The following is a 57,671-nucleotide window of genomic DNA, read 5'->3' on the forward strand; positions in this document are numbered from 1 at the left end:
AGGGTATTATTATTGATTGAATTTGCCACAGACAGGTTAAGCGATATCTTAACAAAATCATACTCATACTATGGTATAGGGGCAGAGGCCGTACCAGAGGCTAAGCCTGTGTAACCCTGTGGCGCGACTCATGTTATAGTGAGGCCAACATTCATCAGCTTAAGACGTTATGGCGCAGCAGATCTCCAACGAAACCAAAGATGAGGCGATGAAAATTGCCAAGGCCACCCAGAAACCCGGGCAAACCAAGGAACAGACCAAGCTTATCGCCCAAGGGATAGAAAAGGGGATTGCCGAATACAAGAAGCGCCAGAAGAGCAAGGCCAGAGACAGGGACAAGCAGCGCAAGCAGGTCCTGAAGGAGAAGCAGCGTCAAACGATGGAGCCAATGGATGACGGGTTACAGGCCGCGCCTAAAGCCAGCAAGCTGCCCTGGCTACTGCTAGCCCTGAGTTGGCTTGGCTTCATTGGCCTCTACCTACTGAATCACTAAATCATTAGGCCTGTGAAATCAATCTGACCTCAGCGATCAGTCTAGCGGCAGCGATCAGTCATGCTTCAACGATTGGGTGATGCTCTCGATGTTATTAGCCACCCAGATCTTGTCGATAGGCCCCCAGTCGTTGAGGCGATAATAACCGGCATTATGGCGCTCACCATCTTGCACAAAAGTACAGCTGATACCTATATCTCCCATGGCGGCGATGGCATCTTGCAGGGTACGCCTTGGCATGGTGGTGGCCTTGTTCAGCGACAGCAGATTATGCTGCTCACTATCGATCAAATGGGCCAGATAGAGCTTTCTCAGGAAGGCAATTTTTTGCTTAGATAACTCGGCGCTCAAGGCATCCTCTCTCAACATGGTTTTTATTATCTTGTAACATAAAACAAGCATCACAAACAGGTGCAAATGGCTGACAACCAAAGGAAAGATGTTATAGTCAGCCAATAGCCAACTTTCGCAGGATAACAAATGGAAGATGTGACTCCTCAAACTTCGGCATCAATGCAGGCCAGGCGTCGGCTGGAGCAGCCAGACTGGATCGCCATAGATGAAGTACCACTGACACCACTGGAACAGGCCTATCTGCATCAGGTGCAGATAGAGAATCTGCTGATCTTCACGCCGCTACTGATCATAGCGCCCCTGGCCGCAATCCTGCTCAACCTGCCGGGCAGCCTGATCATCGCCCTGGTGACGAGCCTGCTTTTCCTGGCTGGTATCGTCAGCTACGGCCGCTATCGCTACGCCCTCTCTATCGCCTACGGCGTGTTCGATCACGAATTCATCATGCAGAAGGGATTGATTTGGCATAAGAAGATCGCCCTGCCCTATACTCGCCTGCAGCATGTCAGCTTGTCTCAGGGCCCACTGGAGCGCTATTTTCATCAGCACACCCTCAAGTGCTTCAGCGCAGGTAGCGGCAGCGCCGAGATCAGCCTGCCAGGCCTGGGGGACGACACGGCAGAGCCACTGCGTAAGCATCTACTGGCCAAAGCCTCCCAAAAACAGGCACCACAGCATCAAGCCCCCGACGGGCGCGAGGATTAACCCATGAGTACACGCTTCGCCCAGTGGGCGAGCCTGTCTCCCTGGTCGATCGTCAGCTTCAGTGTCGGCAGCCTACGTCAGCTGCTGACCAATGGTTACGCGCTGATCCCCCTGGTCTACACCGGATGGCAGCGGGGATTCAACTCCCCCTGGCTGCTGCTGGTCGCCGCGGGTCTGGTCCTGGTCACTCTGACCTATGCCAGCCTGCAATGGGCCAAGTATCGCTATCGGCTCAGCGACGCCAAGCTGGGGATCCGCCAGGGACTGGTGTTTAAACGCGCCCAGGAGATCCCGCTGAACAAGATCCAAAATGTGCGACTGGAGCAGCCCCTCTACTTCCGACCGCTCGGCCTCTACAGCCTGGTGGTGGAGACGGCCGGCTCCAAGCAAGATGAGGCAGTGCTGGCCGCGGTCAACTATCGCCAGGCCATGCAACTCAAGAAACACCTGTTTGCCTCCCAGTCCCAACAGGCAGCTTCTGAAGCTATGCCTGCCGACGGCGAGATGCTGGCGCCTGCCAGTGAGCCGCAACAGGCGGGCATGACGGCCAATCGGGCAAGCGCGCAATCCCGGCGTCAGGGCGAAGGCCTGGTGGTAGCCAAAGATCTTAAAGATCTGCTGATCTTCGGCTTCTATCAGAACAACCTCATCTGGCTCTCAATAATCTCCGGCTCCATCATAGGCCAGGTAGACTGGGAATCCCTGGGACAAACCAGCATGGTGCAGGAAGCCTGGCACTGGTACCAGGCCAATATCGCCACCGGACTTATCTATCAAATCCTGGCGGTAGCAGCCGCGCTAATACTCCTCTACCTACTGCTCTCGCTCATCTCTATCGCCTCGGCCGTGCTTAAGTATTACCCCTATCGCCTCAGCCTGCGTCAGGGCACGCTGCATCGAACCGGCGGCATACTGGCAAAACAGCAAGATGCGCTGCGCCTGCACAGGGTGCAGCTTGTCCGATTCGAGCAGCCCGTCATCGGCAGGCTTATCGGGCGTTGGACGGTACATTTCGAGCAGGTAAAAGGTAATGAGGTGGAGCAGCTCGCCAAGCGCCACCTACTGATCCCCAGCATGAGTCGTGAAGATATCCCTCAGGCCTTCGGCCGATTCGATAGCCTGGCGGCCAAGGCCAACTCCCTGCCCTCCAGTTATCAAGGGATAAACAGCGGCTGGCTTTGGCGCCGCGCCATCCCGCTGGCACTGATCCCTGTGGTGATGACCCTTATCCTTGGCCTCAACCCCTTTACCGAACTGGTCGCCGGCTTCACCCTGGTGGCGCTTGTCGGCCTCTATCTCAACTATCGTCAATGGGGCTACTGCCTGGAGGGGGATGACTGCTGGATCCACACAGGTGCGCTGGGGCAGACCTGGCGACTGGTTCCCCTGAGTAAGACCCAGGATGTTTGTATCTCACAGACGCCGGGGCAGAGGCGTAATGCCTTGGCCACCTTGCACTTAGGTCTGGCATCAGGCCCCCTGGTGATCCCCTATATTCCCCTCGAAGAGGCTAGATTGATTGCCGAAACCGCGTTAAGTTTGACCAGAGAAGATCCGAAAAACTGGATATAGCTAGAACTGGCAATAAGCCTGGAGAGAAGGAGAAGAGATGAACAGGATAGCCCACACGCCAGATGACATCATTCGCTTCTGGTTCGAGGAGATTGAACCTAAAGCTTGGTTTGTCAAAGACCTCACCTTCGACAGGACGATTCAAGCCCGCTTCGGCGAGCTGCTCACTCAGGCCAAACAGGGCGAACTCTATCACTGGCGCACCACACCCCAGGGGCGTCTGGCCGAGATTATCGTGCTGGACCAATTTAGCCGTAACATCTACCGGGATACGCCAGAAGCCTTCGCCGCCGATCCCATGGCGCTAACCCTGGCCCAGGAAGCCGTGGCCGCTGGCATCGACAAGGCGCTGCAACCTAAACAGGTACCCTTTCTCTATATGCCCTACATGCACAGCGAGTCGCAGGCGATTCACGAGGTCGCCCTTATCCTGTTTAATCGAGAGGGCGCCGAAAACAACCTGGCGTTTGAGCTGCGCCACAAGGCGATTATCGACCGCTTTGGACGCTATCCCCATCGCAATGCCATCTTGGGGCGCGAGTCCACCCAAGAGGAGCTGGCGTTTCTCGCCGAGCCTGGCTCAAGTTTCTAACTTATCCAGCGAGTCATTCCCCATTAGGGCGTAAGGAGTACCCATGGAGATCACCCTCACCCACGGCCTGTTGCTGGTCGTCACCGGCTTTCTGGCTGGCATCATCAATACCCTGGCCGGCGGCGGCTCCAACCTCACCCTGCCCGCACTCATGGTGATGGGCATGCCCGCCGAGGTCGCCAACGCTACCAACCGGGTCGGGGTCACGGTGCAATCGATCACCGCCCTGTTAGGCTTTCACAAGCATGGCAAGCTAGATACCCAGGACAAGGGGCCGATACTGCTGCCCACTATACTCGGCGGCTTCATAGGCGCAGGCCTCGCCGCATACGCCCCCAGCACACTGATTAAACCCCTGCTACTGGGCACCATGCTGCTGATGGCGCTCATCATCTTAGTGCGCCCCGCCATCATAGCGCCCGAGCTGGGCACCCCGGTCAACCGGGTCAAGGACACGCCCAGCTCCTGGTTCTGGCTGACCCTGGCCGGGATCTATGGCGGCTTCGTGCAGGCGGGGGTAGGCTTCGTCTTACTGGCGGCCCTGGCGGGCAGCCTGAGATATGATCTGGTGAGGGCCAACGCCCTCAAGGTGTTCTGTACCCTGTTCTTCACCCTGGCTTCCCTGCTGGTCTTCATCAAGGAAGATCTGATCCTCTGGCTGCCTGGGCTCATCCTGGCAGCAGGCACCATGGTGGGCGCCCATCTGGCGGTCAAGCTGGCGATCAAGGTGAGCCCCAAGGTACTCAAGTGGTTTCTGTTTCTGATGACACTCTGCGGCAGCGTCGCCGCTATGCTTAGCGACTAAGAGCTTAGCGATTAAGGGCTCTGGCTGGATCACTCCAGCCAGTCAATCATGAAGCTGATGGCGCCCTGCTCATCGCAGCGCCATACCCTCACCCGTACCGAGGGCTTGAGCACGCCGGGAGAGACCTCCAGCCGTTTCCAGTCTGGCAGGGTAAACAGCCCGCCATTGAGCCGCATCTGCTCAAGCGCGTAGGCGATATCCAGGCGCTCCAGGGTACCGTCTACGGTGCGAATACCAAAGGCTATCTGGGTCTCGATCCTGTGATAGTTAAAGACTTCTCCCTGCCATGAGGTCAGTTGGTCACGGCCACAGGGCACGAAGTCGGGGGCACGCAGTCGCTCCGCCAAACAAGGGCTCCCCCACAAACAAAGGCCTATGGCGAGACACCATAGGCCCTGTTTCAACAGTGAATTTTCCATGAGACTAGTTAGACGGCCAGCGATAGGCACCGCTTAAGGTATCGGCGCGCTCAGACTGGCCCTGAGTGAACTCGACCATACAGCTATCGTCTGTGTAGTCCATGAAGTTGTAGATGGGGTCGTCACCACCGTCACGTCGACAGGTGTCGCGCCCCGAGGGACAACCATAGGCCGCCGAACGCTCGGCCGGGGTATCGGAAACCTGGTCTCCGCCATTACAGCCACCTTGGAAGGTATGATACAGACCCAGCCAGTGGCCGACCTCATGGGTTGCGGTATCGCCTTCGTTATAGGGTGAAGCCGCGCCGCCCGGCAGCGATTGATTGAGGATCACCACGCCATCGTCGCTAGGATTGCTGGCATAGTCTGTGGGGAAGGTCGCCCAGCCCAGCAGGCCACCACCAGGATTAGAGACATAGATGTTGAGGGTATCGGCGCCGCCCTGACGAAGGGATTGTTTCATCGCACGCTCGGCGCTGGTGCCCGGCCCCGCGGTGTACCAGGCATCGTTTTCTGTTTTTGTTGTCCCCATCAAGGTGAAGCTGAACTTAGTATCGAAGCCGCTGCCGCCACCTGCACCGGCGAAGGCATCATTAAGCACATTCATCTGCTCCGCAACCAGACCTGACACATCGCCATCGCCGCTACTACTCAGGATCAGGTGGACATAAACGGGAATATTATAACCCACGGCCGTGTAGTTACCGCCCGTGCCGCCATCACCACCGCCGCCACCGCCGTTGCCGTTGCCATTACCCACACCGCTCGGCTTCTTCAGGGCCTTGAGGTGTTCATTCAACATCTTCACCTCGAGATCCGAGGGGGTACGGGTGCCGCAGCGCAGGAAGGCGGCGTTGCTGTTGGCATGCTCGAAGGCCGGGGTAGAACTCGTCTTCGCCTGCTCTTGACCAGCAACAGCTTGACCTGCGAAAGCCAGGACGCTTGCCGACATCAGCAGCAAGCCAGATACTCCAATTACGCTTTTTCTCATGGGTGCCTCACCTTAAAAATCTGATCCAGTTCACACCTCTGAGTATAGAAAAAGCCGACGAACTTGCTAATGCAAAGGCCAAAGCGGCCGCCTGGCATGAAAAATCAATTTTTTTCTTTACATTCGACACAAAAGTAAATGATAACCATTCCCATTTAAAATCCTGCTTTTTTTGTATATCCTTTGTTGCGTAAATTTGGTTGGCGTGCCAAGTCCCCAGCGGTCTTGCACCGCTCCTCACTATTCTTCTTTTGCTAAGATGACGACAGATCATGAAACTTAAGCCTATTTCGCTCGCTATCTTCTGCGCCCTGAGCATGGCGACTATGCCAGGCCACGCAGAGAATCAAACTGCTCAACTAGACAATGACAGCCAACAGGACAACCAGGATATCGAGAAGATCGAGGTTCGCGGCCGCTATGTGCAGGGCTACAATGCCCACTCTGTCGGCGGCGCCTCGCGCCTGGATCTGGCCATCATAGATATTCCACAGTCGGTGTCTGTGATCACTGATGCTCAGCTGGACGACTTCCAGCTCAACGACATCAACAGCGCCCTGGACAGCGCCACCGGCATCAATGTCGAGCGCATCGAGACGGACCGCACCTACTACACGGCCCGCGGCTTCGACATCACCAACTTCCAGATCGATGGGGTCGGCCTGCCACTGACCTCGGGCAACAACCACGCCGATGAAGACACCGCCATCTATGATCGCATCGAGGTGATCCGCGGCGCCAACGGCCTGATGACAGGCGTGGGCAACCCCTCTGCCACGGTCAACTTCATTCGTAAGCGTCCGACCTCTGACAATCAACTCAAGCTCCAAGCCAGCTATGGTAGCTTCAACAACGCCAGAGTCGAGGCTGATGCCAGTGGCCGCCTCAACGACACCTTCGCCGCCCGCGTGGTGGCGGTAAAACAGCAGAAAGACTCCTACCTCGATCGCTACGAGACAGACAAGAGCGTTCTCTACGCCTTCATCGAGGCCAACCTGAGTGACGACACCAGCCTGTCGGTCAGCCACAGCTACATCAACAACGATGCCACCGGTAACAACTGGGGCGCCCTGCCGCTCTACTACACAGACGGCAGCCCAACCAACTACGACAGATCCACCAACACCTCGGCCAACTGGTCGAACTGGCAGGTGATCAAGAACAACACAGTGGTGGAGCTGAGCCACTACTTCGCCGACGATTGGCGCCTGCGTGCCACCTACTCCCACAAGAGCACAGATGAAGATACCGAACTCTTCTACGTCTACGGCACACCCGACAGGGAGACGGGGCTAGGCCTTACAGGCTATGGCAGCGAATACGATCTGGATGAAAGCCATGATCTGGTGGATCTCTATGTCGACGGCGAGTTCAGCCTGTTTGGCCGCGATCATCAACTGGTGGCCGGGGTGAACTACGCCAAGGTGGACTATATCGACAGCTCGCTATACGACTACAGCACAGGCAACGGCTTCCCAGCCATGCCAGATCTCAACGACTGGGATGGCAACACGCCAAAGCCTGTGTTTGCCGACAAGCCCAAAGGCAGCGATGTCAGCGCCAAGCAACAGGCCGCCTACTTTACCGGTCGCTTTAACCTGTTCGATGGTTTCCACTTCATCGCCGGTGGCCGCTTCAACAAGTGGCAGGCCGAAGGGGTCTCCTACAGCAAGGAGCAAAATGTGGAAGACAGCCAGTTTATTCCCTACCTGGGCGCCGTCTACCGTATCACCCCTGAACTTGTGGCCTACGCCAGCTATACCGAAACCTTCAAGTCGCAAACCGAGAAAGATATCGACGACAATCTGCTGGCCCCCGTAACAGGCGAGAGCAGGGAGATAGGCTTCAAGAGCGAGCTGTTCGACGGCCGCCTGATCGCCAGCCTGGCCTACTTCGATATTCAGCAGGTCAACCTGGCAATACCCGATCCCCGCACTAACCCGACCGACCAGCGCTACATAGGTGCCGATGGCATCAACAGCAAGGGCTATGAGTTTGAGGTAGCCGGAGAGGTGTTCGACGGCCTCAACCTGAGCCTGGGCTTCACCGACTTCGATATCAATGGCGATGATGACAATGCCAAGATAGTCGCCGCCTATACTCCGAGTCGCCTGCTGAAGTTTGCCGCCACCTATGACGTGGCCGCCATCGAAGGCCTCTCTGTGGGGATGAACATGCGCTGGCAAGATGATATCTACCGCAATCAGGGCGTGGTCGGCGACGGCTTTGCCAATGCGGGCGAGGCGATCATCACCCGCCAGGACGCCTATGCCATCGTCGATCTCATGGCACGCTACCAGTTTAACGACAATCTGCAGCTGAGCCTCAACGCCAACAATGTGACCGATGAGAAATACCTTAACAGTCTCTACTGGGCCCAGGCATTCTACGGCGCCCCGGCGAACTACAGCGCAACCATTACCTGGAAGCTCTAAGCTTACGCTGAACGCTAACAGACATTAAAAAGGGCATATCGCCGACGCGATATGCCCTTTCTTATTTGTCTCAATTATTTGTCTCATCCTAAGCAAAGGCTTGAAAGGCTAGGCTTGAAAGCCAATGTTAAAAGCGACTATCGCGATTAAACCAGCTCGGCCAACATCTCGTCTGAGTAAGTCACCAGCGGCTGTCTGTCGCGCACCCTGACTACATAGTCTGGGTTAGCGATGAAGGGGCGACCAATTGCCAGCAGGTCGAAGCGGCCATCGGCGATGGCCTGGGCCCCCGTCTCGGCGCTGTAACTGCCTACCCCCACTAAGGTCTGGCTGTAATGGCCGCGCACATAGTCCGACACTCGCCCACCAAGATACTCGAAAGTCAGGGCATCATCGAAGATCCCCACATGCAGGTAGGCCAGCTTACGAGACTCCAGCTGATTTAAGAAATAATCGAACACGGCGCGATCCCGGCTGTCGCCCTGCATGTTGACATAGGCGCCCGGCGACACTCGTAGTGCGGTGCGCTCATTACCGATACGCTTAACGATGGCATCCACCACGGCCAGCGGGAAGCGCGCCATATTCTCCGGCGTACCGCCAAACTCATCATCGCGGCGGTTGCTGTCATGGTGCAGGAACTGATCGATGAGGTAAGCATTGGCACCATGGATCTCGACGCCATCGAAACCGGCATCTATGGCATTGGCCGCCGCCTGGGAATAATCAGCCACCAGCTGCGCAATCTCATCTGTGGTCAACGCCTTAGGGGTCTCATAGGCCAACTCACGCTGACGCGGCACTGTGCCTTCAATCTTCACCGCCGACGGCGCTACCGTCTGGCCACCGAAAAAGTGTGAGTGTGCCACCCGGCCCGTGTGCCACAGCTGGGCGAAGATCTTACCGCCCTTGGCATGCACGGCGCTGGTCACGCGCTGCCAGCCCTGGATCTGCTCTGGGGTAAACAGGCCCGGGGTATTGGGATAGCCCTGACCATCGGGGCGAATGATCACCGCCTCGGAGATGATAAGCCCGGCATCGGCGCGACGCGCATAATAGTCGGCCATCGCCTGGGTTGGCACCAGGTCATCGTCGGCCTGACAACGGGTAAGCGGCGCCATCAAGATCTTGTTGTTGAGGGTAATACTGGCATTAAGCGCATAAGGCTGAAACAGGTCGGCTGTCATAATCGGCTCTCTTTCTTGAATGAGCGTTCAAGATACTCTCAGTCAAAAAAGGATTCAAGATCTTTTTTGAACGTTCATTCAAAATTGAGTACAATCCCACTTATCGCCCCAACAAGCAGCCAAAGAGTAAGATGCGCAACGCCGAATTTGATCGCCAGCAGGTACTGAGACAGGCCATGAATGCCTTTATCGACAAGGGCTACGCCAAGACCAGCATGCAAGATCTCACCAAGGCCACTGGGTTACACCCTGGCTCCATCTACTGCGCCTTCGACAACAAGCGCGGCCTCTTGCTGGCGGTGATAGAACAATATGGGCAGGACAGACAAGCCGAGCTAACGGCCTGTTTCGGCTCAGCGCTCCGCTTCCCCGAGCAGCTTAAGCAGTATCTGGCCGGCATAGTCGATGAGTGTCAGTGCAAGGATACGCCCAAGGCCTGCCTGCTGACCAAGGCGCTCAACGAGGTGGCCGAGCAAGATGAGATGATAAGAGACGCTGTGCAATCGCATCTAGAGAGTTGGCAGCAGGCGCTGACGACCCAGTTTGAACAAGCCGTCGACAGGGGAGAACTTAAGGGCGATGCCGCTCATCTGGCGCGTTATTTCGTAATGGGGATCTATGGGCTCAGAACCTTTGCCCATACCAAGCCGGCGCCAGAGGTATTGCACGCCCTGGCGGACCAGCTCTATCGCGACACCTGCCGCGGCTAGGCTATTTCACCACCATCACGGGGCACTTGGCCTTATTGGCCAGCTCCTCGGCCACGCTCGGATTCAACAGGTGGGCGAGTCCGGTATGACCATGGCTGGCGACCACTATCATGCCCACATCATTCTCTTCGGCATCGAGCAATATCTGACCTAACACACCGCCGGTACGCACCTCGCTGTGCACCTTGAGATGAGGCGGCATTCTAATCTGCGCGTCCCTGACAATCTCACCCAGCTTGCCGTTGGCATAGGCATGCAGGTGCTGCTCCAGCTCCTCGTTACTCTCCACCACTATCCCATAGTTATGGGCGCCGTAGGGTTCACTCACCACATGAACGATACGCAGATCCACGCCATATAGCGTCGCCATCTCGATGGCATAGCCCAGGGCGTGAGAGGCCGTCTCGGAAAAATCCGTTGGGCACAATATTTGACGGGTACGCATATTCACCTCCTCAGTTCAGGCGCTCGTATCCCTCTGTTACAAATGCAAAAACTAAGCTGCGGCGGCAGCTGTTTTCAATAGCCGTTTGCGACAACCAATTTCGACAGGCATTCTCGAAAGCCATTCTCGACAAACAATTGACCGACGACGGGCTTATAAACCAGAACCTTCGCACCGACTATTTGACCACAAGCACCGGGCACTTGGCGCGGTTCGCCACTGCCTCTGCCACATTAGTATGCAGAAAATGAGACAAGCCTTTACGGCCATGGCTGGCGATCACTATCATGCCGACATGGCTCTCTTCGGCCTCGGCTAAGATCTCGGTCACCGCGTCGCCGCGACGTATCATGGTCTCAATGGGCAGATTGCTATCGAGCTTGGCCAGCAGGGATCTCATCTTCTCGGCGGCGGCATCTTCCATGGACTGGGCGAGCTCCTCCGGCGTGATCGCGAGGATCTGAAAATTCTCATCCCCCATGGGCTGCTCGACCACATGAAGTAAGCGAAATCCCACCTGATACAGGTTGGCCATCTCGATGGCATAAGAGAGGGCATGGGAAGCCGTTTCAGAAAAATCTGTCGGGCATAAAATTTGACCATTTCTCATCTGTTACTCCTTACCATTCGCTTTCTTTAAGCATAGCGGATAAAAGTGACACAGGCTTGACAGAAATCGCTTAGCTGGCAGGGCTTTCTCCGCTTTTCTCTGCGTAGAATAGGGGCCTTAGTTACGCCTGCTAAAGCGGCTAAAAATCGTCACTAATATTAAAAACCACGGCTAATCCCCAAAAGCTCGCCAAATCCCCAAAACCGCGCCTAATACTCATAACCAGTGCTCAAAATAAGTACTCACAACCGTTACTGGCGATAAACGAAGGGTTAGCCATCAACACAGCCAGTCGAGCGCGTCTCGCCTATCTTCGAAGAACTTGAACTCCCCCGGAGTAAACCAGTTCGCCACCCGGGTCGCCCACTCCTGTAGCTCCCCCCGTCCTATGATGGCCACCCGCTTAAATTCCTTGCCGTGTTTCAAGCCCAGCTTAAGGTCATCCCAGGCTGCATGCAGCGACAGGCCATCTAGCTCTGTGATGTCGATAAGCGCGACGATTTCGGGCGTCTTTATGCCCGCCAAGGCTGACTCCAACAGCGGCGTCATCTGCTCATAGTCTTCGTGGGTCAACTTGCCGACGGCCTTGAAGGCGAGATAAAAATCATCCTGACTGCGCTCTATGCCAATGGCGATACCATGTAGATTACTGCTCATTTCAAGCTCCTGTAATCCCAACTAAAAGGGTCTATTTCATTTTAGATTTCCAGCCCCGCCACCCGCTTGATCCAGATCACACTTTTCACCGTTATCGAACAATATTTGACCTAGACTGTTTTACCCCCTAACATTAGACCGACTAATCAGTCGGTTTTGTATTTTGGCCATCTGACTCCAGATCCGGCTTGGCAGAAGAGACGTCAACATTCGAACGCTCAACGTCAGTAACCAATAGAGGATAAGCACAATGAACATGCCCGCAAACCTAGATGTCGGCCAAGGCCTCAACCAACTGCTGGCCAGGCAGAAGGTCAGCTTCCGTGAGCAAGGCGCCCCCTCTAGGCAGCAACGCGAGGCCCAGCTTATCGCCCTCAAGCAGGCGCTGCTGAGTCATCAGCAGGCGATTGTCGAGGCCCTCAATACCGACTATGGCCACAGATCCCCTGACGACAGCCGCATCTCCGACATCATGCCCTGCGTCAACAACATCAACTACACCCTGAAGAAGCTCAAGGGCTGGATGAAGCCGAGCCGTCGCCACGCAGGTATCTTACTGGCGCCCGCCAAGGTACAGGTGCAGTATCAGCCTCTGGGCGTTGTCGGCATCATAGTACCGTGGAACTTCCCCGTGATGCTCTCCATCGGTCCCTTGATCACCGCCCTGGCGGCTGGCAACCGCGCCATGATCAAGTTGTCTGAATTTACTCCAGAGACTAACAGGGTGCTGAGGCAAATGCTGGCCGGCCTGTTCGATGAGACCCTGGTGGCTGTCGTCGAAGGCGAGGCCGAGGTCGCCGCCGCCTTCTCGGCGCTCCCCTTCGACCATCTGCTGTTTACCGGCTCAACCACGGTTGGCCGCCATGTGATGCGCGCCGCCGCCGACAACCTCACCCCTGTCACCCTGGAGCTGGGCGGCAAGTCGCCGGTGATCATAGCTCCAGACATGCCGCTGGATACCGCCGTGGAGCGAATGATCTACGGCAAGTGCCTCAACGCCGGGCAGATCTGCGTCGCCCCCGACTATGTGCTGCTGCCCAAGGGCCAGAGCCAGGCCTTCGTACAGGCCTTCATTAACAGATTCAAGCAGATGTATGGCGAAATTGGCCAGAACCCAGACTACGGCGCCATCATCAATCAGCGTCAGTTCGATCGCCTGCAAGCGGCGCTGCAAGACGCCATCGACCTGGGCGCCCAGGTGACCCCCACCAGCAACGAAACCATGACGCCAGGCAGCCGCAAGCTGCCGGTGCAGCTGATAACCGGGGTTAACGAACAGATGAAGGTGATGCAGGAGGAGATCTTCGGCCCACTGCTGCCCATCGTCGAATATGACAGCCTGGAGCAGGCGATCGACTATGTGAACGACCGCCCTCGCCCGCTGGCCCTCTATATCATGAGCTTCGATAGCGATACTCAGCAGCGACTGCTCAACCAGACCCACTCGGGCGGTGTGTGCATCAACGAAACCGTGTTCCATGTGGCGGCGGACGATGCCCCCTTCGGCGGCATTGGCCCTTCAGGCATGGGCCACTACCATGGCAAGGAAGGCTTCCTCACCATGAGCCACGCCAAGACCATATTGAGCCGTGGCAAGCTCAACACGGGCAAGCTGGTGCATCCTCCCTATGGCAATGCCATTCAGCAGCTGCTGATGAAGCTGTTTTTACGCTAACGGGCAGATTCAGATGACAGCAAGCAGCAAACGCACCAAGAAACAGGCCGTCTTAGAGACCGCCCTGCAGCTGTTCGTCAGCCAGGGCTTTCACGGTACCAGCACGGCCACCATCGCCCGCGAGGCAGGGGTCGCCACAGGTACCCTGTTTCATCATTTCCCCTCCAAGGAGCAGTTGCTCGAGCAGCTGTTTTTAGGTGTCAAACAGGAGTTTGCCGACGCCATACAAGCGGGTGCAAGCAAGAGTGGCAACCTCAAGCAAGATGCCGAACAGCTGTGGTTTGCGGCGCTGACCTGGGCCATGGCCAATCCGCTCAAGCAGGCGTTTTTTCAGCTCTACTCCATGTCCCCCAACGTCGAGCAGTCGGTGCGGGATCAGGCGATGCACGGCATCCTAGGCTTTATCGCCGAATTGATCCGCCAGGGCCAGGCAAGCGGCGAGCTGGCCGAGTACCCCATCGAGATGATGCAGGACAATTGCCACGGCCAATACCTAGCCGCCACCCGCTACTTTGTCGACCACCCGGAGCGCTGGCAGCAAGAGCACGAGCGTAGCGCCAGCTTCGCCCTGTTTTGGAATGCGATGGCGGTGCGGTGAATCACTCCTGCCAATCGGCAAAGTGTGCTAACAGATGGTCTATAGCCATTCGCGCCCGCATGGGTAAGAAGCGGCGGTTTTGGTAAACAATCCAGCTGGTGAGGCCGCGATTCCAATAGGGTGACAACACAGGAACCAGGCTGCCCTTGGCCAGCGGCACGATAAAGCTACTCTTAGGCAGATAGGCAATCCCCAAATGCTGCTCTGCCGCCGCGATCACCGCTGGCACATTGTTGCTGCGCCAGCGTCCCTCCACCTTGATGCTCAGTTCATTATCGTCTTGTTGAAACAGCCAGTGATCATTGTTAGAGATGATGCAGCTATGCAACCTGAGATCCTGAGGCGTCTTGGGCGTACCATGCTCGGCCAGATACTCTGGGCTTGCCACCGCCATCATGTCTCGATTCGCCAACTTACGCGCCACCAGGCCTGAGTCTTTTAACATTCCAAAGCGAATCGCGAAATCGATACCATCTTCGACAAAATTAACCATACGACTGTTGAAGTCCATGTCTATGGTCAAGGCGGGATGTTGCCTGGCAAAATCAATCAATACCGGAGCGATATATTGCTCGGCAAAGGCACCTGCGGCACTGACCCTCAGCGTGCCACTGAGCTGCTGTTGCTGCTGAGTCACTTCCTCATTGGCCTGTCTAAGTCCTACCATCAGGTTTTGACACTGGCGATAATAACCCAGCCCTGCCTGGGTCAGGCTAACGCTACGAGTGGTTCGTGCAAACAAAGCGCAGCCGAGTCGCGCCTCAAGTCTCGCCACCTGGCGACTCACATGGCTGGTCGAACTTCCCAGTTGGCGTGCCGCCGCCGAAAAACCATTAGACTCGGCAACCGCAATAAATTCGACAATCCCCTCAAAACTCTCCATGAACCACCATTGTTGCCATATAACAATATTAATTTGCCATCTAGCAGGATTATCACCACTCAAGGGAGGAATTACAATGAGTCCACTTTCAGTAACAGAGACATTGCACCATGAAAAAAGTACTTATCTTTTTGACAAACCACGCCACACTCGGCACCACTGACGAAGCCAATGGCACCTTTGCGCCAGAACTCACCCATGCGCTGCATGAGCTAATAGCTGCGGGCCTTGATTATGATCTTGTCTCAATCGACGGCGGCAAGGCTCCCCTGTACGGCACAGATATCGAAGGTGATGAGGTCAACGCCTCTATGTTGCAGGACGCCGCGTTTATCAGCCGGGTCAACAATACGATTCCCGCCTCACAGATAGATATTGAGCAATACAGCGCCATCTACTATCCGGGGGGATTTGGCCTGCTATCGGATCTGGCCACCAATGAAGCCGTTGCCCAGCTCAGTGCAACACACTACGAAAATGGCGGTGTCATTGGCGCCGTCTGTCACGGACCAGCCGGTTTGCTGCCCATCACACTCAGCAATGGCGAAAAACTGATTGCCGATAAGTCTGTCACCGGCTTTACCCGTGAAGAGGAGATCGACTACGGCACCATAGATAAGATCCCTTTCCTGCTCGAAGAAGCACTGACCCGCAGCGCAAAGCGCTATAACAAGGTCCAGCCGTGGAATGCCTTCATCATAGAAGATGAGCGAGTCATTACCGGGCAAAACCCTGCCAGTGCTGGCGCCGTTGGTAAGGCCATTGCCGTGCACTTAGCTTAAGCTCAAAGCGACACTCATGGTCGTTTCAATGGCCATGAGTACCCGGCTTCGCTCCCCTGACAGATTATTTGATGTTAGTATCAGCAGCTTAATCCCATTGATTTGCCGCGATAATAACAACTATTGAGGAGCGCAATATGCCTGTGCAAATGCAACGACGCCATCTACTTAAGGGCTTGGCCGCTGCCAGTCTGCTGACTCAGCTAGCCCCCCTCCCGGCATGGGCGAAAGCGACTCAAAAAGCCCTCTATATCGATGGCCTCTCCTTTTTGCCGGAGGACTTAGCCGATCTCGGCGCGTCAAAGCTCGATGCCTACCTGTGCGACATATCCGCCATCGAGGCCATAGAACAGGCCGATGGCACCACCAACTACAAACGCACCTACAACGCCTGCGTCAAGAGTATCGGCGAGGCCCTGGCCAGGGTAAATGCCAACCCAGACAAGCTACTGCTGGGGCGCAGCGCCAAGGATATTGAGACGGCCCATGCCAGCGGCCGCACCGCCGTCTTCTTTCAAATTCAGGGCGCCGACTGCGTCGAGCAGAGCATAAATCAAGACCTCAATCAGGTGGATGAGTTTTATGAGCGCGGCCTTAGAGTGCTACAGCTCACCCACCACTATGGCAACCTGTTTAGCGGCGGCGCCCTGGACAACGACGGCAAGCAGGGGCTCAACCTGCCGCTCACCAAGGCCGGTCATCAGCTGATCCACAAGCTCAACAGCAAGCGGATGCTGATCGATGTCAGCCACTCCAGCCCCCAATCGGCATTAGACAGCGCCAAGGTCAGTCGCGCGCCCATAGTACAGAGCCACGGCGCCGTGCGCGCCATCGTCAACCACGCCCGCTGCTCACCCGATGAGGTGATCAGGGCGATCGCCGATACCGGCGGCCTGTTCGGCGTCTTTATGATGACCTTCTGGCTCACCACTGAGCACACACCCACCACAGACCACTATCTGGCCCAGCTCAAACATGTGGCCAATGTCGGCGGCATAGACGCCGTCGCCATCGCCAACGACTACCCGCTGCGGGGCCACGAGAAACTCTTAGAGCTAGACAACGACAACGCCGAAGGGGTGAAACAATATGTCGAGTGGTGGCATAGCCTGCGGGCACGGAGTGTACTCGGCTTCGACCACGAACCACGGCACGTGGTGATCCCAGAGCTTAACCATATCGAGCGCATGGAGCGGATCGACAGCGCCCTGTCCCGCGCCGGATTCAGCAGCGGCGATCGCGTTAAGATCATGGGGGGGAATTGGCAACGGGTGTTGGCCGAGGTACTAGGCTAGTTCCTCTGACCCAGGCTGGTTACTCTGACCCAGGCTAGTTACTCTAACCTAGGCTGGTTAGCGGCCAGCCTAATAACGCTTTCTTAAAGTTTCCTTTTAGAACATCTACCCGATTTCGTATTTGAAAGGCATCCTTTAACCAAGACAGCATGGTGTATCAATTGCCTGCGGCAGGTGCAGTGCATGGAGGCACCAATGTCGTGATCACATGGATGTGAATGAACGACCTACTGTGCAGATACGCCTGTGAGACACCGCGAGTACGCTCCCTGTAGGCTCTGCCGAAACATCCCTGTTTCGGAAGCTCACCGGCGTATCTGCACCCAGTTATCCATCTCTTCGATTAAACGACTTGGGAAAATTCCGGACATTTCCAATGTTAGATTTTTTGTTCTAACCCACTTAGCTCGAATTTATAGGGGTAGCACCTCGCTACCGAGCTCAAAATTGTTGGCTAAATTTAGCGAAGAATGAGCGCAAGCCAACTGTTTTGCGTCCACTTTAAGCGCCTTAATTAGCTTTTCATATGTACCTCTGAAAACCATCGCAGTCTTTGAAATAACTCGGATTCTCCCAATTATTTCTGTCATTCACTTCTTTTTTAAGGCGATTCATATCTATTACCTCTGAATTTGGATACTGCTGATAAATATAGAAATATTCTTTTGTAACAGACCGATCTTTATCAGGACCATAAAAGCAAAAACTTAAGCCACCTTTGTCAGCGCCTTTTGGAAAACTATGCCCATCAATAATAAGTTTATCAAAAAAAATAGAACCACCATTAATGGGAATACTATCCACTTTCGTCACACCATTAATGCTAAGTGAAAGTAAGCTTTCCTTTTCTAGCCAAACTTTAATAGTTGCATTGTCTAATTCGCAAATACTTGTATCTATTACTCCTGGATATATAACACCTTTAGCTTCGAATTCTTTCCTGACAGCTTTAGGCAAACCCTTTGTATCTTCGTCATACAATTGTTCAGGGTGATTAACATACTCAAATTTGAAAGTTACAAAATCCAATGATTTATAGCAGCTTTGAAATATAAAAGGTACGCCGTAATCGGCATAAGAAAAATTAGGGATAACAGTAATCATACAAATAATTAGAAAAGTAAACCTCATCAATAAACTCCTTTTATGTTGAGGATAACGCTTTACCTTGGGGCATCTAGAACGCAGTGTAGGCTGTCTCGCGGAGGGCCGAAGGCCCAGAGTGTACTTGAGCAACTTGTTATAAAGCCCTTGGTTTGCACTCAAAACTTTTACGCTCGCTTTCTGGTAAAACATGCTCTTTTATTGTTAACTCACAAGCGCCGAACTCTTTAAAATTGTTGCGACCTTGGCGCAAGGTGATGTATTGGTTTGGCCCCGACTCTATATCTAGCTCATCAATATCCTGCCCATCGTCTTCCCAGAAACAAATTGGACAAATTAGGAAATTCCCCCTTTCTGCAAGGGAGATGTAATCACAGCAATGACACTGCTCTCGTGGAGTAGGGTCTTCTGGCTCGTACCACTCAATTTCCTTGTTTTTAAATATACTGACTATCTTCTTAAACATGACATAGCCTTATAACGCCCAAAGCAAGCGCGCGTTTTTTGCGTCGCCTAGCCTACGTTTGTTAGTGCTTTACTATGATTCAAAGCCATATCTCCAATCGTTTAATAAGCCATCTGAACTTTGAATGCTCAGTATATCCATGATGCTTTCCAGGTACGATAAAGCCCTGTCACGCTCTTCGGAATCGTAACTTTCTAGCTGACTAAGAGATAACTTAAATTGACCAAGTACATAAGCCTTCGTTGGGTTATCTGGAATACCTATAATAAGACGGGATGTAAGATCGTTGATGACTTTCTCTGCGCTGGCTCTCACTGACTCATCGGGGGCTCTAGGATACTTCAGGGAGGAATCTTCGATAAATTTCTTTTGGGCGAGAAAATCTTGTAGCTCGATGACCGCACTATCAGTAATTTCCAATGCCTGCTTATCTCCTGTGCCACAAGACGTAAGTAGAAAAATGAGTGCCAAGCACCACAACTGTTTAAGACGCATCATCTCTCCGGTTTGGTAGCACTAACTCTTTGCTAAGGGGCAAATAGCAGTTGGCTATACTTGCGCGAAGCGCCAAGCCAACTGTTAATTGTCCCAGTGAGTTTACGAACTTGAGCAACTTGTAATACAACCTATTCACTGTAACCATCCAGCGGGGCTACTGTAAGGTGATTTTGAAATTGCACAGGTTCGATAGAATTTAAATACTTTGAGTTTACAAAAACAATATAGGTTTCAATGCCTTGCCCATCTGAATACGGATAAAGGATTGTTCCCTTTGGCAATACGCCAATGTTTTCAGGAGATGCTTGCACCGAAAGTGTTTGAGTTAAAGATACAGGATCAGACTCTAGTAATTGCCACTTGTGCCAAAACGCTCCGGCAACAAAAGAAATAGCGGACACTAGAATTAATAGGAAATATCTCAATTCAAACTCCATTCTATTGAGGTTGTATATCGCCGCAATATGGGGCTATTAAGCTTGGCTAAAATTAGCGAAGAATGAGCGCCAGCCAAGCTTTAGACGTCCCACGCATAATTACCTTGTTATACGTTTTTACTCGATTCTACCTTCGGGGCACCAAACAGCCATTCCACCACCGGGGCATGCTACAACAAGCCAAGTATCTGAATCTTCTCCATGATTTGTTAAACCAGCTTGCCACGGTTCATAATCATGGTCTTCGCCATTCATAAATAACAATTTCCCACTTTTGAAATGAACAACCAAATGAGGCCAAGGAGATAATATTTGGATTTTATCAACTTCTTCGCCACGCAATCGATGTAGCTTAAACTCTTCTTGCTCTTGGGTTAACTCTTCAAAATTTAAATTAAGTTCGTCTGGGATTTCCTCGAAGATATCCCACTCAGAAGAAAGGTTAATATAAGCTTCTTGGCGAATATCGTCAGGCCCATCCAACAACAGTTGAGGAGTGAAAAAGCGAAGGCCATTTACACTGCTTCCTTTCATGAGTCTGTTTAATACAGCCTCTGCAAATTTTCTATCAGATTCGTCCATAGTCTCGAAACGTATAACAGCTTATTAGTGCGCATGCGCGTTTATCTCGATAGAACACTGAAAGCGCGCATTGTTAACTGATTGTATTGCAACGAAGTTATCACCTTTACCTCAAATACACCATCCAGAAAAACGTGCATGCGCTTTTCCAAACCTCCCGCCTTGCGAGGCTTAAATTTAAGCGCATGAATTTAATGATTTTTTCATTCACTCGGTTTGCCACCAAAAGATAACAAAGTGGCAAATATGCACTAAGTTTTCCCCTCTATCGACGACAAATGCGGTCAAATCGAAGAGACGTTGAGTACCGAGTGCAGATACGCCAGTGACCTTCGGTTTCAGGGATGAAACCGCAGAGCGGCTAGGGATGGCGAACAGCGTGTCACGGGTGTATCTGCACATACGTCGTTCTCTCACATCCCTGTGATCACGACATTCGTACTTCCATGTACAGCACCCGCCGGGCAGGCGTTAGGTAGCAATGAAGGTACGACCTTCAATTCCCTAATCAAACAAGAACGCCGCCAAAAGCTAAACCGCTAAACCGCTAAACCGCTAAACCGCTAAACCAACATGGCAAACAGCCAAACTCTAAACCACCGTGGCAAACAACCAATCCCACGATACACTGAAACTAATATCAATAAGAAATTCAACGCAGAAGACTAACCATGCCCCAACAACCCTGGATACGCCTACTGTTACTCACCTCGGTCACCATGCTGGCCTTCGCAGCCAACTCGCTGTTTTGCCGGGAGGCCCTGGCATCGGGCAGCATAGGCGCAGCCAGCTTCACCCTGATACGTATCGCCTCCGGCGCCCTGGTGCTTGGGCTACTCGCATCACCTCAGATCCGCACAAGCGGCCTTGGTGGTAACTGGCTATCGGCATCGGCGCTATTTGGTTATGCGGTGACATTCTCCTTTGCCTACAACAGTCTAAGCGCCGGCACGGGTGCCTTGTTGCTGTTCGGCGCGGTGCAGATCACCATGATCCTCTACGGTTTGTGGTCGGGCGAGTGGATAAATCGAAAACAGATGGTAGGAGCGCTAATGGCCGGAGGCGGACTGGTATGGTTAGTGCTGCCGGGCGTAAGCGCTCCGCCCTTAATAGGCGCCGTGCTGATGATAATCGCCGGGGTTTCCTGGGGCATCTACTCCCTGCTAGGTCGCGGCACAAAGCGCCCAACTTTGGCCACGGCGGGTAATTTTATTCGCGCCGTGCCCATGGCCCTGGTGCCTTTTGCCCTGCTCGCTAATTTAGAGACGATCAGCGCTGCCGGGATTGGCTACGCCGTCGCCTCAGGCGCCCTCGCCTCGGGGCTGGGCTACGCCCTATGGTATCTAGTCCTGCCCTCGCTTTCGGCGGTCACCGCCGCGACCGTGCAGCTCAGCGTGCCTATCATTGCCGCCTTCGGCGGCTTCATTTGGCTCGGCGAGGCATTAACAAGCAGACTCCTGCTCGCCTCCATCGCCGTCCTCGGCGGCATCGCCCTATTTGTCATGAGTAAAAACTCTCCCCGCTAGATAGGAGATAAGTAACACCTAAGGTAGGCAACTCCACTTCCCTATACCGACAAACGATAGAACACTTAACTAACGCAATTAAAGTCTAATCGAAGAGATGGAATACCCAAGTGTAGATGCATCTGCGGACGTCGATGGCAGGGATGCCATCGTCGAGCCTCCAAGGATGATGAGATGGACACCTTTTGTGAAGTCGGCGTCAAAAGCGCCATATTGAATTTACAAGGTTCAATGTCAACAAAAGGTGTCCACTATGAAAGTTACTCTAATTGGTATCGATTTGGCAAAAAATGTTCTTCAGGTTTGCGGTGTCAATCAAGTCGGTAAAACGCTCTTTAATCGCACCGTTAAACGCACTCAACTGTTGAAAACGCCCGTTCAGTATCCAGATGCAGTGATTGCCATGGAAGCCTGTAGTGGCTCAAATTATTGGGGGCGAGAGCTGATGTCACGCGGATTTGAGGTAAAACTTATCCCACCACAGCATGTGAAGCCCTTCGTGAAAGGCAATAAAAATGACCGCAATGATGCCTTTGCAATCTGTGAGGCTGCGATGCGCCCCAACATTATCTTCGTTAAGCCAAGAACCTTAGCGCAGGTCGATATCATTATTTCCCATCGAATTCGCGAGCGTCGTATTCGTGCCAGAACCGCGTTGACTAATCAAATACGTGGATTGTTGAGTGAATACGGCATTGTTATTCCCAAAGGCCGCGACCCGCTCAACCTTGCTCTACCTGAGTTACTCGAAGATGCCGATAACTCACTAACCACCACCGCCCGCAGGTATATCAGAGAGTTACTCGATGAGCTATATGCCATCAATGCTTCGATTAAATCACTGGAAAAAGAGATTCGACTACAGGCAAGAAATCATGAAGATACCAAGCGATTAACCGCTATACGAGGTGTCGCTGAAATTATTGCTACAGCGGCGGTATCGTTCGCTGGTGATGGTTCAGGTTATCAAAATGGGCGACATTTCTCGGCAAACTTGGGGCTGGTACCGAAAGAGTTCTCAAGTGGTGGAAAACAGAAATTAGGGGCTATCACCAAACGTGGAAACAGCTATCTAAGACGTCAGCTAATTCAAGGTGCTTGGTCTGTCATACGCTATGCCAATAATAATAACGACAGACTATCTGTCTGGGCAAGAAAGGTCATCGAACGAAGAGGCAAACAGAAAGCGGCGGTAGCTGTGGCCAACAAACTCGCTAGAATCATTTGGGCAATGCTTTACTACAAAACGGAGTATAGACCTGGCTAAACAACAAGAACAATTACATACCCTAAAAACCGAACACAATTAATGAAGTAACAGGTAATACCGACCTTCGTAAATGCTGAGAGAGCACAAGGTGTTGTAACACCGAAAGGACGATAAGCAGCGAAGGCGCGGTTCTCATTAAGGCCAGAGCACAAAGATGCTCACAAACAGGTCGGATATACGTACGCAGTATTACTTTCTGTTACTCACAAAATGTTTGATCTAACCGAGGTGTCCATATAAGGATTTACGGCGTGTAGCAGATGTATCTACACAAAAGCGAGCCGCAGGCTATGGGATACAGTTACTATTCAACTGACAGTGAACTGGCAATACAAAACCCTCCATCTCAGACCCTTGAGATAAGTGTTCCAGACACAAATCCCCTCTTTGGCCTCCTGACCTCCAGGTCTAAATCCTTCCCGAGGATTTCAGACATTCCCCACTTCCCTGTGGGTCAGGGAGGAAATGCCTTGAAATGTCGGGAACATTTCAAGGCCCTGGCCACCGGGGATAACTTCCCCATAAACGTAAGTCCCTATACAAACACCAAAGCCTTCCATCCCTGGGCTTTGGCATAAGTGTTCCAGACGCAAATCCCTTCTTCGGCCTTCTGACCTCCATGGAAGGAGGAAATGCCTTGAAATGTCGGGAACATTTCAAGGCCCTGGCCACCGGGGATAAGCTCCCCATAAACGTAAGTCCCTATACAAACACCAAAGCCTTCCATCCCTGGGCTTTGGCATAAGTGTTCCTGACACAAAAAAGCCACGGCGGTGGCCGTGGCTTTTGGCGGTGGCTTCCTAGCCACCTTTTGGAGTGTTAACTATGTTAGTAACCGGTTGATATTGATTAAGAAATATTAGTGTTTCTTAGCGTAATCAGCGGCTTGTTCACCGGCTAGGCGACCAAAGGTGATGATGTCAGAGATAGCGTTACCACCAAGACGGTTTGCACCGTGAACACCACCTGTCACTTCACCCGCGCCGTATAGGCCTGGAATCACCTGTTTCTTGGCATCCATTACCTCGGCCTTAGTATCGATCATCACGCCGCCCATGGTGTGGTGAACACCAGGAGTCACTTCGATGGCATAGTAGTTACCTTCGTTCAGTGCGCGTGGCAGGTTAGGACGCTCGAAATCGGCATCTTTACCACTGGTCACGAAGCTGTTGTAACGAGCGACAGTTTCGGTCAACGCCTTACCATCGATACCTTCCAGCTTGCCTAGTTTTTCCAGGCTATCTGCGCTAGGTGCTACACCCAGGCCGATATACTTGTCGATCTTCTTCAGTGACTTACGTACTGAATCATCGAAGATCAGGTAAGCAGACTTACCAGTTTGCTGCAGAATAGCCGCGGCAGCCTTGTCACGAGTAGTGATCTCGTTGACGAAACGCTTACCTTCACGGTTAACCAGGATAGCGCCGTTACCACGAACCGCTTCGGTCACCATCACACCACCTTTAACAGATAGGGTTGGGTGAGCCTGGATGTATTCAAGGTCTTTCATCGCCGCGCCAGCGTTTGCTGCTACGTCGATACCGTCGCCAACTGCACCTGGTTGGTTAGTCGATACGAAGCCTTTCAGCTTAGGATCCAGCTTAGATACGCGTTCGTTGTTCTTAGCGAAACCACCGGTAGCCAGAATCACTGCATCGGCTTTCACCCAGTAGTAACCCTTGTACATACCCTTAACCAGGATACCTTTAACCTTGCCGCTGTCGTCTTTGAGGATCTCAACGCCGCGAGTGTTCATGCGGATATCAATGTTGCGCTTAACCGCGTTATCGTAAAGTACTTGTACCACGTGTGCGCCAACACCAGCACCACCGGTAGGACGGTGTGAACGGTTAACAGAAGCACCACCCATACGGCCTACGTCGCTTAGATCGGCGCCCATGCCAGTCATCCAGTCGACAGAGCCTTTTGAGTGAGAAGAAAGGATCTTAACTAACTCAGGATCGTTGATGTTACGGCCACCTTTCATGGTGTCTTTAAACATGATCTCTGGGTCATCTTTGATGTTTTTCGCTTTTTGCTGATCGGTCCAAGCGGCGTTCATACCACCGGCCGCCAACTTGGCGTTACCACCGATAACCGGCTCTTTCTCGATCAGAATCACTTTAGCGCCATTATCGTGGGCCGATACTGCGGCAGAGAAACCTGCGCCGCCTGAACCTACAACCACTACGTCAACGGTATCGCGAGGTGCGCTAGCAAGAGCCGCTTGACGTTCTGCCTTGTCTTTCGCCAGTTCGGCGATAGTTGGCTCGTGACGTTCCCACTTCTTGGCATAAGGCATGTTGAAATCGAAGCTATGGCAAGAGTCACAGTAGACCATAGATTTTTCGTGTGCGCTGTGGCAAGAAGTACAAGAAACATCACCAGGGAAGTGAGAATCGTGGGCGTTGTAGTGTTCATGCTTAGTGCTTTCAGCCACTTCCGCTAGGGTACCGTGACAAGAAACACACTGAGCATTTTCATAGGTCAGGCTGTCGTTTGATAGCTCACCGTCTGCTTGGTGACAGCTATCACACTCTTGGTTTTGGGCGTGGAAATCAGCCAGGTTGTCGGCTGCCATGGCGTTGCCCATGAATCCGGCTGTGCCCATCAAGGTGGCTAGACAAACCGCAAGTTTCATCTTTTTCATCTTTGCTCCCCCTTCTAAACTTACAGGTTTAACCCGCTGAATTTAGAAGCACTTACATTATATTTAGATTAAAGTGGTTCACACTTCACTTTAGAAGAAAGCCTTAACCGGTATTGATGAGTACCTCGGGCTTTCACTATCGCTCAACTAAATGATTAACCAGGAAAGAGAAGCCAGCAATCTCGCCACCGCTTTAGGCTTCAGAAATGACACCTCAATCACAGCCCTCAAGATCGCCTATGCAAGTATGCATAATCACAAAGAGGTATATGCAAAAATGCATAGCCCTGTGAGATCCCGGTCACGCAGCATTTCTGCTGGGATTGGGTTAGATAAGAAATCGCTAATTCGCGTAATACAGCACAGTTTATTGCTGCGGAAAATTGTAGTATTTCAGCATGAAACGCTTACTGCTCTGCCTAATCTTCTTCAGCTTTCCCGCACTATCGCAGGAGAGTATCGTCTTTGGCGTCCACTCGAAAACCGCGCCGCTGGAGTGGCGCAACAACGGTGTGGATCAGGGTTTCAACATAGAGTTGATGCACAGAATTGGCCAGCTGACCGATAAGCGGATCATCATCCGCCGAAAGAGCTTTCAACAGCTGGTGAAAGATATGCACAATCCGGGCAGCGACATCGACGTGATCGCCGTGGTCAGCCCGGTAAACCTGGATCGCAAGCTCAGCCAGTCCGATCCCATCTACGCCACCCACGCCAAGGCCTACACCCTGCAAGGCAAGGCGCTGATCAACAGCTGGACAGATCTGGTGGGCAAGCGGGTCGCCATCAAGAAGGGCGCCTTCGTCGACGTCTACCTGTCGGGCTACCCACAGAAATTCAACCGTGTGGATGTCGACCTGTATGAGACCGGCTTTAAGCAGCTGATCGAGGGCGAGGTCGACGTGGTGATAGCCGAGAGCTTCGTGGCCCGCCGCCTGCTGCCCCTCTACCCGTCGGTGCGCAGCTCGAGTGATGCCCTCATCTATGGCGCCTTCAACTTCGTCTGCAACGGCAAGAAAGCCGCCTTGATGCAGGAGATCAACGACGCCCTACGTCAGCTCAAGCTATCTGGGGAATATGACCGCCTGGTCAACAAGTGGTTTGGCACCGGCCGCGAGAAGGTGGACCTGACCTCCACCGAGAAGCGCATGTTCTCCCTGGCGATCCTGGTGGCCATCGTCTCGGCCAGCGGCATGATCTATACCGGCTTCATCAGCGCCAGCCTGCGCAGACGTAAGAAGGCCCTGGACGCCGAGCTCATTCAGCGTCGCCGGGTCGAGGCGGAGATCTCCAACATCTCCAAGCAGTTTCAGTCGGTATTGGACGGTATTCCCCACGGCGTGACCATAGTCAATCGCAAGCTGCAACGCCTGTGGAGTAACGACAACAATGTGCATCTGCTGATCTCTGAGGACTTCCATTACATAGATGATCAAGCCTTCGATCTCAGGCCCGCCGTGCTGCAGGTGCTCAACGAGCAGAAGTCGCTGATTGCCGACATGATGTATCTGGAACAATATTGGCAGCTGCAGATCCACCCCATCGCCAATGATCAGGTGGTGGTGCTGCTGGAAGAATCCACCGAGCAGCACAAGCTACGTCAGGCCAACGAAGAGGCCAGCCGTTTAGCATCACTTGGAGAGCTGTCTGCAGGCATCGCCCACGAGATCAACAACCCGACTGGGCTCATTCTGCACGCCATCTCGCTATTTTCGGCGGCCATCAAGGACCTAAATCCGGCGGCCAACTATTATCAGCAGCAGAACCCCTTCTGGCAGATCGCCGGGCTCGCGCCCAGCCAGGCCATGGAGGAGATGGCGGCGAGCAGCGACACCATAGAGGAGGCCGCCAAGCGCATCAGCCGTATCGTCAACGATCTCAAGCGCTACGCCCTGCCTAATCTCACCCAAGATCATACGCTGGTCTGCCTCAATGAGGTGGTCGAGGTGGCACTGCGGCTCACCGCTAACCAGACCAAGACCCGGCAGGTGACTAAGCTGCTACACCTCCCCAGTCCGAGGATCATGGGGGATGCCCAGCAGCTGCATCAGGTGTTGATCAACCTGATCCAAAACGCCTGTCATGCCTGTGCGGCCCACGAAGGCAGCATTCAGATCAGCACCCAGGTGAGTCAGGGGCGGGCCCTGATCAAGGTCAACGACAATGGCTGCGGCATGGACAGCGCCACCCTAAAGCGTATCACAGAGCCCTTCTTCACCACCCGACGCACCGAGGGAGGCAGCGGCCTGGGCCTGTCGGTCTGTAGCCGTATCATCAAAGAGCATCAGGGGCAGATGCAGATCCACTCGACACCCGGTAAGGGCACCCGTATCCAACTTAGTTTTGCCTTGGTTCAGGAGTAGCAACAACAGATGAAACTTGCACGCAATATCCTATTGGTCGACGACGAGGCCTCCTGGCTGCGCACCCTGGCGGTGACCCTCAACCGTCTGGTGCCCGAGGCAGAGATAGACACCTGCGTCGACAGTCGCCAGGTACTCAATCGCCTGCAGGTAGGCGACTATGCCTTGGTGCTGCTGGACCTCACCATGCCCTTTCACTCAGGTGAAGAACTGCTGGGGATGATCCGCGCCGAACACCCCAACACCCGGGTGATCATAGTCACGGGGGTCAACGAGGTGGATACCGCGGTGCGCTGCATCAAGCATGGCGCCTACGACTACTTCATCAAGACAGACAATGTCAGCGACCTGGCCCATACGGTGCGCCGCGCGCTGGAGGTGGTGGGGCTGGAGCGCAACTACCTGCATATCAAGGAGCGCTTTCTCAGCCGCACCTTAGACAACCCCAAGGCCTTCAATAACATACTCACCTGTGAGCCGGCGCTGCTGGATCAGTTTCGCTATCTCGAGGCCGTCGCCTTCAGCCCAGAGCCCCTGTTGCTCCACGGCGAGAGCGGTACCGGCAAGAGCGAGTTTGCCCGCTCCTGCCATCAGCTGTTCAGCCCAGAGCAGCCCTTTGTCAGCCTCAACCTGGCGGGCATCAACAGCGACACCTTCGAGCTTAAGCTGTGTGGCCGTCTGAGCCATAAGCCAAACGGTGAGGTCGATGCAGTCACCGGCCTGTTACACCAGGCAGGCAGTGGCGTGCTCTACCTGAGCGAGATAGGCGCCCTGCCCCTGAGCGCCCAGATCACCTTGCTGGAACTTATCGAGAGCCGAAGCTACTCGCCCCAGGGCAGCGACAGCCGCTTCCCCATCAAGTGTAAGTTTGTGGTCTCCACCCAGGACGATCTGCTGGCCCTCAACAAGGCTGGCGAGTTTCGCAGCGATCTCCTCTACCGCCTGCGCGCCCATAAGATAAGACTGCCGCGCCTGGCCGAGCGTCCGCTGGACATCGCCATGCTGATCAACCACTTCATCGCCGAGGCCGCCGAGGAGATGTCCCTGAGCGCGCCGCAGCAACCCAGGGATCTGGCGCCTAAGCTGCTGGATTACGACTTTCCCGGTAACCTCAACGAGCTTAAGGGGATGGTGTTTGATGCCGTCAGTCGCAGCGACGGCGTTACCCTCAACATCTCCCCCTTCATGGAGGCGATAAAGGAACATAAGTCGCTTGATGCCGCCCCCGGGGATCACATCATCTTCCCTAAGTCGCTGCCCACCCTGGCACAGATGAATCAGGCCTTGATCGACGAGGCCATGAGCCGCACCGCCAACAACCAGACCGCCGCGGCGCAGATGCTGGGGATCAGCCAGAGCGCCCTCAGCCGGCGCCTGACCAAGGGGCAGGAAAACTAGCCCCGCCAAATGGGCATAAAAAAAGCCTCTCATCATGAGAGGCTTTTTTCATTTAAAGGTCTTAGGCCGTCTGCTGCTGACGCGCTTCTTCTTGCGCCTCGTCATGGGCATTCTCTGTGGCGTCCACTATGGTGAGCACCGCGGCGTCACCCACGACGTTACAAGAGGTCAGTACCATGTCGATCAGTCGGTCAAGTGCCGCGACAATCACGAAGGCCTCGACTGGCAGACCCATCTGGTGGATCAGCACGCCAATCATCACCATGCCGCCACCTGGCACGCCACCTGCGCCAACAGACAGCAGGAAGATGCTAAACAGCAGCGCAGGTAGCTGATCCATGGCAATCGGAGCGCCGAAGGAGTTGGCCACGAAGAAGATGGCGATGGTGATATAAATAGAGACGCCGCCCATGTTCATAGTCGCCCCCAACGGCACGCCGAAACCGGCCACGGCGCGCTTCACGCCCAGCTTCTCTGTGAGGGTACGCATGGTAACAGGGATGGTGGCATTCGAGCTGGCGGTCGACAGGGAGAATAGGATCTGCTCCTGTGTCTTGGCGCGGAAGGTCTTAGCAGACACTGGGGTAAACAGGCTCACCGCCCAAGGGTAGACCACGAAGATCCACAGCAGAAGCAGGCTGAGGATCACCACCAGGTATTCGACCACGCTGAGGAAGAGGCTCGCCTCCAGGGTCGCGCCCAGCTTAAACATCAGCGCAAACACACCTATGGGCGCCAGCTGCATCACCACACTGATAAGTTTCATCATCAGCTTGTTGCCTTCCATAAAGCCCTGTTGCAGTAGCGGCACGGCGCCATTCATCGCCTTGATGACACCACCGACCAGCAGCGCCATGAAGATCACCTGCAGCATATTGCCCGAGGTGAAGGCGGCTACCGGGTTACTCGGCACTATATTGACGATAAGCTGCATCAGGTTAGGCAGCTCGGTTGCTGTGATCTCGGCGCCCGTGCCCCCCGTCATGTCGACCCCGAGTCCCGGCTTAAGCAGTAGGGCTACGGTCAGGGCGGCGAAGATGGCCACCAGGGTGTTGATGATGTAGAAACCGAAGGTCTTGCCGCCGAGGCGACCAAAGCTCTTGAGATCGTCGAGCTCCAGCACGCCGCAGACGATGCTGACGAAGACCAGGGGCACCACCATCATCATGATCATGTTGACGAACATGGTACCCAGGCCGGAAGCGACCTCGACCAGGGTGCTGGAGAAGAACCCGACATCGGCCAAGAAATATTGAATGATGCTACCCAGAATCAGGCCAGAAAAGAGGCCGATAAAGATGCGCGTAGAAAGTGATTTAGTCATATGCTTGCCTTGTTTTGTTGCGCATCTATCGTGCGCTTTTTTTCTTCTCCATCTGACGTGGAGATAGTGATGAGAGCCGTGGCTCTCCCGTTACTGGTCAGTGATAGTGGATCATGCTAGTGATAATTTCAATCACAATCTGGGCAAGTTAACAAACGCAGAACGGCTAGTTGAAAGCATCACCCATAACAAGATGATGATTTTTATGATTAAAATATTAGACAGGTAAGTTTGGGCTAATCGGCAAGTTTTACTTGTTAGCACAAAAAGCCAACAGTTCGATCACAAAGACGGCACACAAGCCAGTGAAACACGCCAACAAGAGCAAATTCAGCGAGATTAAAAACCATGCAAAGGTGAATTTGCAGTGATAGTCATTACCCACAGGCAGAGACTAGTGAGATCCACTAGTCAAAGGCGAAAACACAGCAGATAGCCAAGAAGGCAGATAAACAAAAACCGCTAAACCAGCATTTTGATAAGTTACTGATTTAACGGTTTTAAGTGATTTTTAGCATCAGATAGCAACCGGATAAGCAGTCACTATATTAGTTAACACCTGATCACGGATAATGCTTAAGCTTGAGCTTAGGCCAACCACAACTCCACATCGCGTATGATGAAGTTGCCGCTATACACAGGATGGCGCTCGCCTATGGGCTCAAGCTCGAAATAGCGTCTATGCTCCTCGGGCAATCCCTCATAGCCGCAGATCACCTGATACAGCCAGCTCTCGGTATCCCAGCTAAGTGCCTTAGCCTGATGGTAATCCAGCGCCGATTGCCTCAGCCCTGAGTCGATCACGGCGCAGAAATACTCATCCACCGCCAGCTTGAGCGGATTGTCGGGAATATCGAAGTCTTCCGCCTCCACCAGGGCGAAGGGCACATCATGATCGCGCATCACAAGATCGCGACCGGCGCGGCTAATGCTCTTGATCTGTGACACCATGGCCAGCAACTCGACTTCCTGCGCCGTGTTGGTCACGTCCACCGCCGCCGGTGCCAAAATCGCCTCGGCGCGGTTAAACAGGGTCGGCAGCTGCTTGTGACTCACATGATCCGCCACCTCATAATCTGGATGCATATCCGTGTAGAGTAGCCAGCCCTTGAGCAGACGGGTACGTCCCTGGATCTGACGGAATCGTCCAAGCAGCTCCAACAGACGTCCCTGCACCACGCTAAGCTCCTGGGTACAGTCGCTCAGGGTCTCCTGCAAGCGAGTCACCAGCAGCTTACGCAGCTCGCGGATATCGCCGGCGATCTCACCCAGCTCGCTAAACTGGAACATCTCCAGTCCGTTGAGCAGCTCGGTCACCTGACTCTGAGCCAGCTCGTTTTCACGTATCTTGGCGTTGATGGTGCCCACATAGCCGAACTCGTTGTTGATACGGCTCCAGAGCACACGAATCGAGTATTTCAGCCCCTCGGTGAAGCTGTAGACCTGTTCGCTGAGATCCGCAAGATAGGCCTCACTGGCGCTGTAATCGGCGGCCTGACGGGCCTCCTTGTAGTGGTCGGCAAGGGTCTTGATGGTGGCCAAGGATGAGCCCACATTGGCATCGATCTGACGATTGCGCTCGTCGCTCAGCACCTCTTCCAGCAGGGCTCGCACCGAGCGTTTCAGTCTCAGCCCCTGTTCGCCCTCGGGCTGCCACAGGATATCCGCCTTACGCAGCTTGTCGATGGCACCGGCGCGCTCGCCCTCTTCGGTCACAGAGCCGGAGAGGTAGACATCCATGATGAGATCCGCATGGCGCCCCAGCTGCTTAAGTAGCGTGACCCCCGCCTGATGTAAGTTGCTACTCATATCAGATCAAGTCCCTCTGGGTTGCGGTTTCCGCCTGGGCCTCCAGGCTGAGTCCTTCGGTTTCATCGATGAAGCGGATCACCTCGTAGAGGTAATCCAGCTTGCCGGTGGCGATATAGATCTGCTTCTCCTGGTTGGGACGCAGCAGGTATCCCAGCTCCACCAGACGCTTAAACACTAGCTTGATCTGCGCATCCACCTGGGTAGAGCTGGAGCCAAACAGGCGATAGTGGCTGATCTTGGCCAACTGTTCGCGAAATGCCGGAGTATCTTCGATACGGATCTGTAGCTCGTTGAGGCGCACCGCCGCCCCTTCGGACAGGGGCGCATCCTGGCCGCTGGCCTCTTGTACCAGCACCAGCCACTCCACCAGAGGGATCAGCGCATGGCAGATGTCGCGAAACTGACTGGAGATCACCTTACGCTCATCGTCCCCCAGTTGCAGATAACCGCAGAAGAACACCTCGCCCTCCCCAGCCGAGGCCAGGGTACGATTGATCTGATTCAGGTATTGCTCGACGTTGTCGCGAGTGGTCTGCGACTTGAGCGCACGCCAGGCGTCTTCGTTACTGGTACGGCAGATAAACTCGCCACGCAGCAAGGCTTCGATCAGGGCGCCCTGGCCCACGAGTACGGTTTGTGTGCTACTGCTCATTTACACAGCCTCCTTGGCAAAACGCTGGCTCAGCTTATCGGCAATGGGGTTAACTTGTGGCTTAACCACTTGTAATTTCTTGGTTTGCTTGTTGATGATGTATCTGTTGGCAAACAGGTTAAGCACCTCAGACTCAGGGTTCGGGAAGGCGCCCAACACCGAGATATTATTATTTTCACAGGCATCGAAGATCTTCTTCACGTTGCCGTGATGCAGCGTGCCCAGCTCGTCGATCGGCCAGTGGATGGTGACATCGGCGCGGCCACGCAGCAGACGGGTGAAGGCCAGCAGGAACTTACACAAGATCAGGTAAGCCATACCATGGCTCGAAGATTCGTTGAGCTGACGGTCGGTGCGGATCACCAGGTCACTGTTGCCCTCTTTCAGACGCAGCTCAATCTCCAATAGCTTGGCGATGCCGCCGGTCAGGGCGGCGCGGCCGATAATATCCAAGGCGCGGCGCATGCTGCTGGTGTAATGCTCATCCGGCAAGTCGGCGAAGCCCTCGGCCTTCCACTGTTTAAACGCCTTAACGAACTCCTCCAGCTCGGGCCAGAACTCCAGCTCGCTGATGCGCGAACGGATGCGCACCGCCGACTCGCTCACCCCGTCGAGGAACAGCTCTTCGCCCACCTCGCGGGTGATGCGGGCACTCTGGGAGGCGATGCGGCGGTCAATATCCGCCAGCACATCGTAAAACGCCGTCAGATCGATACCGAAGTTACGCCCCTGCTCTCGCAGGCCCATGATCGCCTGAGGCACCATGACGTTGAGCAGCTGCTCCAGTTGCGGTACCAGCTTGCGATAATCCAGCAGGCGAATGCCCTTGTCGTTGACGAAGCTCGACTCCTCGCGGGCGCGCTCCCAGGTCTCAGATAAACTTGAGCCCGACTTGCTGGCGATCACCGAGTCGAAGTGCTCGATATACTGCTTCACCGAGCCCATCAGCTGATCCCGACGCAGTAACAATTCTTCGCCCTGACGCAGACGCTCGGTGAGGCCACCCTGCATCTCATCCTGGCTCGATGGCAGCTTAAGTTCGGCCAGCTTACGCATCACGGCGCGCAGCTTGGTCAAGTTCTCCGAGGCCTCCACCTGGATGGCGTCGGACTGCTTGCGCTCGCTATCATATTGCTGGCGCTGATGTTTAATCTCGTTGGCCTTGGTGGTGAGCTGTTGACTCAGCTCGGTTACCGCCATCTTGACCTGACTCAGCTCGGTCTGCAGCTTAGGCTTGCGCGCGAGCCAGGTATGCTGATACCAGTCGTCGAAGCGCAGCACCTCGCTGCGACGCTGCTCCGCCTTGCTGATGTTGCTCTCCAGCTCGCGGATCTCCTGCTTGAGCTTGACGATCTTGGCTTCGTCGACGCCGCGGGATTTCAGCTCATCCTTATACCACTGCTCGCAGGCCTTCTGCTCCGTCTTGGCTGCCTGACGGCGATCGTTGATATTTTGCTTCACCTGGGAGAGCTGGGCATCCAAGGCACCGACCACTTCCTGCCAGTAGGCCTTCTTCTCCATGCGCGCCTCGAGCGCCTGCTCGTTTTGCTCTTCGAGCCACTCCTGGTGCTGGGCCTTGAGCTGTTTCATCTCGCTGTCGAGACGGGCGAGCCGCTTCTGCGAATCGGCCTTGCGGGCACTCAGCGCCTGATTGATCTTCTCCTGCTCGGCGCGTTTCTCGTCGAACAGGCGGCGCAGATCGTCGCGGCTATTCTTGTAGGCTGTCTTGGCAAAGGTCAGTTCGCGGTTAAGCTTATCCAGCTCGGCGTTGATGGCTACCAGGGCCTCTTCCGCCTCGGCCTGCAGCTGCTTGGCACTGGCCAGCGCCTCCTCGGCCTCACTGTAACGGCCCCTGAGCTCCTGCTCCGAGGCGGCATATTCTGGGGTGGTCAGCGCCTTGAGATCCAGCTCGACGCCGCAGAAGCTGTCGCCGCCGGCCGACTTGGCGGGGTGCAGGTCGCTGCGATGTAAAAGCTCTGGGTTGATCAGCTTGCCTATGCTCTCCTCCCAGCCGTCGACCTCCTTGCGCAGGTACTCAAGCAGGGTATGAGACTGAGGAAAGAGCACCTGATGCAGCTCATCCAGTGCGCCCTGACGCTCGATAACCCTTAGCCCTGCCTGTCTCAGGCTCTCGTTGGCCTGGTCCCGCTTGGCCCTGAGCTTGCGCTCCTCACCGGCCAGGCGATCCACCATGGCGTTGCACGCCTCCTGCTCCTCGTCGGCGCGGGAGATGCGCTCATCAAATACCGCCAGGGTCAGCTTCTCTTCTTCGCTGTAGGTGACGCCGTTGACCTGCATCTGCAGCTCGGCCGCCGTCAGCTTCAGCTGATATTCCTGCTCGTTGTGCTTGGCGCGGCCCGCCTCCATCTGCTCACGCCAGCTTTGCTCCAGGGCGGCCAGCTCCTCGCGGCCCGCCTCCTGCTGCTTGTCTCTGGCTTCGCGATGTTTATCTTGTTCCTTATCTAGCTGTTCCAGCTCGCGGTTGAGGTTCTCGCCTATCTTGCTGCGACGGGCGTTGTAGGCCGCCTCGATATCCTGGTGCTTCTCGGTTTGCAGCTTATGACGCTCAGTCAGGTTCTCCAGGCTGGCGCGCCAGCTGGGCAGCTGCTCAAGATCCAGTTTGGCCTGCTCAATGTCGGCATCGAGAAAACCTGCGTGCTGATCTTCGATGATATCCAGCTCGTGCTCTATCTTGGCGACATCGCCCTTGGCGGCGGAGAGATCCAGGTTAAGTTCGTCGCGCAGCTCCTTCCACTCGTCGTCGAGCTGACGCAGCTTGTTGCCGAGATCTTTCGAGCGCTGCTGATTTAGCTCCTGACGATCTATCTCCTGGGCCTCATCCTTACCGTAGCCGCGCTTCAGGCCAGCCAGGCGCTGCTCCGCGCTCAGCAGCTGATTAAACTCCTGCTCCAGCTTGTCAAATTCGGGGCGGATCTGCTCGAAGCCCTGGATCAGCTGGCTCTCGCGGATCCAAGACTCGACCCGCTGCGGGTTGAGGCGTGAGCTCGGCGGGTTAACCCCATCCTCCTCCAAGATGGCAGCGATCATCGACTTGATGGTCTCCATCTTACCCTCTTTGGAATGTACCGCCTTGGCCAGCTTCTCTATGTGGCGCAGCGTGTGTTCGTGCTGACACAGGGAGAACTGGCGGGCGTAGGCCCTCAGCTCGCTGCGGTTGCTGCCGGTACTGAGCAGGGTGCGATCGTTTTGGATGATGGCGCGATATTCGCGGGTGTTCAGCAGGTTGGTCACCGCCACACCGGCGCGTTTCATCTCTCGGCCCAGCTCGGCCATGTTATGGCAGAGAATCGACTCCCCCTGCTGCGACTTCACATAATCTTCCAGCTCGAAGCCCTTGCCGATGAAGCGATAGTTGACCCCCTTGCCATCACCGGCAGAAGCCAGCACAGCCTGGGTCAGCAGGCCATCGTCGCGGCGATACTCGTAGATGATGTAGCTGGAATCGTGGGGCAGATACCAACGCTCGAAGCTGTCACGGGTCGAGGGCACGACGCGGCTGGGGTATTCGCCGTAAAACACGGGCACCAGACGCTGCAAGGTGGTCTTGCCCGAGGCGTTGGTACCACAAATGTTGGTGTGTCCATCGAGGGCGAGTTCCACAACGCCGGGGAGGTGCGTATTGATCAGCACGATACGATTTAAGCTTGGCATCTCTTTCCTTATCCAAACGAGCTTGTCGGCCGCCCAGTGGGGCGAGCAGCAAAGGGGAATAGCAAAACAATCCCACTAAAGTAAAACAAAGCTATCGGCTTGGCAATCTGGCCCGGGACTTGGGTGGGATAGTCGTTTAAAAAGCGTGCGTAACGCCCGATTTCAGGCGGTTTTCACGGCAGGAATGAAGAAGGCGGCCAGCATAAAGAGAAGGAGTGATGTTCAGTATGGGCCTAGGCTCGTGGCGAATGCCAATGGCTAAGTGCTGAGAACAAGAAATAGAAAGGGCCGACCAGCGTCGACCCCAACTTAGATTTTCAACTCTGCAAATAACACAGGTTAATCGGCTTGCTGATAACTCATGCGGCGCCCTTCGTAGCGGGCCACCATCTCATCCATGCTCTGGGCTTCCAATGGACGCAGGCCGCTAAGCACCAGCGTTTTCTCGCCGGTACCCACTAGCTTATCGCCGCAGTGCAGCTCAAATTTCAGGGTCACGTCGCCGCGCTTGCCATCGACCACCAGGGTCTGCTCCACCAGGTTGAGGGCGATGCTGTCAAAATCTAAGGTGTTAAGATCGAATGACATGCTCTCGTAGATCACCAGGGGGCGGGCCGGGTTGATCATCACGCCGTGCTGCTTCATCAGCGGCACCAGCACATGGGTAAAGTTAAGCCCGGAGAAGGCCACATAGCTACGCACGAATGATTCTGTCTGCACCTCACACAGGGTCGACTCGCCGCTGCGGCTCACGCTCAGATACTGCTTATCCTTGTCATCCAATATGGCAAAGCTGTCGCCTACTGCATCGGGAAACACCAGGTTGACGCCGCTACCGACCATGCCCTCGAAACGAAAAGTCATCTTCTGGCTCAGCCCATATTGTCCCAGCACCAGGGCGAACAGCAGATCTCCGGGAACGCAGAACTTCTTGGCATCGACATCGTGGATGGGGTTAAAGTCCTGTGCGACGCCCTTGGCAAATTCACTCGCCTGTTGGGCTGACACAGAGACCAGTTGCTGTGCTTTATTAAAATAAGGACTTAGAAACATATCGGCTCGTCAATCAGGGTTATGATAAAGGTTAGATAAAACATTCGTTATAAATTTAAGGAGGCACAGTCTATAGCAAAACCCGCGAAACACTTCTCCGATGACTTGAGGAGCTCCTGTTTTGCCACCCATCTAGGCCGAAATATCCGCTATTTCCCTGTCGCAACTCTCCTATCCCCTTGACTCGTCTATGACTTAAGCCCATCCAGTCGATCGCTCAAACTGTGCCCAAACCATGACTCAAACTGTGCCTCAAGCTGAGCCTCAAACCAGAAGCAAGACGGCTGATTTTCCCCAAAACGCCTCTAAAGCTGCAAAAAAGATAAATTTTTAAAATTAACAATGTCAGTCAACGTCAAGGGCTAAAAATCAGAAAAAACAACATCAAACCATTGTTATAAAATGATTTTAAATCAAACCAACCCTGCGCTACCTGGGTACAAGCTCCTTTACCTTAACTTTACATTTGTTGATCTCAATCAAAAAACTTAATGATAATAGTTTGCATTACGATACCTAATTGATAGAATCGCCAGCAACTTAATAACCCTGATACAACAACTGGGAAGAGAAATGATGAAGAAAACGCTAATTGCCGCAGCACTGGTCAGCGCATTCGCTAGCCAAGCCGCTATCGCCTCTGATGAGACTCAAGAACTGCGTAAAGTGATCGAACAGCAACAGAAAGTGCTGAAAGATCTTGAGAAGCGTCTAGAGCAAACCGAGCAGCGTGTAGAGAAGACAGCCGACGCCGTTGAAGAAAGCAGCTCAGCCAAGAGCGCGACAACTATCGGTGGTTACGGTGAACTTCACTACAACAACATCACTGACAACAAATCAGGTAAAGACAAGAAAGAGTTCGACTTCCACCGTTTCGTGCTGTTCTTCGGTCACGAGTTCACCGAAAAGACACGTTTCTTCTCTGAGCTGGAAGTTGAGCACTCTATCTCTGGCGAAGGCCAAAACGGTGAAGTCGAGCTAGAGCAGGCTTACATCGAACACGATTTCAACGACATGCTGACGGCTAAGGCGGGTCTGTTCCTGATGCCAGTGGGTATCATCAACGAAACTCACGAGCCACCAGCATTCTACGGCGTTGAGCGTAACCCAGTTGAGAAAAACATCCTGCCTGCCACTTGGTGGGAAGCGGGTGCCAACCTGAACATCAAGGCAGCCCCAGGCCTGGCCTTCGACGCAGCGGTCACCTCTGGCCTGAACGTTGGCGACGACTACAAGATCCGTGGCGGTCGTCAGAAGGTTTCTGAAGCGAAAGCCGAAGATCTGGCTTACACTGCACGCGTTAAATACACCGCCGTTCCAGGTCTAGAGCTGGCTGCAACTGTGCAGTACCAATCTGACCTGACTCAAGGCCGTGGCGATGTTGACACCGCTTCTGCGACCCTGATGACAGCACACGCTATCTACACCATCGAAAACTTCACCATCAAGGCACTATACGCTCAGTGGGATATCGACGGTAAAGAAGCCGAAGCACTTGGCCGTGACAAGCAGAAAGGTTACTACATCGAGCCTTCATACCGCTTCAACGAAAGCTTCGGTGTGTTCGCACGTTACAATGCCTACGACAACGAAGCTGGTAACGGTGTAGACTCAGAGATCACCCAGACTAACGTTGGTGTGAACTACTGGTTGCATGAGAACGTTGTCTTCAAAGCCGACTACGAAAAAGTTGGCGGCGCGAAAGATGCCGACGGTTTCAACCTAGGCGTTGGCTACCAGTTCTAAGCCATTAGCCCATATCGCAGTGCTCAACGCTCCCTTTGAGCACTGCCTATGGCTAAGGTACTTCTCGAGGTGCCTTAGCCATAGTAAAAGGAATTAGTGAAAACAACGGATTATCCCACAGGCCTCATCCACTCTTGCTACCGGGTCAATCGATGAAAGCGCTCTCTGTTAAGCTCCTACTTGCCTCACTCTTCACCGCCTTCTGCGTGCAGGCCGCCAGCGTCTATCAAAGCAATGAAGACTTTATCAGCCAGGCCTTTGCCGCCTCTATGCCCAAGGCCAAAGTCTACTGGCTAGAGGATAGCGATAAGCAAGCGATCGAGGAGATCCTTGCCCACAAATTCAACAAGATGCGTCTGCGCTACTGGCTGCACGAAGGCGAGACGGTATGGATCCTGGAGGAGATAGGCAAAGAATCCCCCATCACAGTCGGCATACATGTCAAAGACAAGGCCATAGTGCAGACCAAGGTGCTGGTCTATCGTGAGAGCCGCGGCGACGAGGTGCGTCACGAATTCTTCACCGACCAGTTTAAGCAGGCCAGGCTCACCGAAGATCACCAGCTGGATCGCAAGATAGACGGCATCACAGGCGCCACCCTGTCGGTACGCGCCCTCACCAAGCTGTCACGCATCGCCCTCTACCTGGACGACAAGGTCAATCACTAAGCTCCCATCGAGCTGCTTAGTTGGTGTTATCCCTATGGCTGTTATATGATGGCCAGCGAGCAGGCGAGCCCTGCTCTTTTCGTATCCAACAGGCTGTCAGCGCCGGGCATCCATGAGTCTGCTTGCGGCCGCGTGCCAAATATTAGTCAGAATAAAGAACGCCATAGATGACAAATAAGCCCCGCCATCCCCATCGTAAACCCCTGTGGCAGAAACTCGCCAAGATCTTCCGTCCCTGGCACAGACGCCTAGGGATCGCCAGCGCACTCCTGGTGGTCATGGTTGCCGTCAGCGGCGTCTTGATCAACCACAGCAACGACTTCAAGCTAGATACCGCCCACGTGCATCAGGGTTGGCTGCTGGATCACTATGGCATCAAGGCCCCAGGCCAAGTCGCCATCTATGCCAGCGAGCCGCTACTGGCCGCAAGTGACAACCTGCTCTGGCTCAGAGACAAGCCGGTCCTGGAGGCTCAAGGACCGCTGCTTGGCGCCCTCGCCTATGGTGAGCACTATGTGGCTATCGACGCCCAGCACCTCTACCTGCTGGATCAACAAGGCGCCCTGCTGGAGCAGCAGAGCCGTGCCACCGGCCTGCCCCAAGACCTGCGCGCCCTGGCGCTGTTACCCACGGGTGACGCTGGGCAGCTCTGGCTGAATACGGCGTCGGGCAGTTATCTCGGCGATAGCGATCTCATCGAATGGCAAGAAGCAAAGCCTCTGGTGGCGCTTGACTGGCAGACCCCGCTTGCGGACGCCAGCACTGAAACGATTAGTAAAGAGTTGTCACTCAAGGCCCGCGCTATGCACCTCAGTTGGGAGCGAGTACTGCTGGACCTACACAGCGGCCGTATCGTCGGCCTGCCCGGCTCGCTGATGATGGATCTGGTGGCGCTATGCCTCATCTTCATGGCGATCTCCGGCCTCTATCTTTGGCAGCAGGCCAAGCCCCGCAAGCGCAAGGCATAAAGCAGTACAAGGTATAAGGCAGTAGATAGAATAAGGCGGCGACTAATATCAGCCCTTTAAAAAGCCGTCTATTTTGCAAACAAAAAAGCTCACCTAAGGTGAGCTTTTTTATTGAGGCGCTATGGCTAGGCGGCCTTAACCGCCCATCAGCTTCTGCCACCAGGAGAGCGGCTCGCCGCAGTTCTTGGCCGGGCGATAGCTCTCAGCCAGTGCTGGCACCGCCACCACATTGCCGCAGTTGCCCTGTTTGGCGACACCCGTCTTGGCATCGAAATAGCCAGACACCACGCCATTGACCGGCGTGCGTCTCAGGCTAATGGGAGCGCGCTGCTTGAGGAAGGCCTGGTAGACGGCCATGGCACCACTGCTGCCATAGAGGCTGGTCTTGCCGTTATCGTCCAGCCCCACCCAGACGGCGGCCACGTTACGCTCATCAAACCCGGCAAACCAGGAGTCGCGGGAATCGTTACTGGTACCCGTCTTACCCGCCAGGGTCACGCCCGGGAAGGCCTGGCCCAGCTTAGTTGCCGTGCCCGACTGCACCACCTGAGTCATGGCGTGTTGCACCAGGAAATCGCTGGCCACAGAGATCGCCTGATCCGCGCCGCGCTGACTGGCAGACAGCGGCTGATTGTCGGCGTCCAGCACATGGGTCACAGCACTCAGCTGGCGGTAGCGTCCATTGTCAGCCAGGGTCTGGTACACCTGCGCCACCATCAGCGGTGAGCCGTTAACGGCCCCCAGCAACATGGATGGATACTCTGGGATGGTCTCGTCCCAGCCCGACTTGGCCAGTGTGGTCGCCACCGCGTCTGTGCCTATCGCCATGCCGAGGTTCACCGTCGGCACGTTCATCGACTTCTTGAAGGCGGTCATCAACGGCACCTCGCCGGAGAACTGCTTGTTGACATTCTGCGGCGACCAGGTCTTGCCCTGGGAGTTGGTCAGGGTGATCGGCTCATCCTTCAGCGGCGTCGCCAGGGTGTACTTGTCGCCGTGGGTCAGTGCCGTAGCGTAGACAAAGGGCTTGATAAGCGAACCGATAGGACGGCGGATCTCCACCGCGCGGTTAAAGCCCTGATAGCTTGGCACCTTGTCGCCCACCATGGCGGCGATACCCGCCGAGTACTTGTCGGTCACCACCATGCCCACCTGCAGCGCCTTGTCACGCTGCTCCAGGCTTTTCATGGTCGAGCGCACCGCCTGCTCCGCCGCCTCCTGGGCCAGGGGATCTAAGGTGGTGTAGACCTTGATGCCCGACTGCTGAAGCAGGCTGTCACCGAATCGACGCGACAGCTCACCGCGCACCACGGCGAAGAAGGCTGGTAGCTTCTGATGCACAGGCTTGCTCGCCTTACGCACCCCAAGGGGGGATTCGACCGCCGCCTTGTATTGTGCCACCGGCAGCTGGCCCGACTCCATCAAGAGACGTAGCACCAGATCCCGACGCTCCTGAGCCCGCTCGGGGAAACGCCAGGGGTTGTAGTAGGAAGGCCCCTTGATCGCCGCCACCAGGAAGGCCTGCTGCGGCAGGGTCAGCTCGGCGATCGGTCGGCCGAAATAGAACTGAGACGCCAGCCCCATACCGTGCACGGCGCGGGACTTGTCCTGACCCATGTAGACCTCGTTGAGGTAGGCCTCGAGGATCTCATCCTTATCGTAGCGAAAATCGATAATGATCGCCATCAGGGCTTCCCTGAGCTTACGTATGATAGAGCGCTCGCTAGAGAGGAAGAAGTTTTTCGCCAGCTGCTGAGTCAGGGTCGAGCCGCCTTGCACCGTGCGCCCGGCGCTGATGTTGACCATGGCGGCGCGTATGATGGCAAAGGGATTCACGCCGTGATGTTCATAGAAGCTCCTGTCTTCCACCAGGATCAGCGCATCGACGATCGCCTTGGGTATCTTGTCTGTGGCCACGAACAGCCTGTCTTCACCATCGCCGGTGATCATGCGATCCAGCAGCACGGGCTCCAGGTGGAACACCGCCAGCTCGCGATGGTCACTGCTGCGGGCCACCGAGGCAACCCCTTGGCTGTCGAAGCTGATCATCACCCGCTGGGCTTCCTGGGATCCTTGAGGATGGAGGAAGGGACGGCGCCAGAGATCCACCTTGGTCCTGGAGGCGGAAAACTCGCCCACCTGACGGGGATTGGCCACCTTGCGATAACCCAGCAGCTTAAGCTCGGCGATCAGCTGATCGTGGCTCACGGCCGCACCGGGATAGAGGGCCATGGAGCGGCTAAAGACCTGCGCCGGCAGGTGCCACTTCTGCCCCTCAAACTTGCGGGCGATGATCTGATCCAGATAGATACTGTAGATGGTCATGGCAGCAAACAGGATCAGGCCGAGCTTCCAGCTCAAAGACCAGATCCTGCGGCCCCAACCCGGCCTCGCTGTCGCGGCACTCTTGCTTGCCGACTTACGCTTAGGCGTTTGGCTATTACCCGCCTTGCTATTAGTCGACTTGCGCGGTCTGCGTGGTGTTGGCGTCTCTTTATTCGTCATCGTGTTTCCAGTCAAACAGCAAAGGGGCTAGAGCCCCTTAGCTGACATCTTTTTCTTGGTTAATTTGGTCGGCAAGGTGTTGGCGGGATCCTCCGGCCACAGATGCTTAGGATAGCGTCCCTTCATCTCTTTCTTCACCTCGACATAGGGCCCGGCCCAGAAGTTGGCCAGATCGGCGGTCAGCGCCAGCGGTCGCATCGCCGGCGACAGCAGCTCCATGGTCACCACAAGTTGCCCCTGGGCCAACCTGGGACTCTCCGCCATGCCCAGCGCCTCCTGCAAACGTACACTCAGTAGCGCCCGCCCCGACATCTCATATCGTATCGCCGCCCGAGTGCCCGTCTTCATGGGCCAATGGCTCGGCAGCGCCTCATTTAACATCTGTTGTTGTCCCCACTCCATCTGGTTGTGGAGCAAGGTATAGAAATCCAGTCCCTTGAGCTGGGTCAGGCGGCGCACCCCGTCAAGATAGGGGCCGAGCCACTCAGGCAGCGTCGCGAGCAAGGCCTGATCACTCAGATCCGGCCAATCGCCTGCGAGAGCGAGCTTACTTGCCAGGGCGACGCGCAGGCGAAGCTGTTCCACCTTATCATCAAATCCCAGCAGGGAGAGCCCCTTGATGCGGATCAGTTGATAGATGGCCTGCTTGATCGTCTCTTCATCCAGGGTCGCCAGGGGGCGCTCACCCAATATGATAGCGCCGATGCGCCGCTGAGTTAACCCGTAAAAGCGCGCCTTCTCCTCATCCCAGCCGGTCTCAACAACCGACTTCACCTTACTGGCCAGGGGGCCCTCGAACAGCGCGGCATCCAGCTTGGCCGCCAGCAGAATACGACCGCTGCTCTGACCTTCGCTCTCCTGAAAATCGGCGACCACCAGCCAGGGCTCGCCCTGCAAGGCATCGTCATCATTGAGAGCAACACCTGCGCCGCAGGCAAGCTGATACCCCTTGGCGCCACGGGCCTTGGCGATGCGATCGGGAAAGGCCAGTGCCAGCAGGGTTGCGATATCCTGGTCGCGACTCTCGCCGATGACCTTGGCTATCTGATTGCCTCGACCGGCATTCATCCTGGCCAGATATTGCTGCGCCAGCTTGGCGACTTCGCCGCCTCTGGCATCGCTCAGATAACGGCTGATATCGGCGCCGCGTCTTGCCAGGGCACGTGATTCCAGCAGCGCGGCCAGCACGGCGGCAAGGGGCAGATAATAAGGATCATCAATGCCATCCATCTCTTTGGCGGCCAGTAGCATGTGGGCCAGACGCGGATGACAACCAAGCCGATAGGCGGCGCGGCCATGGGCCGTGATACGCCTGTCGCCATCCACCAGCGCCAAGGCTTGCAGCAGCTCCCAGGCTACCGTCTCGTTAGCCTCGGACGGGGGCGAGATCAGCGGCAGCGCATCGAGGGCATTCACGCCCCAAAATGCGGCATCCAGAACTGCGTTGGTTAAGTCGCCATGGAAGATCTCAGGTTCATCGGCCTTGAGCAAGCGCTCATGCTCCTGCTGCGGCCAGAGGCGAATACAGTGTCCCTCACTCAGACGACCGGCGCGGCCACTACGCTGGGCCGCCGACGACTGGCTGATCCGTTTGAGCGACAAGCGGCTCACCGCCGTCCTAGGGTTGAAGCTGGCCTGACGCTTATAGCCGGCATCCACCACCAGACGAATATCTTGGATGGTCAGGCTCGACTCGGCCACGTTGGTGGAGAGCACCAGCTTACGCATCCCTGGCGGTGGTGGCGCAATCGCGCTGTCTTGCTGCGCCGGCGGCAGGGCGCCATAGAGGGGGGTAATCAAAAACTGTTTAGAGTCGAGGCGCTCGGTTAATAGCGTCTGTAACCTTCGAATTTCTCTCTGGCCGGGCAGGAAGGCCAGCAATGAACCCTCTTGATGCTCGGTCACCGCCTCGACGATCATCTTGGCCATGTGCAGCAGCCAATCCTGATGGGCGGGGCTGGGACGGTAACTCAGGCTCACGGGGAAGCTGCGGCCCTCGCTCACCAGGCTTGCCGCCTCGGGCATCAGGGCCTGTAACGGCAGGCCGTCCAGGGTCGCCGACATGGCGAGGATCTTAAGATCCTCACGAAACGAGGCCTGCACCTCCAGCGCCAATGCCAGACCGAGATCTGTGGTGAGGTGGCGCTCATGGATCTCATCGAAGATGATTAAGCTGTAGCCAGATAATTCAGGATCCTGCTGGATCATCCTAGTCAGCACGCCTTCGGTCACCACCTCGAGTCGGGTCTTGGCGCTCACGCTCGACTCGCCGCGCACCCTAAAACCCACCGACTGGCCCACGGGCTCGCCGCGCCTGGCCGCAATAAAGTGCGCCACGCTGCGCGCCGCGATGCGTCTGGGCTCCAGCATCAAGATCTTACCCTCAATCTCAGGCCAGTCGAGCATGGCCAGAGGCAGCGCGGTCGACTTGCCCGCACCGGTTGGTGCCTGCAAGATCAGTTGGGCATTGTCCGCCAGCGTCCGCTGGATCTCGGGAAGGAGTGTCTGGATCGGGACTTGGTGAATTTCTTGATTAGCTACTTGGTTCAAAGGGTGGTGTTCAATCGACAAAAACTGCCGACAGTTTACTAAAGATGAGGGCAAAGCTAAACAGACGAGTCCCTGCTTGGGGCTCGTCCCAGGTTAACATCTCTTAACCTTCCAGCACCCGAAACCAGTGCAGGCCTTCACCCGAGGTCAGTGAAGTGAGCGGCTCGGGACGCGCGATGCCGTAACCCTGACCAAATTCGACGCCCAATTTCTGCAGATGTTTTGCCACCTCGACCGACTCGACAAACTCGGCCACTATCTCGAACGCCAGTTCGCGGCCCAGCTGGCAGATGGCGGCAACGATCGCCTGATCGGCGCGATCCTCGCACAGGTGTTGAATAAACTGGCCGTCGATCTTCACATAATCGACGTCCAGCAACTTAAGGTAGGCAAAGCTTGAGAAGCCAGAGCCGAAATCATCCAGCGCCAGCTTACAGCCCAGGGGCTTCACAGTGTTGATCAGCCCTGTGGCATGATCCAGCTGACTCACCGCCGCCGTCTCGGTGATCTCGAAGCAAAGCTTACTCACCAGCTCAGGCTCACCCAGCAGGCGCATCTCCAGCCAGTTGATAAATTCGCTGTCACCTATGGAGAGAGCCGACAGGTTCACAGACACCATAGAAAGAGATTGCCACAGCGCCAGGTTTTCACTGCCCCAGCGCAATAGCTTATCGATCACCCAGCGATCCAACTTGGCGGCTAGGTTAAATCGCTCTGCGGCCGGCAGGAAGATTCCAGGTGGAATCAGCTCGCCCTCGGTGGAGCGCATGCGAAGCAAGATCTCCAGATGCAAGCCATCGTCACTGACGCTTAGCGGCTCTATTGGCTGGTAGAAGAGCTCGAACCTGTCGTTGGCCAGGGCGCCGACGATATCCACCGAGGCGCTCATCTCGGTATTGAGCTTCTCCACCACAGGATCCTGATCGCTATAGAAATACCAGGCATTCCCGCCCTTCTCCTTGGCGAGACGACAGGCGGCGCTGGCGCGGCGCAAGAGATCCGAGACAGAGTCAACCTCGTTCTCGCAGCGAGCCAGTCCCATGGAGACGCTCACGCTGTGGCTTCGCCCCTCCCAGCTAAATTCATGGTTGGCCATGGCCTGGCAGATACGTTCGGCCACCTGCTCGGCGATCTGCGCATCGATATTGGGCATCAGTATGCCAAACTCGTCACCGCTGAGACGGGCGATCACATCTTCCTTGCGCACCAGCTGACTCAGGCGGGCGGCGAGCTGGCACAAGAGCTGATCGCCGGCCCTGTGGCCACTGACATTATTGACCACCTGGAATCTGTCCAGATTGATGAACCCCACGAAGGTAGAACGCTCGCACTGGCAGGGATTGGCCAGATCATACAGGGCCTCGAAATAAGCGCGATTGGGCAGTCCCGTGAGTGGATCGAAATTAAGCGAAACGGTGTGCGCTTCACTCTCCTGAACCGGCTCGCCCACTGGCTCCACCAACATGAGGATGGGGCCGTCTTCGCCGGACAGGCAGAGGAAAGTCACCTTGGCCAGGGCATCATCGGGGGCGTATTTCAGCGGTACCTCACAGCTGGATTGCTCCAGGACCTGATCACGCACCAGCGCCATGGTATCCAGCAGGCGTTTCTGCTCCCGCTTGGGTACCAGAGTCTCCACCTTCTGTAGCGTCTCCACATGCAGACTTTCGGCGGCGCTCTGGTTGAAACGTATCACCCTGTCATCGACGCCGATATGCACGCAGGGGATGGGCAGTCGATAGAGATGCTCGATACAGACCAGCTCGTTACTCTTAGCATTTAAGCGCTGACGCGCCGCCTCCTGCGCCAGGCCAAGCAAGCTGCCGGCCAGCAGCAGATTATGGCGAATCGCCTCGGGCCATATGCCGTTGCAGTCGTAGCGATAGGCGCCGAAGATATAGTGCCTCCCTCCTCCCACGGGCAGCAGCAGCACGCTGCGGATCTTGGCCTGATTCAGACGCAGGCGGCTGTCTTCATCGTCGATCACGGAAGCGACATCTTCGACGATGGCAGGTTCGCGCAGCGAGGTATAGGAGTGTAGATGACGGTTGTTGGCCACCCGGCTGAGCAGCATCTCGGCGTCGCGTTTGCTGAAGATAGAGGCATCGGACTGGTACATGGCTTCGATCTGCACCGGCAGACGTCCCTTGCCGACACGTAACAAAAACAGGCCATCACACTGATTGCTGGCGGCAAGTTGCTGCAGGATAAGTTGCAGCTCCTCTTCCAGATCGTGTTCGCATAAAAAAGCAAGCGTCTGCTCAAGCGATTGGGATCCCTGTTGCGTATCGGATGACATATACTATCTAGTCCTTAGATTGGCTAATCTGATACAAACACTGATTATAGTCAGAAATCATAGGATTACCCTATGGATTAAGTTGTAAAAGCTAGCTGAGAGTGACTATAGGTTATATTTCACTTTTTTAACGACATTAGCGAAATAAGTCGCTTTAAAATCAAGCCTGTAGAAAGCTCAACTCGTTGCATTTTTGTAACACACTTTAACCTTTTTCGGCAACCAGGGGATACTCAATGAAACGACTCTTTCTCGCCATCGCACCCGATGCGGCGCAGCTGGAGCAACTGACCCAGTTACAGGCGAGCTTAGACGGTGAGGGACGCCTAGTCCCCAGAGATAATCTGCACATGACGCTGGCCTTTCTCGGCCAATGCAGCGAGGCGCAGCAGGAGGCGCTGAGCGAGTCCCTCGCCCGGCTCGCCCATCAACGCCGTCTGCCGGTATTTGAGGTGACGCTCAACACCCTAGACCATTGGGTTAAGCCAAAAATTATCTGCCTCAAGGGCGCGGCGCGGGATCCCGGGCTTATCAGCCTGTTCAACCAATGCCAACGCCTGGCCCAGCAGCTCGGGTTACACACCAGCGAGCACAGCTTCACGCCCCACATCACCCTGATGCGTAAGGCCAAGATGCTGCCCGCTCTCAAGGCGCCCAGCCTCACCCTCAGCGGCCATGCCCTGCATCTGTATCACTCTCAGAGTAGCGAGCAGGGGGTGCAATATAAGGTATTGGCCTCCTGGCCACTCACGGCCCCAAAAGCATAAAAAAAAACGCGCCAAATGGCGCGTTTTTCTCATTCACTACAGCCTAGTCTTGCAGCAGCTCGGCGATGGTCAACACACCGTGGGCAGTTGCCCCTGCGGCCCACAGGCCGTTAGCCGTATCGGCGAAGGCCGAGGCGAGATCCATATGCAGCCACTGGGTGTCGTCAGACACGAAACGCCAGAGGAAACCGGCGGCATTTGAGGCGCCACCCGCGCCGCCGCCTTTAACAGGACGGCTGTTGGCGGTATCGGCATAGGCAGATGGGCACATCTCTTTGTGCCAAGGCTCAAGTGGCAGCGGCCATACCTGCTCGGCCACGGAGGATGCCTTCTCCTGAGTGCGGCTGATCAGCTCACGGCTCGGCGAGAAGATGGCGTTGTAAGAGGTGCCTACAGCCATCACGGCGGCGCCGGTCAGGGTCGCGGCGTCGATCACCAAAGGTGCACCGGTTTCACAGGCAGCCTGCAGACCATCGGCCAGCACCAAACGTCCCTCGGCATCGGTATTGACCACCTCGACCGAGACACCATTCTTATAGGTGAGGATATCCCCCAGCTTATAGGCGCGGCCGCTGATCAGGTTCTCGGCGCAGCAGAGGAACAGCTTGATGCGCTTGTTCAGGCCAGACTTGATCGCCAGCCCCAGGGCCGCAGTCACGGTCGCCGCGCCGCCCATGTCGCACTTCATTCCCAGCATGCCTTCGGATGCCTTGATGCTGTAACCGCCCGAATCGAAGGTGATCCCTTTACCCACCAAGGCCGCCGACACAGGGGCGTCTTCGCCCAGCGGGTTATAGTCCAGCTCCAGCAGCGCAGGTGGACGCTCGCTGCCACGACCGACAGAATGAATGCCGATCCACTTCTCCTCCAGCAGGGCTTCCCCTTCGATGATGCGGTAGCTCACCTTGTCGCCGCCCACTTTAGTCAGCCACTGGGCCGCCTGGTTAGCCAGGGTCACTGGGGCGAGGTTTTCAGGGGTCTCGTTGATCAATTGTCTGGCGAAGGCCGCGCTGTCGCGTCTGTCATCCAGCACCTTCTTGACGGCATCGTCGCCAGTCCAGGCGATCTTGCCGATCTGCTTGGCGGTAGCGAACCCCTGGGCGAAGGCCCACTGAGTGTGAAGATCCCAGAGCGCGCCCTCGAGCGCCACCTCGTTGATCCCCTGACCGCGTAGCTTACGCGCCGCTTGCTGTACCTGGCGTAGCTGATCGCCCGCCTGCAGATGGATATTGGCCTGGCCCGCCGTAAAGGTCACATCTGCGCTGCCCCAATGGGCCGCTGGGGCGTCCTCGGTCAGATAAATCTTCATCACGTCGCTCATAATTGTTCCTTGTTAGTACAGAGAGTGGCGAGGCCTTAAGGCCTGTTGATCTTTCAAGTTTAATTTTTGTTCAATCTAAACGCGTTTTGCGCGAGGCGAGAGCCATGAAGCATAGTTACTCTATGTGAATGGCGAACAACAAAGAAATCGTCTGGAACGATTTCTAACAGCCTAGCTGACCGCCTGCGGTGAAAGGCAGGAAGCCTTTCATAAAGTGCAGCGCGCGTTTAAATGAACCCGTTGGGCAGCGTTTGTAGGCCATTTCTACAGCGTTATCGCCCGTTGGTGTAGAGGACTACACGACACAGGCGCTGCCTTGTATAAACCACCTTCAAACTGCTGCAAAAACAAACAGCAAAGATCAACAGGCCCTAGTGGGCCTGCCTAATAATGCATCCAAGTATAACGCCAATCACCCTGCTTTATCTAACCCCCTCACGCTTATCCCTAACTATCCCTAAGGGAGCGCCATGGCAGGAGAAGGTTACAGGAACGGCTTCAGGTCGCCGCGACAGCGCACCGCCTAATAAGGTAGAATCCTTGCGCTCTCGCTAGACACTCAAGATAGCCGCTCAGGGTGTGATCGCAGACTCAGTCACACAAACCTAAGGCGCTAAAACCTTGAGGCGCTAAAACCTTGAGGCGCAAAACCCTCGCATCAATATAAGTAGAACAACAAGGTCGACAAGATGATTTTTACCCCCCCATTCGAACAGGGAAAGTTACTCAGACGCTACAAGCGCTTCCTCGCCGACGTACAGCTAGATGACGGCACGGAAATCACCATCCACTGTCCCAACACGGGCTCGATGCGCAACTGCCTGTTTCCCGGCGAGCGGGTCTGGTTCTCTACCTCAGATAATCCCAAGCGCAAGTATGCCCACACCTGGGAACAGGCGGCCTCTGATGAGGGCCACATCATAGGGATCAACACGGGACGAGCCAACGCCCTGGCGGCCGAGGCGATTGAGGCTGGGGTGATAAGCGAACTGACCGGCTACGACCGCCTGCGCCGGGAGGTTAAATATGGCAGCGAGAACAGCCGTATCGATCTGCTGCTCGAGAGCGAGGATAAACCCGCCTGCTATATAGAAGTCAAAAGTTGTACCTTATTAGAGCAGGGCCAGGGATACTTCCCCGATGCGGTGACTACACGAGGCCAGAAACACCTTCGCGAACTGATGGAGATGGTCAAGCAGGGCCACAGGGCCGTGCTTTTATTTGTGGTGCAACATACTGGGATAACCACTGTGGCAGCGGCCCGCCATATCGACCCAGAGTACGCCGAACTACTGACTCAGGCACACCAAGCCGGAGTGGAAATTCTCGCCTACAGCAGCGAACTCTCCCCAAGCGCCGCCAAGCTGATTAAATCCTGCCCTGTCAAGTTGTAAATAGACGGTAAAAGTTGAATTAATGCGTAATAGAGGACATAGTCAAAAGATAAACTCATGGCAGCTTAAAAAATTTGCGTGGTATATCAGATTCTGATATAGATATCGGCCTTTAATAAAAGACGCCCTACAACGCAAATGATTAACAGGAGATGCGTTATGCCTGAAGGCACTAAAAAACTTGGCGTGCTCGCTATCGCAGGTGTAGATCCTTACCAGGAAAAACCGGGTGAGGAATATATGAATACCGCTCAACTGGGTCACTTCAAAAAGATTCTCGATGCTTGGCGTAGTCAGCTCCGTGAAGAAGTGGATCGCACCCTAAATCATATGCAAGATGAAGCGGCTAACTTCCCTGACCCTGTCGACCGTGCGGCTCAGGAAGAGGAGTTCAGTCTTGAACTACGCGCCCGTGACAGAGAGCGCAAGCTAATCAAGAAGATTGAAAAGACATTGCAGAAGATCGAAGACGACGATTTCGGTTTCTGTGATTCATGCGGTATCGAAATCGGTATCCGCCGTCTCGAAGCCCGTCCAACGGCCGATCTCTGTATCGACTGTAAGACGCTCGCCGAGATCAAAGAGAAACAGATGGCCGGTTAAGCTGGCGAGAAGCGGGGCTTAGCCCCGCTTTTTTGTATCCAGTCGCCCCGATGAGCGACATAGAAAGTGTGAACAAAGGTTTTGCCGTGATCCCCCAAGCAGACCCCTCCCTCTCCCCCGATAACCCAATGCAAATCGACAAGCCCTATGTCGGCCGTTTCGCGCCCTCGCCCTCCGGGCCGCTGCATTTTGGCTCGCTCATCGCCGCGCTAGGCAGCTATCTGCGCGCCCGCGCCGAGCAGGGACAGTGGCTGGTGCGCATCGAAGATATCGATCCCCCCAGAGAGGTAGCCGGTGCCAGCGACCTCATCCTCAAGACCCTTGAGGCCTACGGCCTTCATTGGGACGGCGCTGCGCTCTATCAGAGCAGTCGCCTGGATGAGTATCAGGCTAGGCTTAACAGTCTGCTGACAGAGGACAAGGCCTATTACTGCCAATGCACCCGCAAGCAGATCCAGGCGATGGGCGGCACCTACGATGGCCGCTGCGCGACCCGCACAGCTAAACATACAGCAGGCGCTATCCGCATCCGTAACACGCTTGCCATAGATCATTTCGATGACGAGCTGCTGGGGCCTATCCAGGTCGAGCCAGAGTTTGCCGCCGAGGACTTTATCATCAAGCGGCGCGACGGCCTCTACGCCTATCAACTGGCGGTGGTGATGGACGATGCCTTTCAGGGGATAACAGAGGTAGTGCGCGGCGCCGACCTGCTCACCTCCAGCGCCCGCCAGGCGACCCTGTTTAATTTATTCGGTGACAACGCGCCTAAGTGGCTTCATCTGCCGCTGGCCTGCGCCGAGCCTGGGATGAAACTCTCGAAGCAGAATCACGCCCCGGCCATAGATCTTAATGCGCCCCAGGCCAGCATCAACGCCGCGCTCGCCTTCCTGGGCCAGGCTCCCTGCGAACCAGACAGCGTCGAGACTATGCTGGCCCAGGCCGTGAGCCAGTTTGATCTGAGTCGCATCCCGCGCCAGCAGGAGATCATACTTGCGCCGGGCGCTTAAGCACCGTAAAAGCATAAACCTAACCGCCGTCACGAAACCCGGCCAGACGAGCAGAGTCCGGGTATACTCTTTGACCCATAATTGAGTTATGATAGCGGCCTAATTTTAACCCTGACTCAAGATCCAAGTTCGAGGTGTCCTATTTTTCGCCGTATTAGTCAATTCTGTAAGCAGCTTTTTGAAGACAATCAAAACACCACAGAAACCACACCAGCGGGACTAAGCCTAGAGATAGTTGCACGTAAACATCATGCAATCTCTCGCCAGCACATTAGCGAAAACGCTATTAAGGTACTCTATCGTCTGCACAAATCTGGCTTTAAGGCCTATTTGGTGGGCGGCGGCGTGCGCGACATCCTCCTAGGACTCGAGCCCAAGGATTTCGACGTGGTCACCAATGCCACGCCGGAAGAGATCAAGAAGCTATTTCGTAACTGCCGCCTGGTAGGGCGCAGATTCCGTCTGGCCCATATCGTCTTCGGCCGCGACGTCATCGAAGTCGCCACCCTGAGGGGCCACCATGTAGACAGCGGCGAGAAGATCTCTAAAGTCAACGCCGAGGGTCGCCTGCTGCGCGACAACGTCTACGGCACCATAGATGAAGACGCCGAGCGCCGCGACTTTACCGTCAACGCCCTCTACTATGATATCAGCGACTTTTCCATCCACAGCTATGGCGGCGGCCTGCAGGATCTCGAGTCTCGCACCCTGCGTCTGATCGGCGACCCGCAGAAACGCTACCGCGAAGATCCCGTGCGCATGCTGCGCGCCGTGCGCTTCGCCACTAAGCTGGGAATGAACATAGACAAGGCCGCGGCGCAGCCGATCCCTGAGCTAGCCCCCCTGCTAAAAGATATTCCTGCCGCCCGTATGTATGAAGAGGTGCTCAAGCTCTTCTTCGCTGGTCAGGCCCAGAACAACTACGTCATGATGCGCGACTTTGGCCTGTTCGCCCCTCTCTTTCCCCTGGTGGATAACCTGCTAGAGGAAGATCCTAAGGGACCGAGCCACAAGATGGTCAAGGCGATCATGCGCAACACAGACGAGCGGGTTGAACAAGATAAGTCGGTCACCCCGGCCTTCTTCTACGCCGCCATGCTCTGGTACCCCCTCAGCCAGCGCGCCGATGATATCGCCCTGGAGAGTGGCCTGAGCCAATATGACGCCTTCTACGCCGCCATGGGCGATGTGATGGAGCAGCAATGCCGCACCATCAGCATTCCCCGTCGCTTCAGCACCCCGGCCAAGGATATCTGGCAGCTGCAACTGAGGTTCGAACGCAACCAGGGCACACGTGCCTTCAAGTTCATCGAGCATCCTAAGTTCCGTGCCGCCTATGACCTGCTACTGCTGAGAGCCGAAGCCGAGGGTGGTAACCTGGCCAAGACGGCCGCCTGGTGGAAGAGCTTTGTCGAAGGCAGCGAAGAGCAACGCAGCGTCATCGCCCGCAGCACCAACAAGGGTAGCCGCAGCCGCAACAATCGCCGTCGTCGCAGCCCGAAGAAGACACCTAAAGCCGAATAATGAACACCGTCTATGTCGCACTGGGGGCCAATCTCGCGTCCCCAAAAGCCCAACTGGATCAGGCCTGTCAGGCACTGAAGGCCTTGGCAAGCGACGGACAACTAAGCGTCTCCCCCTATTACCAGAGCGCCCCCATGGGTGATGTGCCGCAGCCCGACTACCTCAATGCCGTGGCTCGCTTTACCACCACCCTCGCCCCACTGGCGCTGCTCGATGCACTACAGGCGATCGAGAACGAACAGGGTCGGGTACGTGAGGTACGCTGGGGCGCCAGAACCTTAGATCTGGACCTGCTTCTCTATGGCGACTGGCAACTGGATATCCCGCGTCTTCAGGTGCCGCACTACGGCATGAAGACCCGCAGCTTCGTGTTGCTGCCCCTATTAGATCTGGCCCCAGATCTCATTCTCCCCTGCGGCACCAAGCTGACCTCACTGATCACCGAGGAACTTAAGAGACAAGTTCAACAACTCGGCCCGGATCATTGAACTTAAGCCCCAGTTAGCTTATAAAGCACACTACTGCCCAGGCAGAACTCTTTTTTAAATCAAAGTTAAGACCAGCATTATGTCTAAGATAACCAGCTCTACCCTGCTGAAGTTCAAGCAGGAAGGTAAGAAGTTCACTGCACTCACCGCCTATGATGCCAGCTTTGCGGGCGCCTTCGACAGCGAAGGGATCGACGTCCTACTGGTGGGCGACTCGTTAGGCATGGTATTGCAAGGACACGACGACACCCTGCCGGTCACAGTCGAAGATATCGCCTACCACACGCGTTGCGTGCGCCGTGGCATCAAGCGTTCACTGCTGATCGCCGACATGCCTTTCATGAGCTACGCCACCCCAGAGCAGGCGATGACCAATGCCACCGCCCTGATGCAGGCCGGTGCCAACATGGTGAAACTCGAAGGCGGTCACTGGCTGCTGGAAACTGTCACTAAGCTGACCGAGCGCGGCATTCCCGTGTGTGCCCACCTGGGGCTCACTCCGCAATCTGTGCATGTCTTTGGCGGCTTCAAGGTACAAGGCCGTGACGCCGACAACGCCCAGCGCATCATAGATGAGGCCAAGGCGATCGAGGCCGCTGGTGCCCAGCTATTAGTGGTCGAGTGTATCCCGGCGGCGCTGGCCAAAAGCATCACTGAAGCACTGACCATTCCGGTTATCGGCATTGGCGCAGGCGCAGACACCGACGGCCAGATCCTGGTGATGCACGACGTGCTGGGGATCTCCAGCGGCTATATTCCGCGCTTCTCGAAGAACTACCTGGCCCAGACCGGCGAGATCCGCAGCGCCATCCGCGCCTATATTGAAGAGGTCGACACAGGCGTCTTCCCCGCCGCCGAGCATACATTTAGCTAAAGTAAGGTTGCTGTAACATGTACACCACCCAAGATATCGCCGCGATCCGCGCCCAGGTGCGCCAATGGAAACAGGCCGGCGAGACAGTGGCATTCGTGCCCACCATGGGCAATCTGCACCAGGGTCATATCACCCTGGTCACCGAGGCATTGAAACGTGCCGATCACGTGGTGGTCTCCATCTTCGTTAACCCGATGCAATTTGGGCAGAACGAAGATCTGGACGCCTACCCGCGCACCCTGGCCGCCGATCAGGCCGCCCTAGAGGCCGCCGGCGCCGAGCTGCTATTCACGCCGACACCAGCCATCATCTATCCCAAGGGGATGGATAAGCAGACCTTTGTCGAGGTGCCTGGCCTGTCGGAAGAGCTGTGCGGCGCCAGCCGTCCAGGGCACTTTCGCGGCGTCACCACCATAGTCTGCAAGCTGTTCAATATCGTACAGCCGGATGTGGCACTGTTCGGTAAGAAAGATTTTCAGCAGCTGATGGTGATCAAGGCCATGGTGGAAGATCTGTCTCTACCTATCGAAATCATCGGCGTCGACACCATACGTGAGAGCTCTGGCCTGGCCATGAGTTCACGCAACGGCTACCTGAGCGAAGCGCAGAAGCAGCAAGCGGCTCAGCTCAAGCGCACCTTAGATGAGATGGCCGAGGCGATCGCCCAGGGTCAAGCGATCCCTAATGTAGTGCAGCACGCTCAGGAACAGTTGCACCAGGCTGGGTTTAAGCCTGATTATCTGTCGGTGCGTAATGCCGCCGATCTGCGTGAAGTCCAGGACGACGATAAACAGCTGGTGATCCTGGCCGCCGCCTTTATGGGCAGCACCCGCCTGATCGATAACCTGAGCTTCGAACGCGCTTAAGCCCTGCACGTCCGAATTTAGGGCGTACTTAAGCCTAGAAAGCGCTTAAACTTGGCTCGTCTTTAACCTCTAA

The 57,671-nt window shown here is 55.4% G+C and carries 50 protein-coding genes (1 of these 50 cut by a window edge); 26 read left to right on the forward strand and 24 right to left on the reverse strand.

Annotation, left to right across the window (positions count from 1 at the left end; all coding sequences use genetic code 11):
- Positions 1-169 precede the first annotated feature (169 nt).
- Complete coding sequence (locus AYI87_RS10830; RefSeq protein WP_144202007.1) at positions 170-493, forward strand: DUF2956 domain-containing protein; 324 nt, start codon at positions 170-172, stop codon at positions 491-493.
- A 54-nt stretch (positions 494-547) separates the two neighbouring features.
- Here the strand turns inward: AYI87_RS10830 and AYI87_RS10835 are convergent, their stop codons facing one another.
- The gene (locus tag AYI87_RS10835) at positions 548-862 is read right to left on the reverse strand and encodes a winged helix-turn-helix domain-containing protein (RefSeq protein WP_186300607.1); all 315 of its coding nucleotides are present in this window, start codon (positions 860-862) and stop codon (positions 548-550) included.
- 111 nt (positions 863-973) lie between these two features.
- On the opposite strand from AYI87_RS10835, the gene AYI87_RS10840 reads away from it, so the two are divergent.
- From AYI87_RS10840 to AYI87_RS10855, 4 genes are read left to right on the forward strand one after another with little or no spacing between them, the layout of a single operon-like run.
- Positions 974-1,552, forward strand: a complete 579-nt coding sequence (locus AYI87_RS10840) for a PH domain-containing protein (protein WP_144202009.1) — start codon at positions 974-976, stop codon at positions 1,550-1,552.
- A 3-nt stretch (positions 1,553-1,555) separates the two neighbouring features.
- On the forward strand, positions 1,556-3,124 hold the full coding sequence (locus AYI87_RS10845) for a PH domain-containing protein (protein WP_144202011.1): 1,569 nt from the start codon (positions 1,556-1,558) through the stop codon (positions 3,122-3,124).
- Positions 3,125-3,161: 37 nt separating this feature from the next.
- A complete protein-coding gene (locus AYI87_RS10850; protein ID WP_144202013.1) occupies positions 3,162-3,716 on the forward strand; it encodes a DUF924 family protein in 555 nt (184 codons plus the stop codon).
- Between the two features lie 43 nt (positions 3,717-3,759).
- Complete coding sequence (locus AYI87_RS10855; RefSeq protein WP_144202015.1) at positions 3,760-4,521, forward strand: sulfite exporter TauE/SafE family protein; 762 nt, start codon at positions 3,760-3,762, stop codon at positions 4,519-4,521.
- Between the two features lie 29 nt (positions 4,522-4,550).
- Here AYI87_RS10855 and AYI87_RS10860 read toward each other — a convergent pair whose 3' ends face one another.
- A complete protein-coding gene (locus AYI87_RS10860; protein ID WP_144202017.1) occupies positions 4,551-4,868 on the reverse strand; it encodes a hypothetical protein in 318 nt (105 codons plus the stop codon).
- A gap of 76 nt (positions 4,869-4,944) precedes the next feature.
- Entirely contained in the window at positions 4,945-5,931 is a 987-nt protein-coding gene (locus AYI87_RS10865; RefSeq protein WP_144202019.1) for a zinc metalloprotease, read from the reverse strand.
- Between the two features lie 272 nt (positions 5,932-6,203).
- Here AYI87_RS10865 and AYI87_RS10870 point away from each other — a divergent pair, with 272 nt between their 5' ends.
- The gene (locus tag AYI87_RS10870; RefSeq protein ID WP_144202021.1) at positions 6,204-8,366 is read left to right on the forward strand and encodes a TonB-dependent siderophore receptor; all 2,163 of its coding nucleotides are present in this window, start codon (positions 6,204-6,206) and stop codon (positions 8,364-8,366) included.
- 146 nt (positions 8,367-8,512) lie between these two features.
- Here the strand turns inward: AYI87_RS10870 and AYI87_RS10875 are convergent, their stop codons facing one another.
- A complete protein-coding gene (locus tag AYI87_RS10875; protein WP_144202023.1) occupies positions 8,513-9,553 on the reverse strand; it encodes an alkene reductase in 1,041 nt (346 codons plus the stop codon).
- A 131-nt stretch (positions 9,554-9,684) separates the two neighbouring features.
- On the opposite strand from AYI87_RS10875, the gene AYI87_RS10880 reads away from it, so the two are divergent.
- Positions 9,685-10,263 (forward strand): TetR/AcrR family transcriptional regulator, encoded by a 579-nt coding sequence (locus tag AYI87_RS10880; protein ID WP_144202024.1) that lies wholly within the window; start codon positions 9,685-9,687, stop codon positions 10,261-10,263.
- 1 nt (position 10,264) lies between these two features.
- On the opposite strand, the gene AYI87_RS10885 is transcribed toward AYI87_RS10880, so the two are convergent.
- From AYI87_RS10885 to AYI87_RS10895, 3 genes are all read right to left on the reverse strand, one after another.
- Positions 10,265-10,708, reverse strand: coding sequence for a universal stress protein (locus tag AYI87_RS10885; RefSeq protein ID WP_144202026.1), 444 nt, complete (start codon positions 10,706-10,708; stop codon positions 10,265-10,267).
- Between the two features lie 178 nt (positions 10,709-10,886).
- Positions 10,887-11,318, reverse strand: coding sequence for a universal stress protein (locus AYI87_RS10890; RefSeq protein ID WP_144202027.1), 432 nt, complete (start codon positions 11,316-11,318; stop codon positions 10,887-10,889).
- A gap of 279 nt (positions 11,319-11,597) precedes the next feature.
- Positions 11,598-11,975: an STAS/SEC14 domain-containing protein gene (locus tag AYI87_RS10895; protein ID WP_144202029.1), complete on the reverse strand. Its 378-nt coding sequence runs from the start codon at positions 11,973-11,975 to the stop codon at positions 11,598-11,600.
- A 250-nt stretch (positions 11,976-12,225) separates the two neighbouring features.
- Here AYI87_RS10895 and AYI87_RS10900 point away from each other — a divergent pair, with 250 nt between their 5' ends.
- Together AYI87_RS10900 and AYI87_RS10905 are read left to right on the forward strand one after the other, a co-directional pair.
- Complete coding sequence (locus AYI87_RS10900; RefSeq protein ID WP_144202031.1) at positions 12,226-13,650, forward strand: coniferyl aldehyde dehydrogenase; 1,425 nt, start codon at positions 12,226-12,228, stop codon at positions 13,648-13,650.
- Between the two features lie 13 nt (positions 13,651-13,663).
- Complete coding sequence (locus tag AYI87_RS10905) at positions 13,664-14,248, forward strand: TetR/AcrR family transcriptional regulator (protein ID WP_144202033.1); 585 nt, start codon at positions 13,664-13,666, stop codon at positions 14,246-14,248.
- A gap of 1 nt (position 14,249) precedes the next feature.
- On the opposite strand, the gene AYI87_RS10910 is transcribed toward AYI87_RS10905, so the two are convergent.
- The gene (locus tag AYI87_RS10910; protein WP_144202034.1) at positions 14,250-15,131 is read right to left on the reverse strand and encodes a LysR family transcriptional regulator; all 882 of its coding nucleotides are present in this window, start codon (positions 15,129-15,131) and stop codon (positions 14,250-14,252) included.
- Positions 15,132-15,241: 110 nt separating this feature from the next.
- Between AYI87_RS10910 and AYI87_RS10915 the strand changes: the two genes are divergently transcribed.
- Both AYI87_RS10915 and AYI87_RS10920 read left to right on the forward strand, forming a co-directional pair.
- Positions 15,242-15,913, forward strand: coding sequence for a type 1 glutamine amidotransferase domain-containing protein (locus tag AYI87_RS10915; RefSeq protein WP_144202036.1), 672 nt, complete (start codon positions 15,242-15,244; stop codon positions 15,911-15,913).
- A 137-nt stretch (positions 15,914-16,050) separates the two neighbouring features.
- Positions 16,051-17,208, forward strand: a complete 1,158-nt coding sequence (locus AYI87_RS10920) for a membrane dipeptidase (RefSeq protein ID WP_144202038.1) — start codon at positions 16,051-16,053, stop codon at positions 17,206-17,208.
- Positions 17,209-17,730: 522 nt separating this feature from the next.
- Here AYI87_RS10920 and AYI87_RS10925 read toward each other — a convergent pair.
- From AYI87_RS10925 to AYI87_RS10945, 5 genes are all read right to left on the reverse strand, one after another.
- Positions 17,731-18,339, reverse strand: coding sequence for a hypothetical protein (locus AYI87_RS10925; RefSeq protein WP_144202040.1), 609 nt, complete (start codon positions 18,337-18,339; stop codon positions 17,731-17,733).
- A gap of 109 nt (positions 18,340-18,448) precedes the next feature.
- The gene (locus tag AYI87_RS10930) at positions 18,449-18,778 is read right to left on the reverse strand and encodes a CPCC family cysteine-rich protein (RefSeq protein WP_144202042.1); all 330 of its coding nucleotides are present in this window, start codon (positions 18,776-18,778) and stop codon (positions 18,449-18,451) included.
- A gap of 72 nt (positions 18,779-18,850) precedes the next feature.
- Positions 18,851-19,276, reverse strand: coding sequence for a DUF4844 domain-containing protein (locus AYI87_RS10935; protein ID WP_144202044.1), 426 nt, complete (start codon positions 19,274-19,276; stop codon positions 18,851-18,853).
- Positions 19,277-19,404: 128 nt separating this feature from the next.
- Entirely contained in the window at positions 19,405-19,701 is a 297-nt protein-coding gene (locus AYI87_RS10940; RefSeq protein WP_144202046.1) for a hypothetical protein, read from the reverse strand.
- Positions 19,702-19,830: 129 nt separating this feature from the next.
- Complete coding sequence (locus AYI87_RS10945; protein WP_144202048.1) at positions 19,831-20,295, reverse strand: hypothetical protein; 465 nt, start codon at positions 20,293-20,295, stop codon at positions 19,831-19,833.
- Positions 20,296-20,966: 671 nt separating this feature from the next.
- Here AYI87_RS10945 and AYI87_RS10950 point away from each other — a divergent pair.
- Entirely contained in the window at positions 20,967-21,821 is an 855-nt protein-coding gene (locus tag AYI87_RS10950; RefSeq protein ID WP_144202050.1) for a DMT family transporter, read from the forward strand.
- 253 nt (positions 21,822-22,074) lie between these two features.
- Complete coding sequence (locus tag AYI87_RS10955) at positions 22,075-23,088, forward strand: IS110 family transposase (protein WP_144202052.1); 1,014 nt, start codon at positions 22,075-22,077, stop codon at positions 23,086-23,088.
- An 862-nt stretch (positions 23,089-23,950) separates the two neighbouring features.
- Here the strand turns inward: AYI87_RS10955 and AYI87_RS10960 are convergent.
- A complete protein-coding gene (locus AYI87_RS10960; protein WP_011866908.1) occupies positions 23,951-25,741 on the reverse strand; it encodes a flavocytochrome c in 1,791 nt (596 codons plus the stop codon).
- 398 nt (positions 25,742-26,139) lie between these two features.
- Between AYI87_RS10960 and AYI87_RS10965 the strand changes: the two genes are divergently transcribed.
- Complete coding sequence (locus AYI87_RS10965) at positions 26,140-28,104, forward strand: ATP-binding protein (protein WP_144202054.1); 1,965 nt, start codon at positions 26,140-26,142, stop codon at positions 28,102-28,104.
- Positions 28,105-28,113: 9 nt separating this feature from the next.
- Positions 28,114-29,502, forward strand: coding sequence for a sigma-54-dependent transcriptional regulator (locus tag AYI87_RS10970; RefSeq protein WP_144202056.1), 1,389 nt, complete (start codon positions 28,114-28,116; stop codon positions 29,500-29,502).
- Between the two features lie 61 nt (positions 29,503-29,563).
- On the opposite strand, the gene AYI87_RS10975 is transcribed toward AYI87_RS10970, so the two are convergent.
- From AYI87_RS10975 to AYI87_RS10995, 5 genes are all read right to left on the reverse strand, one after another.
- Positions 29,564-30,826 carry a dicarboxylate/amino acid:cation symporter gene (locus tag AYI87_RS10975; protein WP_144202058.1) on the reverse strand — a complete coding sequence of 421 codons (1,263 nt, stop codon included), beginning with the start codon at positions 30,824-30,826 and terminating at the stop codon, positions 29,564-29,566.
- 588 nt (positions 30,827-31,414) lie between these two features.
- Positions 31,415-32,635: a phosphoenolpyruvate carboxylase gene (locus tag AYI87_RS10980; RefSeq protein ID WP_144202060.1), complete on the reverse strand. Its 1,221-nt coding sequence runs from the start codon at positions 32,633-32,635 to the stop codon at positions 31,415-31,417.
- Position 32,636: 1 nt separating this feature from the next.
- A complete protein-coding gene (locus AYI87_RS10985) occupies positions 32,637-33,290 on the reverse strand; it encodes a condensin complex protein MksE (protein ID WP_144202062.1) in 654 nt (217 codons plus the stop codon).
- A complete protein-coding gene (locus tag AYI87_RS10990) occupies positions 33,291-36,962 on the reverse strand; it encodes an ATP-binding protein (RefSeq protein ID WP_144202064.1) in 3,672 nt (1,223 codons plus the stop codon).
- A gap of 339 nt (positions 36,963-37,301) precedes the next feature.
- On the reverse strand, positions 37,302-38,015 hold the full coding sequence (locus AYI87_RS10995; protein ID WP_144202066.1) for a DUF3581 domain-containing protein: 714 nt from the start codon (positions 38,013-38,015) through the stop codon (positions 37,302-37,304).
- A 576-nt stretch (positions 38,016-38,591) separates the two neighbouring features.
- On the opposite strand from AYI87_RS10995, the gene AYI87_RS11000 reads away from it, so the two are divergent.
- From AYI87_RS11000 to AYI87_RS11010, 3 genes are all read left to right on the forward strand, one after another.
- Complete coding sequence (locus AYI87_RS11000; RefSeq protein WP_041406713.1) at positions 38,592-39,761, forward strand: porin; 1,170 nt, start codon at positions 38,592-38,594, stop codon at positions 39,759-39,761.
- A 152-nt stretch (positions 39,762-39,913) separates the two neighbouring features.
- Positions 39,914-40,429 (forward strand): FMN-binding protein, encoded by a 516-nt coding sequence (locus tag AYI87_RS11005; RefSeq protein ID WP_144202068.1) that lies wholly within the window; start codon positions 39,914-39,916, stop codon positions 40,427-40,429.
- A 167-nt stretch (positions 40,430-40,596) separates the two neighbouring features.
- Positions 40,597-41,397 carry a PepSY-associated TM helix domain-containing protein gene (locus AYI87_RS11010; protein WP_144202070.1) on the forward strand — a complete coding sequence of 267 codons (801 nt, stop codon included), beginning with the start codon at positions 40,597-40,599 and terminating at the stop codon, positions 41,395-41,397.
- Between the two features lie 135 nt (positions 41,398-41,532).
- On the opposite strand, the gene mrcB is transcribed toward AYI87_RS11010, so the two are convergent.
- From mrcB to AYI87_RS11025, 3 genes are all read right to left on the reverse strand, one after another.
- On the reverse strand, positions 41,533-43,902 hold the full coding sequence (gene mrcB / locus AYI87_RS11015; RefSeq protein WP_144202073.1) for a penicillin-binding protein 1B: 2,370 nt from the start codon (positions 43,900-43,902) through the stop codon (positions 41,533-41,535).
- Positions 43,903-43,929: 27 nt separating this feature from the next.
- Positions 43,930-46,452, reverse strand: a complete 2,523-nt coding sequence (gene hrpB / locus AYI87_RS11020) for an ATP-dependent helicase HrpB (protein ID WP_260865124.1) — start codon at positions 46,450-46,452, stop codon at positions 43,930-43,932.
- 103 nt (positions 46,453-46,555) lie between these two features.
- On the reverse strand, positions 46,556-48,751 hold the full coding sequence (locus tag AYI87_RS11025; RefSeq protein ID WP_144202075.1) for a putative bifunctional diguanylate cyclase/phosphodiesterase: 2,196 nt from the start codon (positions 48,749-48,751) through the stop codon (positions 46,556-46,558).
- 236 nt (positions 48,752-48,987) lie between these two features.
- Here AYI87_RS11025 and thpR point away from each other — a divergent pair, with 236 nt between their 5' ends.
- Positions 48,988-49,518, forward strand: coding sequence for an RNA 2',3'-cyclic phosphodiesterase (gene thpR, locus AYI87_RS11030; protein ID WP_144202077.1), 531 nt, complete (start codon positions 48,988-48,990; stop codon positions 49,516-49,518).
- Between the two features lie 43 nt (positions 49,519-49,561).
- Here thpR and pepB read toward each other — a convergent pair whose 3' ends face one another.
- Entirely contained in the window at positions 49,562-50,839 is a 1,278-nt protein-coding gene (pepB, locus tag AYI87_RS11035; RefSeq protein ID WP_144202079.1) for an aminopeptidase PepB, read from the reverse strand.
- A 689-nt stretch (positions 50,840-51,528) separates the two neighbouring features.
- Here pepB and sfsA point away from each other — a divergent pair.
- The 7 genes from sfsA to panC all read left to right on the forward strand — a co-directional run bounded on the left by sfsA (position 51,529) and on the right by panC (position 57,598).
- Positions 51,529-52,233: a DNA/RNA nuclease SfsA gene (gene sfsA / locus AYI87_RS11040; RefSeq protein ID WP_144202081.1), complete on the forward strand. Its 705-nt coding sequence runs from the start codon at positions 51,529-51,531 to the stop codon at positions 52,231-52,233.
- A gap of 159 nt (positions 52,234-52,392) precedes the next feature.
- Complete coding sequence (dksA, locus tag AYI87_RS11045; protein ID WP_011866925.1) at positions 52,393-52,836, forward strand: RNA polymerase-binding protein DksA; 444 nt, start codon at positions 52,393-52,395, stop codon at positions 52,834-52,836.
- Between the two features lie 128 nt (positions 52,837-52,964).
- Positions 52,965-53,846, forward strand: a complete 882-nt coding sequence (gluQRS, locus tag AYI87_RS11050) for a tRNA glutamyl-Q(34) synthetase GluQRS (protein ID WP_144202188.1) — start codon at positions 52,965-52,967, stop codon at positions 53,844-53,846.
- Positions 53,847-53,927: 81 nt separating this feature from the next.
- Positions 53,928-55,370, forward strand: a complete 1,443-nt coding sequence (pcnB, locus tag AYI87_RS11055) for a polynucleotide adenylyltransferase PcnB (protein ID WP_186300608.1) — start codon at positions 53,928-53,930, stop codon at positions 55,368-55,370.
- Entirely contained in the window at positions 55,370-55,858 is a 489-nt protein-coding gene (gene folK, locus AYI87_RS11060; protein WP_144202083.1) for a 2-amino-4-hydroxy-6-hydroxymethyldihydropteridine diphosphokinase, read from the forward strand. The genes pcnB and folK overlap by 1 nt, the downstream gene beginning before the upstream one ends.
- 79 nt (positions 55,859-55,937) lie before the next feature.
- Entirely contained in the window at positions 55,938-56,732 is a 795-nt protein-coding gene (gene panB, locus AYI87_RS11065; protein WP_041510094.1) for a 3-methyl-2-oxobutanoate hydroxymethyltransferase, read from the forward strand.
- 17 nt (positions 56,733-56,749) lie between these two features.
- Positions 56,750-57,598 carry a pantoate--beta-alanine ligase gene (gene panC / locus AYI87_RS11070; protein WP_144202085.1) on the forward strand — a complete coding sequence of 283 codons (849 nt, stop codon included), beginning with the start codon at positions 56,750-56,752 and terminating at the stop codon, positions 57,596-57,598.
- 69 nt (positions 57,599-57,667) lie between these two features.
- On the opposite strand, the gene AYI87_RS11075 is transcribed toward panC, so the two are convergent.
- On the reverse strand, positions 57,668-57,671 hold the end of the coding sequence (locus AYI87_RS11075) for a hypothetical protein (protein WP_144202086.1). The gene runs 221 nt beyond the window's last position; only the last 4 of its 225 coding nucleotides appear in the window; the start codon falls outside the window, past its right edge; it ends in the stop codon at positions 57,668-57,670.

The sequence above is a fragment of the Shewanella sp. KCT genome (genome assembly GCF_007636505.1).
GTDB lineage: Bacteria > Pseudomonadota > Gammaproteobacteria > Enterobacterales > Shewanellaceae > Shewanella > Shewanella halotolerans.

Excerpts from the sequence above, each read along its gene's own strand:
- AYI87_RS10980 (WP_144202060.1), bottom strand. The coding sequence starts at position 32,635 with ATGAGTAGCAACTTACATCAGGCGGGGGTCACGCTACTTAAGCAGCTG.
- AYI87_RS10950 (WP_144202050.1), top strand. The coding sequence starts at position 20,967 with ATGCCCCAACAACCCTGGATACGCCTACTGTTACTCACCTCGGTCACC.
- AYI87_RS10900 (WP_144202031.1), top strand. The coding sequence starts at position 12,226 with ATGAACATGCCCGCAAACCTAGATGTCGGCCAAGGCCTCAACCAACTG.
- AYI87_RS11005 (WP_144202068.1), top strand. The coding sequence starts at position 39,914 with ATGAAAGCGCTCTCTGTTAAGCTCCTACTTGCCTCACTCTTCACCGCC.
- AYI87_RS10965 (WP_144202054.1), top strand. The coding sequence starts at position 26,140 with ATGAAACGCTTACTGCTCTGCCTAATCTTCTTCAGCTTTCCCGCACTA.
- AYI87_RS10875 (WP_144202023.1), bottom strand. The coding sequence starts at position 9,553 with ATGACAGCCGACCTGTTTCAGCCTTATGCGCTTAATGCCAGTATTACC.
- mrcB (WP_144202073.1), bottom strand. The coding sequence starts at position 43,902 with ATGACGAATAAAGAGACGCCAACACCACGCAGACCGCGCAAGTCGACT.
- AYI87_RS10905 (WP_144202033.1), top strand. The coding sequence starts at position 13,664 with ATGACAGCAAGCAGCAAACGCACCAAGAAACAGGCCGTCTTAGAGACC.
- AYI87_RS10885 (WP_144202026.1), bottom strand. The coding sequence starts at position 10,708 with ATGCGTACCCGTCAAATATTGTGCCCAACGGATTTTTCCGAGACGGCC.
- AYI87_RS10890 (WP_144202027.1), bottom strand. The coding sequence starts at position 11,318 with ATGAGAAATGGTCAAATTTTATGCCCGACAGATTTTTCTGAAACGGCT.
- AYI87_RS10915 (WP_144202036.1), top strand. The coding sequence starts at position 15,242 with ATGAAAAAAGTACTTATCTTTTTGACAAACCACGCCACACTCGGCACC.
- AYI87_RS10930 (WP_144202042.1), bottom strand. The coding sequence starts at position 18,778 with ATGTTTAAGAAGATAGTCAGTATATTTAAAAACAAGGAAATTGAGTGG.
- AYI87_RS10830 (WP_144202007.1), top strand. The coding sequence starts at position 170 with ATGGCGCAGCAGATCTCCAACGAAACCAAAGATGAGGCGATGAAAATT.
- AYI87_RS10920 (WP_144202038.1), top strand. The coding sequence starts at position 16,051 with ATGCCTGTGCAAATGCAACGACGCCATCTACTTAAGGGCTTGGCCGCT.
- AYI87_RS10970 (WP_144202056.1), top strand. The coding sequence starts at position 28,114 with ATGAAACTTGCACGCAATATCCTATTGGTCGACGACGAGGCCTCCTGG.
- AYI87_RS11010 (WP_144202070.1), top strand. The coding sequence starts at position 40,597 with ATGACAAATAAGCCCCGCCATCCCCATCGTAAACCCCTGTGGCAGAAA.
- AYI87_RS10975 (WP_144202058.1), bottom strand. The coding sequence starts at position 30,826 with ATGACTAAATCACTTTCTACGCGCATCTTTATCGGCCTCTTTTCTGGC.
- AYI87_RS10925 (WP_144202040.1), bottom strand. The coding sequence starts at position 18,339 with ATGAGGTTTACTTTTCTAATTATTTGTATGATTACTGTTATCCCTAAT.
- AYI87_RS10880 (WP_144202024.1), top strand. The coding sequence starts at position 9,685 with ATGCGCAACGCCGAATTTGATCGCCAGCAGGTACTGAGACAGGCCATG.
- pepB (WP_144202079.1), bottom strand. The coding sequence starts at position 50,839 with ATGAGCGACGTGATGAAGATTTATCTGACCGAGGACGCCCCAGCGGCC.
- sfsA (WP_144202081.1), top strand. The coding sequence starts at position 51,529 with ATGATTTTTACCCCCCCATTCGAACAGGGAAAGTTACTCAGACGCTAC.
- AYI87_RS10865 (WP_144202019.1), bottom strand. The coding sequence starts at position 5,931 with ATGAGAAAAAGCGTAATTGGAGTATCTGGCTTGCTGCTGATGTCGGCA.
- AYI87_RS11000 (WP_041406713.1), top strand. The coding sequence starts at position 38,592 with ATGAAGAAAACGCTAATTGCCGCAGCACTGGTCAGCGCATTCGCTAGC.
- AYI87_RS10985 (WP_144202062.1), bottom strand. The coding sequence starts at position 33,290 with ATGAGCAGTAGCACACAAACCGTACTCGTGGGCCAGGGCGCCCTGATC.
- panC (WP_144202085.1), top strand. The coding sequence starts at position 56,750 with ATGTACACCACCCAAGATATCGCCGCGATCCGCGCCCAGGTGCGCCAA.
- AYI87_RS10870 (WP_144202021.1), top strand. The coding sequence starts at position 6,204 with ATGAAACTTAAGCCTATTTCGCTCGCTATCTTCTGCGCCCTGAGCATG.
- AYI87_RS10850 (WP_144202013.1), top strand. The coding sequence starts at position 3,162 with ATGAACAGGATAGCCCACACGCCAGATGACATCATTCGCTTCTGGTTC.
- AYI87_RS10845 (WP_144202011.1), top strand. The coding sequence starts at position 1,556 with ATGAGTACACGCTTCGCCCAGTGGGCGAGCCTGTCTCCCTGGTCGATC.
- thpR (WP_144202077.1), top strand. The coding sequence starts at position 48,988 with ATGAAACGACTCTTTCTCGCCATCGCACCCGATGCGGCGCAGCTGGAG.
- AYI87_RS10835 (WP_186300607.1), bottom strand. The coding sequence starts at position 862 with ATGTTGAGAGAGGATGCCTTGAGCGCCGAGTTATCTAAGCAAAAAATT.
- AYI87_RS10895 (WP_144202029.1), bottom strand. The coding sequence starts at position 11,975 with ATGAGCAGTAATCTACATGGTATCGCCATTGGCATAGAGCGCAGTCAG.
- AYI87_RS10855 (WP_144202015.1), top strand. The coding sequence starts at position 3,760 with ATGGAGATCACCCTCACCCACGGCCTGTTGCTGGTCGTCACCGGCTTT.
- AYI87_RS10990 (WP_144202064.1), bottom strand. The coding sequence starts at position 36,962 with ATGCCAAGCTTAAATCGTATCGTGCTGATCAATACGCACCTCCCCGGC.
- folK (WP_144202083.1), top strand. The coding sequence starts at position 55,370 with ATGAACACCGTCTATGTCGCACTGGGGGCCAATCTCGCGTCCCCAAAA.
- AYI87_RS11025 (WP_144202075.1), bottom strand. The coding sequence starts at position 48,751 with ATGTCATCCGATACGCAACAGGGATCCCAATCGCTTGAGCAGACGCTT.
- panB (WP_041510094.1), top strand. The coding sequence starts at position 55,938 with ATGTCTAAGATAACCAGCTCTACCCTGCTGAAGTTCAAGCAGGAAGGT.
- AYI87_RS10945 (WP_144202048.1), bottom strand. The coding sequence starts at position 20,295 with ATGGACGAATCTGATAGAAAATTTGCAGAGGCTGTATTAAACAGACTC.
- AYI87_RS10995 (WP_144202066.1), bottom strand. The coding sequence starts at position 38,015 with ATGTTTCTAAGTCCTTATTTTAATAAAGCACAGCAACTGGTCTCTGTG.
- dksA (WP_011866925.1), top strand. The coding sequence starts at position 52,393 with ATGCCTGAAGGCACTAAAAAACTTGGCGTGCTCGCTATCGCAGGTGTA.
- gluQRS (WP_144202188.1), top strand. The coding sequence starts at position 52,965 with ATGCAAATCGACAAGCCCTATGTCGGCCGTTTCGCGCCCTCGCCCTCC.
- AYI87_RS10955 (WP_144202052.1), top strand. The coding sequence starts at position 22,075 with ATGAAAGTTACTCTAATTGGTATCGATTTGGCAAAAAATGTTCTTCAG.
- AYI87_RS10960 (WP_011866908.1), bottom strand. The coding sequence starts at position 25,741 with ATGAAAAAGATGAAACTTGCGGTTTGTCTAGCCACCTTGATGGGCACA.
- AYI87_RS10935 (WP_144202044.1), bottom strand. The coding sequence starts at position 19,276 with ATGATGCGTCTTAAACAGTTGTGGTGCTTGGCACTCATTTTTCTACTT.
- AYI87_RS10910 (WP_144202034.1), bottom strand. The coding sequence starts at position 15,131 with ATGGAGAGTTTTGAGGGGATTGTCGAATTTATTGCGGTTGCCGAGTCT.
- AYI87_RS10840 (WP_144202009.1), top strand. The coding sequence starts at position 974 with ATGGAAGATGTGACTCCTCAAACTTCGGCATCAATGCAGGCCAGGCGT.